Source organism: Paraburkholderia phosphatilytica, assembly GCF_003443895.1.
Classification (GTDB): domain Bacteria; phylum Pseudomonadota; class Gammaproteobacteria; order Burkholderiales; family Burkholderiaceae; genus Paraburkholderia; species Paraburkholderia phosphatilytica.
Window position 1 is genome coordinate 1 of the sequence record NZ_QQOA01000040.1, and the last position, 56,189, is coordinate 56,189.

Here is a 56,189-nt window from a genome sequence, read left to right on the forward strand (position 1 = left end):
GGCGCGGCCGTGGCGGCCGGCGCGCTGGCGCCCGACGCCGGTGCCGCCGCAGCCGCGGCGCCAGCATTGCCGGTAGCCGCACCGGCGGCGCCTGCCGCGCCCGCCGCACCTGCGGCCGGCGCACCGGTATCGACGTCATCGTACTTCGGCAGCGCCTGATCTTCATCCGACGACGCTGCCGCCTTGCCGTCCGACAGCAGATAACGGCGGCGCTGCAGATACGCGTTACGCACGAACGAGTATTTGTCCAGCGCGGCACCGGCCAGAATATCGCCCGCGCCGAGCAGATTCGCCCGCGTGTTGATGATGTTCAGCGCATACAGCCCCCAGCTCACGCTGTCCGGCTGCACGTAGGTGAGCGGATTGACGTAGTAGTTGCCGACCGAGCCGACCGCGTCGCGCACCGTGCTCGGGCCGAACAGCGGCAGCACCAGGTACGGCCCCGCCGGCACGCCATAGTGCCCGAGCGTCAGGCCCAGATCCTGGTTGTGCTTCGGCAGCCGCGCCTGGGTCGCGACGTCGAACAGGCCGCCCACGCCGAACACCGTGTTGATCGCAACCCGCATCACGTCTTCGACACCATCGGTGATCTTCAGCTGCAGGAAGTTGTTCGCCGCCGTGTAGACGTCGCCGATGTTCGAGAAGAAGTTGGTCACGCTGTCACGCACCGGCTGCGGCGTGATCTTCACATAGCCTTGCGCGACGGGCTTCAGCGCGTACTGGTCGACCTTGTCGTTGAACGTGAAGACGGTGCGGTTGAAGCCTTCGAACGGATCGTCCTTCGAAGGCGTCTGCACCGTCGCGCAGCCGGCGAGCATGCCCACCGCCAGCGTGACCGCGAGCGTTCCGGCACGGACGCGCAGGGTTTTCATTGTTGTTCTCCTCATTGGCTCGCCGCGCCGGGCGCAGCCGGTGTGGGCGACACCGGCGCCGGACCTGCGGGCGCGGGAGACGGCACGGCGCTGCCGCCCGCCGCCGGCTTCGCGGCGCCAGAATCCGCCGCCTTGCTGTACAGGAACTGACCGATCAGATTCTCGAGCACGATCGCCGACTGCGTCATCGCAATGGTATCGCCGGCCTTCAGCATCTCGGTGTCGCCGCCGGGCTCGAGCCCGATGTACTGCTCGCCGAGCAGGCCCGACGTCAGGATCTTCGCCGACGTGTCCTTCGGAAACTGGTACTGCTTGTCCAGATCGATCGTGACGACCGCCTGGTACGCGTTGCTGTCGAAGCCGATCGATGCCACGCGGCCCACCGTCACGCCCGCGCTCTTCACTGGCGCGCGCACCTTGAGCCCGCCGATGTTGTCGAACTTGAGCTTGACCGGGTACGTGGCCTGGAACGACAACGAGCTCATGTTGCCGGCCTTCAGCGCGAGGAACAGCAGCGCGATGAAACCCAGCACCACGAACAGGCCGACCCAGAAGTCGAGAGCAGTCTTTTTCATTGCCTTCCCAAGAGAATTCGTTGCGGCGGCCGCGCATCCGTGGGGCGCGGCAAAGGCCTGCGCCAGGACGCGGCGTGGCCGCCCTAGCTGAACATCAATGCGGTCAACAGGAAATCGAGGCCGAGCACGGCAAGCGACGCGTAGACGACGGTCTTCGTCGTCGCGCGGGAAACGCCTTCGGGCGTGGGCTTCGCCTCGTAACCCTGGAACAGCGCGACGAACGTCACCGCGAACCCGAATACGATACTCTTCACGACGCCGTTGCCCACGTCGCGCCACACATCCACGCCGCCCTGCATCTGCGACCAGAACGCGCCCGCATCCACGCCGATCAGCAGCACGCCGACCACATATCCGCCGAACACGCCCACCGCGCTGAAGATCGCCGCAAGGACCGGCATCGCGATGATGCCCGCCCACATGCGCGGCGCCACCACGACCCGCACCGGGTCCACCGCCATCATTTCCATCGCGGTGAGTTGCTCGCCCGCCTTCATCAGCCCGATTTCCGCCGTAAGCGAGGTGCCCGCGCGGCCCGCGAACAGCAGCGCGGTGACCACCGGCCCGAGTTCGCGCACGAGCGACAGCGCGACCAGCAGCCCCAGCGCCTGCTCGGAACCGTAGCGGTTCAGCGTGTAATAGCCCTGCAGTCCCAGCACGAAGCCGACGAACAGGCCGGACACCGCGATGATCACCAGCGAATAATTACCGACGAAGTGGATCTGCTTCGTGACGAGACGCGGCCGGCGCAGCAGCGGGAAAAATTCGAGGACGAGCCGAACGAAGAGGCGCGTCGCATAGCCGGCCGTGCTCAGGCCACCAAGTACCGAACGTCCGATGGCGCTGATCATGCGCGACCTCCGCCGCCGATGCCAAAGTCCGCGTCGAGCGGGACGTTGGTCGGATAGTGGAACTTGAACGGACCGTCCGGCGCGCCGTCGATGAACTGCCGCACGACCGGGTCCTGCGACGCGCGCAGCTGGTCGGGCGTGCCTTCCGCGTGCACCCCGCCGTTGGCGAGGAAGTACACGTAGTCGGCGATCGCGAACGACTCCGGCACGTCGTGCGTGACGAGGATCGAAGTCGCGCCGAGCGCGCGGTTCAGCGTACGGATCAGGTTCGCGGTAATGCCGAGCGAGATCGGGTCGAGGCCCGCGAACGGCTCGTCGTACATCATCAGTTCAGGGTCCAGCGCGATCGCACGGGCGAGCGCGACGCGGCGCGCCATGCCGCCCGAAATCTCGGAAGGCGCGAGGTCGCGCGCGCCGCGCAGGCCGACGGCGTTGAGCTTCATCAGCACGAGGTCGCGGATCAGGTCTTCGGGCAGATCGGTGTGCTCGCGCAGCGCAAAGGCGACATTCTCGAACACGGACATGTCGGTAAACAGCGCGCCGAACTGGAACAGCATGCCCATCCGGCGGCGCAGCGCGTACAGACCGTCACGCGTCTGCGCGCCGACGTCTTCGCCGCCGAACAGCACCTGGCCGCGCAGCGCGCGGTTCAGCCCGCCGATGAGGCGCAGCACCGTCGTCTTGCCGCAGCCCGAGCCGCCCATGACCGCCACGACCTGACCGCGCTGGAAGCGCATGTTCAGGCCGGATAGAACGAGCCGGTCGCCGTAGCCGAAATCGACATCGCGAAGCTCGAGCAGGGTCTCGGAGGAGGAAGGCACCAAGCTGACAGTCCTTTTACACAGAAGGCCGGATTATAGGGCCATCGTGGAAATGCTGCCGTGACAGACCTATCGGTTACCGGGCGAACCGTTCGGATTATTGCAGAAAGGTTCGCTGCAGCGCAGAAATGGCCGCAGCGGGTTCCTGTGCCTGCGTTACAGCGCTGACGACCGCGGCCGAGCCGACGCCCGTCGCCACCACCGATTGAAGGCGGTCCGCGCTGATGCCGCCGATCGCGACGAGCGGCACGACGCCATCGAGCAGCCGCACGTAGCGCTCGAGTCGCGCGAGCCCTTGCGGTGCGGTTTCGACGACCTTGGTGGCGGTAGCAAAAACGGCGCCGAAGGCAAGATAGCTGGGCCGGAAATGCAGCGCCACGAGCATCTCGTAGTATCCGTGCGTCGACAGTCCGAGTCTTACGCCGGACGTGGCGAGCGCTTCCAGATCGAGGCCCGGCAGCTGCAGGTCTTCCTGCCCGAGATGCACGCCGTACGCGCCGGCTTCGAGCGCCGCCTGCCAGTGGTCGTTGATGAAAAGTTGAGAATCGTGCCGCCGACCGGCCGCAACGGCGCGCGCAATTTCAGCCGCCAGCTGGGGTGCGGTCAGATTTTTCGCGCGCAATTGCACCGTTTTCACGCCGCAATCGAGCACTTTCTCGACCCACGCCGCGTCAGGCAGCACCGGATACAGCCCGAGCTTCGCGGGGCAACTCGCGAACGGCACCGACGGCGCGTTCGCGAGACCCATCACACGCGGGAAGCGCGCGAGATCGACCGGCCAGGCATCGTGCGCCAACGCTTCGTCGCCGTCGCGCCATGCGAGCGCCAGTACCAGCGCATCGTGCGGATCGAAGCCGCAATCGAGGAACGCGGCCAGCGCCGCGGTCCAGTCGTCGGCGAGATGGCCTTCCAGACGGTAGACGTTGCCGGCAAGCCGCAGGCTCGCGCGGCCGTCCGCCGCCTCGATCACGCCCGCGCCGCGCGACAGCCAGCGCGCGACGTGCTCGCCATGATGCGACGCGTCGGCCACCACGATCAGGTCGCCGCCGTTCGGCTCGTCGGGCGCGGTCAGGCAGATGCGCCACGCCACGTGCGACGGCGGCCAGTCACCGAGCCGCGCGCGGATCCGCTCCGCGGCTTCAGTCAGCTCGTCGGCGGGCGGCCAGAACAGCTCGCGACCGGATAGCGGCAACGCCGTGGTCACACCGTGCTCCCGTCGTGGTGCCAGAACGGCATGCCGACCACCGGCGTGCTCGCTTCCGCGCTCTCGCGCTCGGCCATCGGACCGGCGAGCCAGCCGCTGCGCCCCGCTTCGACTGCCATCGCGAATGCGCGGGCCATCGCGTCCGGATGCGTGGCCTGCGACACCGCGGTGTTCAGCAGCACGCCGTCGAAGCCCCACTCCATCACCTGGCACGCGTGCGACGGCACGCCGAGCCCGGCATCGACGATCAGCGGCACATCGGGCAGCCGCTCGCGCAGCACCTTGAGGCCATACGGATTGATCACGCCCTTGCCCGTGCCGATCGGCGCGCCCCAGGGCATCAGCGCCTCGCAGCCGGCGTCGAGCAGGCGCCGGCCGATCACCAGGTCTTCCGTGCAGTACGGCAGCACCTTGAAGCCGTCCTTGACGAGTTGCGCGGCCGCTTCGATCAGGCCGACGGGATCGGGCTGCAGCGTGTAGTCGTCGCCGATCAGCTCGAGCTTCACCCAGTCGGTCTCGAAGATCTCGCGGGCCATGTGTGCGGTGTTGACCGCTTCGCTGACGGTCTGGCAGCCGGCCGTGTTCGGCAGCAACGGCACCGCGTGGCGCTTGAGCAGATCGAAGAAGCCGGCTTCGGCGCCGCCCGCGTTCATCTGCCGGCGCAACGCGACCGTCACCATGCCGGGTCGCGCCGCGGCGATCGAATCCGACAGCGACTGCAGCGACGGATAGCGCGACGTGCCAAGCAGCACGCGGCTCTGGAACGTCTCGCCGTAGAGCGTGAGGCTGTCGGCGGATTGGGTGGAATTCATCTCGGAGTCCTTGCTGTGTACCAATCGACGTCGTCGGGTTCGGCTAGATCAAGCGACGTTCTAGCCGCCCGCGACCGGGTGCACGACGTCGAGCCGGTCGCCCGTCTGCAACGCGCGCGACGCATGCTGCGTGCGCGCGACGAAGTTGCCGTTCAGCGCGACCGCAAACGGCGGACGCGCGCCGAACGCGGACAGCGCGTCGGCGACGGTCGCCCCGTCGGGCAGCGAGAGCGGCTTCTGGTTGATGTGAATGTCCATAGTCGAATCGGATGCGTAGTGCGATGGGCAGGCTTCACGCAACCGCGTGGCCCGCCTCCAGGTGAAACAGTTCGTGCCAGCGCGCGTTGCGTTGCCAGTCGGCGAATGCATCGGCGTCGGCGATGCGGCGGTCGAGGAGCGCGGCCGCAAAGCGCGCCGCTTCGTCGGCCACTTCGGGCGCGATCATGTAGCCGTGCCGGTACAGGCCGTTGACGCGCAGGGTCTGCGCGCCGTCCCAGACGAGCGCCGGACGGTGGTCCGGAAGCGTCGGCCGGCACTGCGAATTCAGTTCGAGGATGCGTGCTTCGCCGAAACCGGGGTGCACCGAGAACGCCGCGCTCAGCAGCTCCAGCGCCGAGCGCACGCTGACGGGCGACATGTCCTCGCCTTCGATTTCGGTCGCGCCGATCACGTACAGGTCGTCCTCTTTCGGCGCGATATAGAGCGGATAGCGCGGATGCAGCAATCGCACCGGGCGCGCAAGCCCGATGCCCGGCGCGCGTACCCGCGCAACTTCGCCGCGAATGCCGCGCAGCGTCGGCAAGGCCGGTTTCGCGCCGAGCCCACGGCAGTCGATCACGACGCGTGCGTGGGGGAATGCGTCGTCCGTGACCGTGGTATTCCAGTGGCATTCGACGCCGCGTTCCACGAGCCCCGCGGCCAGCGCGCCCAGCACCTGGCGGTTGTCGAGCTGCCCTTCGCGCGGCAGCAGCCAGCCTTGCGCAAAACGCCCCGCCAGCGCCGGCTCGGCCGCGCCGAGCGCCTTGCCGGACAGCGTAACGAAGCCGCCGTCGAGCAGCTCGGCCGGCGCGTTCGCGCGCACCCGGCGCTCGAACAGCGGCGCCTCGGTGCGATCCGCGTGATGCCAGACCACGAGCGTGCCGTTGCGCTGGAAGAACACCGGCTCGGGCAGTTCCGCGAGAATCCGCGGCCATGTTTCGAGCGACGCCGCGCCGAGGGCCGTGATCAACTGCTCGGCCACCGACGCCTCGGCGAGCGGCGCGAGCATCGCGGCTGCAATCCACGCGGCGGCCTGTGTGCCAAGCGCATCGCCGCGCTCGTACAGCGCAACGCGATGCCCGTCGCCGGCGAGCCGCCACGCGACGAGACGCCCGCACAGACCGCCACCGACGATCGCGAAGTCAGGCTGAGCGCGCGTAGTCATCGCGCACCTGCCGACGGGCGAAGGTGACGGGCGGTACAACGGGTCGGGCAAACAACTGAAGATTGATCGGTCATCGAATCCTGTCCGTACGGCAGCGTGGCACGTACCCAAGGACGAAACCGGCGGGCGAAGCCGGCCGGGCTAGTGGAATGGGCCGCAAATGCTTGCGGATTCCGCCCGGCGGAAAGGGAAAATTCCGGAAACTTCCCGCGCCGGTATTACCCGGATCGGGTGCGAAGGGACTCTCTCAGCCTCGCCGCGTCTTGTGGCCACGCGCAAAGCACCCCTGTTTCGTCGAAGGTCATTAGACCATAAAAGGCGAGTTAGCCGCAAACGCAGGGCGTCGGCGGCACTTTGCCCTTTGTCGGGCGCTTTGCCCTTTGTCGGGCGCTTTGCCCTTTGTCGGGCGCCTCCCCCTCTGTCATATCCGACGTTGGCAGACGACCGTATCTGACGTCACGATGGCAGCCACCTGGCGCGCCAGCCGTTTGCTGCCGGTAGCCGCCGATGGTCTGGCACAATGCCGTGAAACAGCTGACCGGTATCCGTACCGTCAGGACCGCGCGGTCAAGGCCCCTCGGTTAAGACCCCGCGGTTAAGACCCATTTAAGCGGCCCGCCAGACAATGGCGCGGCCATGCCCAATGCGCTTGCCGGCGGCATCGCCGCAGGAACGCGCCGGGCGCATCATGCAACCCGCCGTGAGCCGGCACATCATCAGGAAGCTCATGACCAAACTCACTTCTCTCAGCACGCCGTCGCAGGACGATCCGGTGTCCGCGTGGAGCCTGATCAAGCCGTACTGGGTGTCCGAAGAGCGCAAGACGGCGTGGGCGCTGCTGGGCGCGATCATCGCGATGAATCTGGCCGTGGTGTGGATCAACGTCCGCATGAACCGCTGGAGCGCCGACTTCTACAACTCGCTGCAGGAAAAGAACACGCACGACTTCCCGCACCTGCTGATGATTTTCACGGTGCTCGCGTTCGCGTTCATCATCCTCGCCGTGTACGGGCGATATCTGCGGCAGATGCTCGGGTTCCGCTGGCGCCAGTGGCTCACCAACCGCTATCTGAACGACTGGCTCGGCCACGGCTCCTTTTATCGGATCGAACGCGACCGCCTCGCCGACAACCCCGACCAGCGTATCTGCGACGACCTGCAGTCGTTCGCAACCACCACCCTCGCGCTGAGCCTCGATCTGCTGTCCACGGTCGTCACGCTCGCGTCGTTCATCACGATCCTGTGGGCGCTCGCCGGACCGCTGACCGTCGCGCTCGGCGGCATGCCGGTCACGATTCCGGGCTACATGGTGTGGGCCGCCGCCTTGTATGCGGTGTTCGGTTCGTTCGTCATCCAGAAGGTCGGCCATCCGCTCGTGCCGATCAACTACCAGCAGCAGCGCGTCGAGGCCGATTTCCGTTTCGGCCTGATCCGCGTGCGCGAGAACGCCGAACAGATCGCGTTCTACGACGGCATGGCCACCGAAAACGCGACCGCGCACTCGCTGTTCCAGCGCATCCGCGACAACTGGTGGCAGGTGATGAAGTACACGAAGCGCCTCACGTTCGTGCTCAGCTTCTATGGCCAGATCGCGATCATTTTCCCGCTCGTCGTCGCGTCGCCGCGCTACTTCGCGGGCGCGTTCAGCTTCGGCGTGCTGATGCAGATCTCCTCCGCGTTCGGCACCGTCAGCGATTCGTTCTCGTGGTTCATCAACAGTTACGGCACGCTGGTGGAATGGCGCGCTACCGTCAATCGTCTCCGCGAATTCAAGCGGGTCGTGAATGCGCCACGTCTGAAGGAATCGGTGTCGCCCGCTACCGAGCACGGCGGCATCAAGCTGCACTTCGTCGACAACCCGAACCTCAGCACCGACGGCCTGCGCCTCGCGCTGCCCAACGGCCAGCCGCTTTCGGATATCCGCGACGTCATGGTGCTGCCGGGTTCGCGCTGGCTCGTGCGCGGTCCGTCGGGCTCGGGCAAGAGCACGCTGATGCGCGCGCTCGCGGGGCTGTGGCCGTTCGGCGACGGTTCGATCGATGCGCCCGTCGACGCGAACATGATGTTCATTCCGCAGCAGAGCTATCTGCCGATCGGCACGCTGAAAGCCGCGCTGACCTATCCCGCACCCGCCGCCAATTTCACCGACGACGAATGCCGCGACGCGATGCGCGCGGTGCGCCTCGAGGACTACGCAGACCGTCTCGAAGAAACGGGACACTGGTCGCGCATTCTGTCGCCGGGCGAACAGCAACGCCTCGCCGGCGCGCGCGTGCTGCTGCACAAGCCCGACTATCTGTTCCTCGACGAAGCGACAAGCGCGCTCGACCACGACAACGAAGCGCGTCTGTATCGCCTCTTCATCGAACGGCTGCCGAAGGCGGCGATCGTCAGCGTCGCGCACCGCGAGTCGCTTGCCGCATTCCACGACGAAACGATCGAAGTGGAACGCGCAGCGGAGGCCGCCGCCGCATGAGCACGCCTGCGTCCGCTCCGCTTCAGCGCGTCGTGCTGATCACCGGCGCGGGCTCCGGCATCGGCGCGGCGCTCGCGCGGCGCGTCGCGGCACCCAACGTCGCACTGGCGTTGCATGCGCGAGGCGCGGACACGGCATCGCGCGAGCGGCTCGAAGCCGTCGCCACGCAATGCGCTTCGCAAGGCGCGGTGACCACGACGCTGTACGCCGATCTCGCGGAACCCGGCGCCGCCGATCATCTGGTCCATCACACGCTCGCGCATTTCGGCGCGCTCGATCAGCTCGTCGCGAACGCGGGCCACGCGCAACGTCAGACACTCGCTTCGCTCGATGCGAACTCGCTCGCGGCGTCGTTCGCATCGATGCCGGGCGCGTTCGCCGCGCTGCTGAAGCGCGCGATGCCGGCGCTCGCCACTTCGCAGCGCGGTCGCGTGGTCGCGGTGAGCTCGTTCGTCGCGCATCGCTATCGCGCGGATGCGCCGTTCGCGGCGACGGCGGCGGCCAAGGCCGCGCTCGAATCGCTCGCGAAAACCGCAGCCGCGGAACTTGCGCCGCAAGGCGTGACGGTCAATTGCGTCGCGCCTGGATACACCCGCAAGGACCACGGGCCCTCCGCCGAGAATGCGCCGGTCTGGACGCGCGCCGCGGAAGTCACGCCACTCGGCCGGATCGCGGAACCCGCGGATATCGCCGAGCTGATCGCCTTTTTGCTCTCTGATGCCGCGCGTCATGTGACGGGTCAGGTGATCCACATCGACGGCGGTCTGACGCTCGGCTAAGCGCTTCAGTCGCGCAAGCGCGCATCGAAGCGCTTCGACACGAGGCAAGCAAACACGCGATTGCGACTGCAATCGCGTTCAGGAAAGAAACCGAAACACGAAGCAAGGTTTCGGAAGCACTCCGCGACGACCCCACATGTTCGCGGCATCGCTCCTCCCGCTTTGCAGAGACCATGGCAGTGTGCCCGCGAACCGACGCGGCGCGCGATAGCACTCGCTCAACACGTCATCGGACTCTGCGTGCATGTCACTGATCCGTTTTCCCCTTCGCACTGCGACGATCGCGCTCGCGGCCGCCGGCGCACTCGCGCTGAACGGTTGCGCGTGGACGCTGATCTCCGCAGCTGCGGCCACCGGGTCGGTGGTGCAGGCAGGCTTCACGGTCGCATCGCAACACTCGTCGCCGACCTATCTCAACGGCAGTCCAGCGGATATCCGCAACGTCTGCATCGAGATGAACCAGAACGTCACGATCGGCGACTTCCTGCCCGCGCTGCAGATGGCGTTGTCGCGCCGCGGCGTGACGTCGGTCGTCTACAACCCCGGCGCGTCGCCGCCGGGCTGCGAAGCGCAGCTGCTGTACAACGCCGCGGTGGACTACGGGCGCCCTGAATTCAGCGACGAGTCGCGGCAATTTCTTTCCGCTGTAGATCTCACACTCTTACAGCATGGGCAGATCGTCGTCACCGCACGTTACGAAACACAAGGACTCGCAATCGACAAGTTCGCGAGCGTGTCGAGCAAGCTCAACGGCCTGATCCCGCACCTGGTGGTCGATCAGCACGATCTGAACGCGCATTCGATCCAGGTCAGCGGTACCAACTAAACACGCCGGGAAAGCTCGTGGAATCCTCACCAATCGTGCAGAACGAAAGAAAGCGAAAGAAAAAATCCCTTCCACCGTGGCGTGGTGATCTCTTACGATTTCCAGCATGAGTCAACATATCCTGCTCGTCGACGACGATCCCGTAGTGCGGGACGTCACGCGCGAATACCTTCAGGCCCGCGGCTATGCCGTGTCGGTCCTGCACTCCGGTCTCGCCCTGCAGCGCCGTCTGCAGATGGAGCGGCCGGCGCTCGTGGTGCTCGACATCATGATGCCGGACCTCGACGGCATCAGCGCGCTGCGCACGCTGCGCGCGAGTGGCGACGACATCCCCGTGATCCTGCTGACGGCACGCAACGATGTGATCGACCGCGTGATCGGCCTCGAGCTCGGCGCGGATGATTATCTCGGCAAGCCGTTCGATCCGGGCGAGCTCGTCGCGCGTATCCGCACCGTGCTGCGCCGTCGCGGCGCGGTCGTGCCGGGCGCGCCGGAGAATCGCGCGCCGTACAAGTTCGGTCCGTTCGAAGTGAATTTCCCGTCGCGCGAACTGCGTCGCGACGACGAACGCATTCCGCTGCGTTCCAGCGAATTCGCGATCCTCAAGCTGTTCGTCAACAACGCGATGACGATCCTCACGCGCGCGCAGATCATCGAAAAGCTGTACGGGCATGGCGGCGCGTATCGCAACCGCAGTCTCGACGTGTCGATCTGGCGTCTGCGCCGGCTGATCGAAACGGATCCGTCCGAGCCGCGCTACGTGCAGACCGTCTGGGGACACGGCTATGTGTTCGTGCCCGACGGCGAGATCGGCTTTGCGGAGAAGTGCGCGGAGATGGCGGAGAACACAGGCCGCTGAAGCATCCGGCGCGTCGCGCCGGTTTCGCTTTCACTATGGAAGTAGTACTGAATAATGGCGCCGCGCGATGTGCGGCGCCATTTTTGTTGGCTCAGAACGTCAGCACGCTCATGAACATGCGCTGCAGCCAGCCCATCGTCGTCGAATCGGCCAGCATGCCGTAGCCGGCCTGCTCGATGCGCGCATTCGCGACCTTGCTCGATTCGACGTAATTGCCCGCGCCGATATCCTTCGGATTCACGATGCCCGACAGGCGCAGACGCGTACGGTTACCGCTCGTCGCGATCAGCTTTTCGCCGGACACGACGAGGTTGCCAGTGGCCAGCGTGCTGATGACGGTCACCGCCAGCGTGCCGTTCATGCCCGACGAATTCGTCAGACTGCCCTTGCCGTCGAAGCTGGTCGACGCCGAGCCGATGTTGAACAGCTTCGCGAGTTTCGCGGCGGCTGCGGTGGATGAATCCGCCGCGGTCGCGCTGATCGAGCTTTCGCGGCTCGCCTTCGCTTCCGTGGTGTCGTTGTCGTTGTACGACTCCGACAACACGATCGTCAGCACGTCGCCGATATGCTGCGCGCGCGGCGTTTCGTACAGCGCCAGCGCCGAACCGGCCTGATAGATCGAGCCCTGCGTGTTCACGTTCATCGACGCGGCGGTCAACGGCGGCATCATCGGCGTATCGACGATCGAGTTCCTCATGGCGCTGCTCATGCACCCGGACAGCGACAAGCCGACACAGGCGATCGAAGCCGCGGTGACGCACGTCATCGCGGTTCTGGGAAGGGATGGTGGGATGCGCATCGTCGCACTCCTCAATAAAACGATGTTACGAAATCTGACTCTAAAAAACCGGCTTCAGCCGGCGTCGGCGAGATTGTCCTGCCAGCTGCGCTCGACTGACTTGACCCGCGTGTCCGGATCCTTCAGCAGATAGGTCAGCGTGCCGCTGTGGCTGCCCGGCAGCATGCACAGCGTGATCGAGCTGACCGCGTTCTGCCACATGTAAGTGGGCACCGATGCCGTGGTCGACATATGCGGTACACCATAGCGGGCGCGCAGTGCGCCACGCAGGTCGTCGGCGGTCATGCCATCGACGACGAACGAAATCTCATACAGCCTCAGCGGACCGCCGTCCGCCGTGCGCGCGAAGCGCAGCACGTGGTCTTCGGCCGGCACACCGTCTACGACCGCCCGCGAAACATGCCAGCGGTTCGCGCCTTCGTCGGAGCGATGCGCCCAGCGGCACGACACGATCAGGCTGTCGCTGCTCTTCAACTGCATGCCGAGCTGACCGGCATTGACGTCGGTCTCGCACACGAGCTCGCTATCGGTCGGCGTCGCGCGCGTCATGCTGCTCGCGCGCGCCTCGTCGAGCGTGATGCCGAGCGAAATGCCGCGGAACGCGAACGGCGTCGTGCGGGCGCGCGCGTGCTCGTCCGTGGGAGCGGATACACGCTTCACGGCAGGCGAAGCGCTACGCACAGGCGCGGCGCGATCCACATGGCTCGTGCGTGCAGCCTCTGGGTTGCCGGTATCGTCGGCGAACGCGACCGGGGTCGACGCGCTCCATGCGGCACAGACCAGGGCGCTGGCGAGGAGGACTCGTTTCATCGTGCAATCGAGTGCTTCAGTGAATGATCGAACAGATGGCGCCGCTCAGTCGATCGCGCTTGCGCAGGCATCGAACGGCGCGGCAGCCGCGCCGCCTACACCGGGCACGATCTTCAGCGTCGCCGACGTCAGCCGGCACGGCAACGCGGCGAGGCCGCAGCCGTCAAGCGCGAGCATCGACGCGCCGAGCGCGCACCACGCGGCGAGCCGCGCGGTACGCGCAGCGACGCGCCGTGCCACGCGAACCGTCGCGTGGCGACGCAGGCGGCTCGCGACGGCCATCGCCATCCCCATGCTGTTACGCATTGGCGTCACGCGGTCGTATTGATGCGGTTGCCGATCAGGCCGGACGGCTGCGGCGCGACAGTCTCGGGCGCGGCGCTCGGCGTCTCGGGCTCGTTCGTGCTGCCGGCAGACGGCGACGGCCGGCTCGTCGGACGCGACACCGCGCTCGGGCCAAAATGCGGCGTGCTGCCGCCAATGGGACTGGTCATGACAAGAACCTCACAGATGAATGGAAATCAGGAAGCCCATGCAATCTAAAGTCGATGTCGACGTGGACGAAGGCATGGCAACGTGCTGCGAGGAAATCATCGCGTGAGGGGCACGGCAACGAAGGGTGAAGCAGCATGCGCTTTTCGCCAGCGCTTACGCTACATTGCACAACCGCACAAAATCTTTCACGCAACGAGGAGTACGCGTGAAATGACAGCCAGGTGACAGGCTGTAGAGCGGGCTAAACAATGGCCCGCAAAGCGCCGTATGAGGTGGTAAGTATCGGTAAGAAAACAGTCGGCCGCGGCGGCGCGCGTCAGCCTACAATTTCGGCATGAATCCACAGGTCCTCATCGTCGACGACGATCCCGTCGTGCGCGATCTGCTCTGCCAGTTCCTGCAATCGAACGGCCTCGATGTGTCCGTGCTGCACGACGGTACGCACTTGCGCCGGCGGCTGGAACGCGAACGGCCATCGGTCGTGGTGCTCGACATCATGATGCCGAAAACCGACGGGCTGCGCGCGCTCACCGCGCTGCGCGCAGCGGGCGATGACATTCCGGTGATCTTCGCGTCGGCGCGCGGCACGGTGTCCGACCGCATCGTCGGACTCGCGCTCGGCGCGGACGACTACATCACGAAGCCGTTCGATCCGCGCGAACTGCTCGCACGCATCCATACGGTGCTGCGGCGTCGCGGCCCGGCCACGCCGAGCGCACCCGAAGCGCGCGAACGCTTCCGCTTCGGTCCGTTCGAACTCGACTTCGCGACCCGCGCGTTGACGCGCGACGGCCAGCGCGTGACGCTGCGCGACAGCGAGTTCGCGCTGCTGAAGATCTTCATCAAGCATCCGTACAAGGTGCTGTCGCGCGTGCTGATTCACGATCTCGTGCATCGCGACGACCTCGCGTTCCGCGATCGCAGCCTCGATGTGCCGATCTGGCGTCTGCGCCGCGTGATCGAGGAAGATCCGTCGAACCCGTGCTACATCCAGACCGTGCGCGGCAAGGGCTACGTGTTCGTACCGGACGCGGATGGCGCCGGCATCCAGTTCGAAACCGCCACGGCGGACACGATGGATGACGACTCCGCGCGGCCGGACCACGCCGACTTCCTCGACGAAGACGACACCGAAGGCGGACCTTCCGCGAGCGCATGAAAAACCCGCTGAACACGCTGTTCGGCAGGATGGCCTTGCTGTCGACTGCGGTGTTGCTCGCGATTCAGGCGGGCTGGTTCGTGCTGGTCGTGCGGCAACCGCCGCGTCATGAAATCGATGGCTTCGCGCGCGGCATGCTGCTCGTGCTGCGCGCAGCGAATGGCGAATCCACGTCGAGCGGCGCGGGCGTCGACCCGGCGCAGCGCGTGCACCTCGTGCCGACGTGGAACATGCCCACCACCGTGCAACTGCACGACCCCGCGCAACCGTCGCTCGCGCAGCTGCGCGACCGTCTGCTGCACAACCTGCCCGACGGCACCCAGGTGCAGGTCGACGACATGAAGCCGCCGCGCATCTGGGTGCGCTTTCCCGGCCGGTCGATGTGGATCGTCGCGCCGGTCGACCTGCCGCCGCCGCCGCGCTTCCTGCTCGAGGCGATCGCGATGCTGATCGGCGCGCTGCTGCTCTCCCTCGTCGCGGTGTGGCAGATGCAGCGTCCGCTCACACGGGTCGCAACGGCCGCGCGCGAATTCGGCGACGGCGTGCGGCCCGATCCCGTCGGCGAGCGCGGGCCGCGCGAACTGCGTGATCTGATCGCTTCGTTTAACGATATGATGCGGCGCCTCAACGACGCCGACGACGATCAGGCCGTGATGCTGGCGGGCGTCGCGCACGACCTGAAAGCGCCGCTCACACGCTTGAAGCTGCGCGCGAGTGTGCTGCCTTCCGCGCGCGACCGTTCCGAGTTCACGCGTGACATCGATTCGCTGACCAACATCGTCCAGCAGTTCCTCGAATTCGCGGGTCAAGCCGCCGACGCTGGACCGCCTGTCGAAGTCGACGCGTTCCTGCGCGAACAGTTCTCCGCGAGCGACAGCCCCGACGAGGAACCGCTCTTCTCGCTCGATCTGCGCGCGGGCCCCGCGTTCACGCTGCCGCGCACGCTGCTCGACCGGCTCGTCACCAATCTCGTCGACAACGCGCTCGAGCACGGCGCGCCGCCCGTCGATATTTCGACGGCGCGCGGACCGCGCCAATGGTCGATCACCGTGCGCGATCACGGCGACGGCATCGCGGAAGATCGCATTGCCGCCGCGATGAAGCCGTTCGTGCGGCTCGATGCGGCGCGCGGTGGCGAAGGCCACTGCGGCCTCGGGCTCGCGATCGTCGCGCGGCTCGCGCAGGAAAGCGGCGGTCGCTGCGACGTGACGAATCATCCGGACGGCGGCCTCTCTGTGCAGATCGTGATGCCAGTCAGCGAGACGCGCCACGAAGCGCGCTGCGAACCGCGCAGCGCGCTTTGCAGCGAACCGGCCGCCCACCTCCAGCACGAGCCGCTGCGCTTCAACAGCGCGCCGAATCGCGCGGCGTGATGCGCGCATCCGCGCTGGTGTGGCGCTGGCGAGGTGTAGGGATCGGTAACGCTTACGCGGGCTTACCATTCGGCCCATGCTCAGGATCGCGTTCTATAGTGAAGTCCGGCTTTCTCGAAGCCGAACCCCAAGGCTCCCACAAGCCTAACCCTTGAGGCCCGCATGCCCGGCACGGCAGCGGGCCGCTTTTTTTGTGGCTGCGTTTGTTTATCGAACGAGAGGAAGGGAACGTTGCGCGGTGTGCCGATGCAGGCGATCAGCCCTGCAGCACGAGACGCGTACGCAGCTGCGAGACGGTTGCGTCGGCAAGGCCGAGACCCGTGGTCAGGTAGTTCTTCACGGTGCCGTAGTTCGCCTGCACCTGCTGGAATGCGGCCTGCAGATAGCTTTCCTGAGCCTGGTAGAGCGGTGTCTGCGCGCTCGCCGCATCGTCGCCCTGCTGCTCGCGGATCACGGCGAGACTCGCGTTGATCTCCGCCGATGCGTAGCCGTTCGTGAGCAGATAGTCCTGCATGATCACATCGAACGGCGCATTCGCGATGCTCAGCAACAGCGCCGCCACCCAGCCCGCAATATCCAGCTGCGTGCCGCTGTGAAAGAGCTGCGTGCCCGTGGTCTGGTTCAGCTGCGACAGCACCGCGCCGAGCGCGGCACGCCGGACGTCGCTCGTCACGAACGCGCTCCACTCGGCCTGCATCGTTGCGACGGCCTCGGCGGCCGTGGAGGGTGTGGTGACAGTGGTCTGCGGCGTGCCTTCCACGTTGATCGTCACGTAGCCGGCGCCGACCGGCACGACGTCCGCGGTCTGCGCGATGTCGGCGGGTGTGCGCAGATCGTAGACCGTCACGATGTTGAGCGCGTTGACGACCGCCTTGTCGGCGTCGGAGAGCGTCAACGCATCCGAACGGTAGAACACGCCGCGTTTCACGCGCAACCCGTCGACCGTCGGATAGCCGTCCGCCGCACCGCCCACGTCGCGAAAGTTCGCGACCGATGCGATGCGTGGCGTCGGCGTATCGTTGCCATCGCTCGCTGTGATCGAACCGCCGCACGCGCTCAGCAGCGCACCGCCGAAGCCGGACAGCGCCAGCACGCCGGCCGTGCCTTTCAGCAGCGACCGGCGCCGCGGATCGGGCACATACGCAAGTTGCGGATCGCGACGCCACGCGCCAGCCATGGCTGGCGTCGCCGGCAAAGCGGAACGGCCTTTCGCGATCGGATTCATGGACGGCACGGAATGAGGCGCTTCACGATGTGGACACGCGAAGCGAAAAGGTCAAACGGGGGCAGCATGCAGGTACGCGCAGCAGTGTAACGGCTGCAAGTGGAAATTCGATTACCGTGCAACGCAGTGTAAGAGATAGCAAGACGCGGGGAGTTTTCGGACTCGCCCGTCGCGCTCGATCGCATCCGCGCGAACTCGGCTCACAAGGCCGCGCGAGAGCCCAATTTTTGGCTGACTATTCGCCTTCGTATAACGCACCGTAAAATACCGACCACTCATGCCGCGCGGACCCGATCCGGCCGGCACCAGCGACCGGGGGAAAACGCACGATGGGATCGTTCCAGTGGTTCACCGAGTTGAGCGCGCGCGAGCGCCGTACGCTGTATGCGGGTTTCGGCGGTTACGCGGTCGATGCGTTCGACTTCATGATCTACTCGTTCCTGATCCCGACGCTGATCGCGAGCTGGGGCATGACGAAAAGCGAAGCCGGCCTGATCGCGACGAGTTCGCTGATCTCGTCGGCAGCGGGCGGCTGGCTGGCCGGCATCCTCGCGGACCGCTACGGCCGGGTGCGCGTGCTGCAATGGACCATCGCCACCTTCGCGGTGTTCACCTGCCTGTCCGGCTTCACGAATTCGTTCGGTCAACTGCTGACCACGCGCACGCTGCAAGGCATCGGCTTCGGCGGCGAATGGTCGGTCGTGACGATCATGATGGCGGAGACCATCCGCTCGCCGCAGCACCGCGCGAAGGCGGTCGGCACCGTGCAGAGCAGCTGGTCGTTCGGCTGGGGCGCGGCTGCGATCCTCTACTGGGCGTTCTTCGCGCTGCTGCCCGAGCAGTACGCGTGGCGCGCATGCTTCTGGATCGGCCTCGTGCCCGCGCTGTGGATCATCTATATCCGCCGCAACGTCAGCGATCCGGAAATCTTCATCACGGCCCGCGCGGCGCGTTCCAGTGACGATGTGCGCGCTCAGTTCCTGCAGATCTTCGCGTTCCCGCATCTGAAGACGACGATTCTCGGCAGCCTGCTCTGCACCGGCATGCTCGGCGGCTACTACGCAATCACCACGTGGCTGCCCACTTATCTCAAGACCGTGCGGCATCTGTCGGTGTTCAACACGAGCGGCTATCTCGTCGTGCTGATCGTCGGCTCGTTCTGCGGCTACATCATCGGCGCGATCCTGTCGGACCGCATCGGACGGCGCGCGTCGTTCATCCTGTTCGCGGTGGGCTCGTTCGTGCTCGGCATGATCTACACGATGCTGCCCGTCACCGATCACGCGATGCTGCTGCTCGGCTTCCCGCTCGGCATCGTCGTGCAGGGCATTTTCGCCGGCGTCGGCGCGTATCTGTCGGAGCTGTACCCGGGCGCGATCCGCGGTTCCGGTCAGGGGTTCTGCTACAACCTGGGGCGCGGCGTCGGCTCGTTCTTCCCGATCCTCGTCGGCACGCTGTCGCAGACCACGGAGCTCGTGAAGGCGATCGGCATCGTCGCGGGCACGGGTTACCTGCTCGTGATCGTGTCGGCGCTCTGCCTGCCTGAAACGAAGGGCAAGTCGCTCGTCGAAGCGGCTACGCCGTCTGCCTGAGGGCGGCCGCGTCATGCACACGATCGTCCTTGGCGCCGGCGTGATCGGCGTCGCCACGGCCTGGTACCTGCGCGAGTGCGGCTGCGACGTTACGGTGATCGAGCGCGAACCGGACGTTGCGCTCGCGACGAGCTTCGGCAACGCGGGCGTGATCGCGCCCGGCTACGTGACGCCGTGGGCCGCGCCGGGCATGCCCGCGAAGATCCTCAAGTACCTGTTCAAGCCCGCTTCGCCGCTGATTTTCCGGCCGACGTTCGATGCCGCGCAGTGGCGCTGGATCGCGCGATGGCTGCGCGAATGCGACATCGAGCGCTTTCGCGTGAACAAGCAGCGGATGCAGCGCATCGCGTACTACAGCCGCGAATGCCTGCATGCGTTTCGCGCGCAGCATCCGTTCGACTACGCGCGCAGCGATGGCTACCTGCAGCTGTTTCGCAGCGAGTACGACGTCGAGTTCGCGCAGCCCGCGCTCGCGGTGCTGCGCGACGCGGGCATCGCGCATCGCGAAGTGAGCGCCGCCGAATGCGCGCAGATCGAGCCGGGGTTGCGCTGGGCGCGCCAGCAACCGGTGTCCGGGCTCTATCTGCCCGACGACGAAGCCGGCGACTGCGCGCGCTTCACCCGCGAACTGCGCGCGCATTGCGAAGCGCATGGCGTGCGGTTTCGCTTCGACACGCGCGTGACCGGGCTCGACGTGCAGCGCGGCGCGGTCCGCGGCGTGTACGTGGAGAGCGCGAGCGGCAAGGAGACGTTGACCGCCGGTGCGGTGGTGGTGGCGATGGGTGTCGACAGCGCGGCATTGCTCGCGCCGTTCGGCGTGAAAGTGCCGCTCTATCCGGTGAAGGGCTACTCGGCAACGCTCGCGGTGGTCGACGATGAAAAAGCGCCGCGGGCCGCGTTGATGGACGAGTCGCTGAAGACGGCGATCACGCGCTTCGGTCCGAACCTGCGCGTGGCGGGTACGGCGGAACTCGGCGATCGCCGCGCGACCTTGCGCGAGCAGGCACTGCAGACGCTGATGAAGGTGCTCGACGACTGGTTCCCGCACGCGGCCGCGCCTTCGTCCGCGCAGTTCTGGGTCGGACATCGGCCGATGACGCCGGATGGCGCGCCGCTGCTCGGCCCGTCGGGTGTCGACCGGTTGTGGCTCAACGTCGGACATGGCTCGACCGGCTGGGCGATGTCGATGGGCTCGGGACGCGTGGTCGCGGATCTCGTCACGCAGCGTGTACCCGAGATCGATCTCGATGGGTTGACGCTTGCGCGATATGGGCGCTCGAGATCTTCTCAGCGCTGAGGCGCCAACGGCATCGTCATCAACGCTTCGTAGCGCGCTCCCCGGCGCGCGAGCGTGCTCGAATACAGCGCCAGCGCTTCGAATCGCACAAGCAGTTGCCCGGGTGTGAAAAACACCCGCTCGACTGCCGGCGCCTCGCGGCCGAACCGCGCAAGCGTCACGTGCGGACGAAACGCGCGCGCATCCACCGGCAAGCCGAGTTCCAGCATCAGCGAACGGATGCGCCAGTCGAGCGACGTGAAGTCGTCGGACATCGCGAGTTCAGCGACGGTCAGCTTCGGATGAGCGGCGCTGGGCCAATGCGCGATTCGCGTGATGGCCGCGGGCGCGACGCACATCGTCTGTTCCTGCAGGGCGTCGACGAGCGCGCTGCCGCGCTCCACCGACAGCGCGCCGATGAACGTGACCGTCAGATGCAGCTGGGCTTCCGGCACACGACGAGCGATCTCGGGCGCCGGTATCGCCGCGAGCGCGACGCGCGACGCGTCGTCGGGCACGAGCGCGATGAAGCAGCGTTGCCAGCCTTCGGTCATCGGTGACGTCCTCGCCGGATGCGGGAACGCTCACTGTAACGCGATGCTGGCGCAAGCACAGGTGGATGCGTCAGCGACGCTGTTGGCGCGGCGGATTGGACCGGATTGGAGCCGCGGACGCGAAAAAGCCGGGTCATCCTCGCGGATGCCCGGCCCTGTCTTCGTCTCCACCTCTTCCTGCAATCTTCCTGCCGCGGCCGCACATGTGTGCGCTACGGCCGGCAGCGGTTCATGCTCAGCGCGGCAGTTCCGAATGTCCCATCAGGTATGCATCGACCGAACGCGCGCACTGACGGCCTTCGCGGATCGCCCACACGACGAGCGACTGGCCGCGGCGCATGTCGCCCGCGGTGAAGACCTTGTCGACCGATGTGTAGTACGCCTTGTCGCCTTCCGTCGCCGCGCGCACGTTGCCGCGCGCATCCTTGTCGACGCCGAACGCTTCGAGCACCGGCGAAGCCGGCTGCGTGAAGCCCATCGCGAGCAGCACGAGATCGGCCTTCAGCTCGAACTCGGAGCCCGGCACTTCCTGCATCTTGCCGTCCTTCCATTCGACGCGTGCCGCGATCAGCTTCTCGACCTTGCCGTTCTTGCCTTCGAAGCGCTTCGTTGCCACCGACCAGTCGCGGTCGCAACCTTCTTCGTGCGACGACGATGTGCGCAGCTTGATCGGCCAGTACGGCCACACGAGCGGCTTGTTCTCTTCTTCCGGCGGCTGCGGCAACAGCTCGAACTGCGCGATATCCTTCGCGCCGTGACGGTTCGACGTGCCGACGCAGTCCGAACCCGTATCTCCACCGCCGATCACGACGACGTGCCTGCCCTTCGCGAGCAGCTGGTCCGCGACCTTGTCGCCGGCGTTGACCTTGTTCTGCTGCGGCAGGAAGTCCATCGCGAAGTGGATGCCCGCGAGTTCTCGACCCGGCACCGGCAGATCGCGCGGCGTTTCGGAGCCGCCCGTCAGCACGACGGCGTCGAACTGCTCCTTGAGCTCGTCCGGCGTGACGGTTTCCTTTGCGGTGTTGCCGATCTGCACCGGCAGCGGATCCTTGCCGATGAACACGTTCGCGCGGAACGTCACGCCTTCCGCTTCCATCTGGCGCATGCGGCGGTCGATCAGCCACTTCTCGAGCTTGAAGTCGGGGATGCCGTAACGCAGCAGTCCACCGATGCGATCGTTCTTCTCGAACACGGTCACGTCATGGCCCGCGCGCGCGAGCTGCTGCGCGACGGCGAGACCCGCGGGACCCGAACCGACGACGGCGACCTTCTTGCCGGTCTTGTGCTTCGGCGGCTGCGGTGCGACCCAGCCTTCGGCCCACGCCTTGTCGATGATCGCGTGCTCGATCGACTTGATGCCGACCGGGTCGTCGTTGATGCCGAGCGTGCACGCCGCTTCGCACGGCGCCGGGCAGATGCGGCCCGTGAACTCGGGGAAGTTGTTGGTGGAATGCAGGACTTCGATCGCGTTCTTCCAGTCTTGATGGAACACGAGGTCGTTGAAGTCCGGAATGATGTTGTTGACCGGGCAGCCGTTGTTGCAGAACGGGATGCCGCAATCCATGCAACGTGCGCCCTGGATTTTCGCTTCGTCGTCGGCGAGTGCCGACACGAATTCCTTGTAGTGCTTCACACGCGTGAGCGGAGCCTCGTACGTCTCGTGGCGACGTTCGAACTCGAGAAAACCGGTTGCCTTGCCCATGTGGTTTCCGTCTATCTGATCTGATTCGGTGGGGAGTCCGCATCCGCCGCGCGCGGGCGGCGGATGCGTCGTCGTATCGTCTATGTGCGGGTTGCGCGGTGTCGGTCAGGCGGCGAGCACTTCCTTGTTCGCCTTCTTCGCACCGATTTCACCGAGCGCGCGCTTGTATTCGGTCGGGAAGACCTTCACGAACTGGCGGCGCGCCGCATCCCAGTTTTCGAGCAGCGCCTTCGCACGCGGCGAGCCGGTGAACTGGAAGTGCCGCTCGATGAGGCCCTTCAGCAGCGCTTCGTCGGTCTGGCCGGTGTGCCACAGCGCTTCCGGCACTGTGCGCTCCTGCTCGGCCGACTGCAGCACCGGTTCGAGCGCGACCATCGACTTGTTGCACTTGCCGGCGAACGTGTTGTCCGGGTCGTACACGTACGCGATGCCGCCGGACATGCCGGCCGCGAAGTTGCGGCCCGTTTCGCCGAGCACCACCACCGTGCCGCCCGTCATGTATTCGCAGCCGTGATCGCCCGTGCCTTCGACGACCGCCGTCGCGCCCGAGTTACGCACGCAGAAGCGCTCGCCCGCCACACCGCGCAGGAACGACTCGCCTTCGATCGCGCCGTACATCACCGTGTTGCCGCAGATGATGTTTTCCTCGGACTTGCCGCGGAAATCGTTGGTGGGACGGATGATGATGCGGCCACCCGACAGACCCTTGCCGACGTAGTCGTTGCCATCGCCGACGAGATCCAGCGTGATGCCCTTCGCGAGGAACGCGCCGAAGCTCTGGCCGGCCGTGCCCTTCAGCTGGATGTGGATCGTGTCGTCGGGCAGACCGTCGTGGCCGTACTTCTTCGCGACCATGCCGGACAGCATCGCGCCGACCGTGCGGTTCACGTTGCGCACCGGCTGGATGAACGATACGTGCTCGCCGTTCTCGATCGCGTCGCTCGCCTTCTCGATCAGCGTGTGATCGAGCGCGCGGTCGAGGCCGTGATCCTGCGTTTCGACGTGCAGGCGCGCCACGTCGGCCGCAACGCCCGGCTGATAGAACACGCGCGAGAAGTCGAGACCCTTCGCCTTCCAGTGCTCGACGCCCTTCTTCATGTCGAGCAGATCCGAACGGCCGATCAGGTCGTCGAACTTGCGGATGCCCAGTTGCGCCATGATTTCGCGCACTTCTTCGGCGATGAAGAAGAAGAAGTTCACGACGTGTTCCGGCTGGCCCTGGAATTTCGCGCGCAGCACCGGGTCCTGCGTCGCGACGCCGACCGGGCACGTGTTCAGATGGCACTTGCGCATCATGATGCAGCCTTCGACGACGAGCGGCGCCGTCGCGAAGCCGAATTCATCCGCGCCGAGCAGCGCGCCGATCGCGACGTCGCGGCCGGTCTTCATCTGGCCGTCGGCCTGCACGCGGATACGGCCGCGCAGGCGGTTCAGCACCAGCGTCTGCTGCGTTTCGGCAAGGCCCAGTTCCCACGGCGTGCCCGCGTGCTTGATCGACGACAGCGGCGACGCGCCGGTGCCGCCGTCGTGGCCCGCGATCACGACGTGATCGGCCTTCGCCTTCGCGACGCCCGCAGCGACCGTGCCCACGCCCACTTCCGACACGAGCTTCACCGAGATGCTCGACGCCGGGTTCACGTTCTTCAGATCGTGAATCAGCTGCGCGAGGTCTTCGATCGAATAGATGTCGTGGTGCGGCGGCGGCGAGATCAGGCCGACACCCGGCACCGAATAACGCAGCTTGCCGATGTACTCGGACACCTTGTGACCCGGCAGTTGACCGCCTTCGCCCGGCTTCGCGCCCTGCGCCATCTTGATCTGGATCTGGTCCGCCGACGCGAGATACTGCGCCGTCACGCCGAAGCGGCCCGACGCGACCTGCTTGATCTTCGAGCGCAGCGAATCGCCGTCTTTCAGCGGAATGTCGGTCACGACTTCGTCGCCGATCACGGACTTCATCGTGTCGCCGTTCTTGATCGGAATGCCGCGCAGTTCATTGCGATAGCGGTTCTCGTCTTCGCCGCCCTCACCCGTGTTCGACTTGCCGCCGATGCGGTTCATCGCGACGGCGAGCGTGGCGTGCGCTTCGGTGCTGATCGAACCGAGCGACATCGCGCCCGTCGCGAAACGCCTGACGATGTCCTTCGCCGGCTCCACCTGCTCGAGCGGGATCGCACGGGTCGGGTCGACCTTGAACTCGAAGAGGCCACGGAACGTCATGTGACGCTTCGTCTGATCGTTGATCAGATGCGCGTATTCCTTGTACGTCTGGTACGAATTGCTGCGCGCCGAGTGCTGCAGCTTCGCGATCGCGTCCGGCGTCCACATGTGGTCTTCGCCGCGTACGCGGTACGCGTATTCGCCGCCGGCGTCGAGCATCGACGCGAGCACCGGGTTGTCGCCGAATGCTTCGCGATGCAGACGAATCGCTTCCTCGGCCACTTCGAACAGACCGATGCCGCCCACCTTCGACGCCGTGCCCTTGAAGTACTTCGACACGAGATCTTCGGCCAGACCGACCGCTTCGAAGATCTGCGCGCCGGTGTACGACATGTAGGTCGAAATGCCCATCTTCGACATGACCTTCTGCAGGCCCTTGCCGACTGCCTTCGTGAAGTTGTAGATCGCCTTGTCGACCGACAGATCGCCCTTCAGGCCGGCTGCGAGCTGCGCGAGCGTTTCCATCGCGAGGTACGGGTGCACGGCTTCCGCGCCGTAGCCTGCGAGCAGCGCGAAGTGGTGCGTCTCACGCGCGGAGCCCGTTTCGACGACGAGACCCGTGCTCGTGCGCAGACCCTGCTGCACGAGATGGTTGTGGATCGCGGACGTAGCGAGCAGCGCCGGGATCGCGACGTTGTCGCGGTCCGTCTTGCGGTCCGACACGATCAGGATGTTGTAGCCGGACTTGACCGCATCCACGGCTTCCGCGCACAGCGACGCGAGGCGCGCTTCGATGCCTTCCTTCGCCCATGCGGCCGGATAGCAGATGTTCAGCTCGTACGAGCTGAACTTGCCGCCCGTGTACTGATCGATCTCGCGGATCTTCGCGATGTCCTTGAAGTCGAGCACCGGCTGCGACACTTCGAGACGCATCGGCGGGTTGATGTTGTTCGTGTCGAGCAGGTTCGGCTTCGGGCCGATGAACGACACGAGCGACATCACCATGTTTTCGCGGATCGGGTCGATCGGCGGGTTCGTCACCTGCGCGAACAGCTGCTTGAAGTAGTGGTACAGCGTCTTGTTCTTGTTCGACATGACGGCGAGCGGCGAGTCGTTGCCCATCGAGCCGACCGCTTCCTCGCCCGCCTGCGCCATCGGCGCCATCAGGAACTTGAGGTCTTCCTGCGTATAGCCGAACGCCTGCTGACGGTCGAGCAGCGCGGCCGCCTCGCGGCGCTCCATCGCGACGTCTTCCGCCTTCGGCTCGATCTCGTCGAGCTTGATGCGCACCGCGTCGATCCAGCTCTTGTACGGCTTCGCGTTCGCGAGGTTGTCCTTCAGCTCCTTGTCGTCGATGATGCGGCCGTGCTCCATGTCGATCAGGAACATCTTGCCCGGCTGCAGACGCCACTTCTTGACGATCTTCGACTCCGGAATAGGCAGCACGCCCGCTTCCGACGCCATGATCACGAGGTCGTCGTCGGTAATGATGTAGCGCGCCGGACGCAGGCCGTTACGGTCGAGCGTCGCGCCGATCTGACGGCCGTCGGTGAACGCGATCGCCGCGGGGCCGTCCCACGGCTCCATCATCGCGGCGTGGTACTCGTAGAACGCGCGACGGTTGTCGTCCATCAGCGTGTGCTGTTCCCACGCTTCCGGAATCATCATCATCACCGCGTGGACGAGCGGATAGCCCGCCATCACGAGCAGCTCGAGGCAGTTGTCGAACGATGCGGTATCGGACTGGCCCGGGTAGATCAGCGGCCACAGCTTCGGCAGGTCGTCGCCGAGCACGTGCGACGCGATTGCGCCGGTACGTGCGTTCAGCCAGTTGACGTTGCCCTTCACCGTGTTGATTTCGCCGTTGTGGGCGATCATCCGGTACGGGTGCGCGAGCTCCCACGCCGGGAACGTGTTGGTCGAGAAGCGCTGGTGCACCAGTGCCAGCGCCGAGACGCTGCGCTCGTCCTGCAGGTCGCGGTAGTACACGCCGACCTGGCCTGCAAGCAGCAGGCCCTTGTAGACCACCGTGCGCGCCGACATCGACGGCACGAAGTATTCCTTGCCGTGCTTCAGCTTCAGCGCCTGGATGCGGTGGCTCGCGGTCTTGCGGATCACGTACAGCTTCCGCTCGAGCGCGTCGGTCACCATGATGTCCTTGCCGCGGCCGATGAAGATCTGGCGGATCAGCGGCTCGCTCGCCTTCACCGTGGGCGAAATGGGCATCGTGTGGTCGACCGGCACGTCGCGCCAGCCGAGCACGACCTGGCCTTCGGCCTTGACCGTGCGCTCCAGTTCCTGTTCGCACGCGAGACGCGACGCGTGTTCCTTCGGCAGGAAGATCATCCCGACGCCGTATTCGCCCGCGGGCGGCAGCGTCACGCCCTGCTTGGCCATTTCTTCGCGGTAAAAGCCGTCCGGAATCTGGATCAGGATGCCCGCGCCGTCGCCCATCAGCGGGTCGGCGCCGACGGCGCCCCGGTGGTCGAGATTCTCCAGGATCTTCAGGCCCTGCAGGATGATCTCGTGGCTCTTCTTGCCCTTGATGTGCGCGACGAAGCCGACGCCGCAGGCGTCGTGCTCGTTCTGCGGGTCGTACAGACCCTGCGCGGCGGGGAGCTGAGAAGCAGGCAGCTGATGGTCGTTCATGGGGACACCGTCTGTGAGGGGCCTTAAGCGGCCGTTGAACCGTTGTTCTTTGTCGCCCGCGGCCTGCCTGGAATGCGTCTCCTCCTGGCGGGCCGCGACGCTCCGGGCGAGACGCCGGAGCGGTGGAATTCGGAATATACGCGACGAATCAATGAAATAGCAAACAAAACGTGATGATCGAGCCCCTATTATCAATGTGGTGCACGACGCGTCACTTTTAATGGTGTCATATCAAATCGGTGCAAAAGAAAACGGCATGCGCAGATGCCGTTTCGATTGCAAACCGTTGAAGCGAAAGACTTACTGGGTCTGCGGGGTCTCGCTGCGGACCTTGCGGGGCCGCCCGCGCGGCAGCGGCGACACGCGCCGGTTGGCCGCCCGCGCCGCCCATTCCCGGTACGATTCGCCGCCGAGCACCCAACCCTTCAGCGTGGCCTGCTGCAGCTGATTGGCCTCGCGCTCGTCGAGCGGCTGCTCGCACAGCTCGCGATAGGCGCGCTGACGCTCGAACGGCGTGTTGCCGAGCGACCAGTAGAGCGGATGGTCCGTGATGAGGCTATCCAGCGTGAGACCGATGTGATGCCGGTAGCTCGACCAGCGGTAGTCCTCGGGCACCGACACGAGCTGGTTGCGCGTCGGGCTCAGTTCGACCACGCGGCTCGCCAGCAGGAAGTAGCGCTCGCCCTCGATCACGGTCGCGCGATAGCGGCCCTCCCACAGCGTGCCGCGCCGCGCGTAGCGACGATTGAAATGCGCCACGTAGCGGCGGCCGACGGCCTGCATCGCCTTCGGCAGGCTCGATTCGTCGGTGGGTGTGACGAGCAGCTGTACCGCGCCCGGCATCAGCACATACGCATGAATGCCCAGATGATGATCGCGTGATGCCGCCTTCAGACAGTCGATGAACAGTTCATAGTCCTGCTCGTCGACGAAAGCGGGCTGCTGGGAGAGGCCGCGCAGGATCACGTGCTGCGGCTGGTCGGGAACATAGAGACGTGCTAGCCGTGCCATGCTGGGTTATCCAAAAGTCGCGTTGGTGAATACCCGAAGGTCCGAAACCCGCGCCAGCGCTGGCATTCCGCGCGGCGCGGCAAAGCCGGAAAACATTGCACCCCTAGGGAAAATGTTCTAACCGGCGCATATGGTCTGTTTCAAACGTTGTGTTCATAATGAGCGGGCCTTTATTGGAGGAGCACATATGAAATTAAAACAGGCCACCTTGGGGTGCGTGGCGGCGCTGCTCGGCATAACGATGACGACAGCTCACGCGCAATCGGCCGGCAGTATCTATCTCAGCACGGGCTGGTTCCATTTCTCCCCTCAGGACAGCAGTGATCCGCTGAAACTTCTGAGCGTTGGTGGCACACCCGTCAACCAGTATCAGGCAGGCACCGGCGCGGGCATCGATAACTCCGATACCCTCGGCTTCAGTGCCGGCTACTTCATCACCGATCACATCGCCGCTGAAGCCGAACTCGGGTTGCCGCCCAAGTTTGACCTCGAAGGCACCGGCACTCTCACGCCGTACGGCACACTGGGTACCGCACGTCAGTGGAGTCCCGCGCTGCTCTTCAAGTACTACTTCCGTGACCCTGCCGCAACCTTCAGGCCTTATGCCGGACTCGGTGTGACCTACGTGTGGTTCACCGACGCGCAGATCACCAATTCGCAGTTCGAATCCGGCGTTCTGCATGGTCCGACCAGCGTATCCACGGATCGTTCCTGGGCACCGGTATTTAATCTCGGCTTCAACTACGCGATCACCAAGCACTGGTTCGCCGGCGCCTCGGTGTCGTACATTCCGCTCAGCGTAACCGCGCATCTGTCGACCAACGCCACCACACCAGTGGGCACGTTGAACGTACAGTCGGAGGCGAAGATCAGGCTGAACCCGATCGTCACCTTCATCAAGATCGGCTACGTCTTCTAGGTCTAGCTTAGGCAAAACATCGAAGCTGTAGCAGTCTATCGAGCGCCGCCGTGCAGTTCTTCGCACGGCGGCGCTTTCGATTTTATGCCTGTCAGCAGCGTGTGTGCGAGCGCGGACCGCTTTGTAATGTTGACCAGCGCGCGGCGCTTTGCGATGTAATTTGTGCTGGCATCGTGCGCAAAGCAAGGCGTGGCAACGCTTCGCGCACAGCCGCGTCGATCATCGCAAGCATGAGGAAACAACGCGTGATGCAGGCATCGAAGTTGCGTCGTGCTGGATTTCCCGCCTCGATACGCGGGTGCTTTCAACCAACATCCACGGAGCGATCATGACCGCACTACCGAATACGCGAGATGCCCTCGGAGAATCCTGGACCACGACGGGACGCCGTGCACGCCGCATGGCTCGCCATGGCCGTCACGCCGCGGAAGATATCGCCTCGGAACTGCGTTCGCTGATGAGCGAACTCGACGAGACGCTGTCGGACGGCACGCAGGCCGATGCCGTCGCGTTGCGCGACCAGCTGCGCAAACGTCTCGATGTCGCGCGCGAGCGGCTGAACGATACGCGCAGCGCGATGCGCGCCCGCGCGACCGACGCCTTCAACGGCGCCGACGACTACGTACGCGAAAACCCATGGCAGACGCTGGCCGTGGTGGGTGGCGTGGCCCTGGTGGCGGGTCTGCTGCTCTCGCGCATGCGCTGAAGAAGGGATGCGCTGAAACGCGCGAAAGCCATTCGCGCCGGTTCTACTCCGGCTGTGCTGCGCCCGGCGGAGTGGCTGTCTGCCGAACGCGGTGCTGGGGCTTCGTTCGCCCGGCATCGCTTTCGGTACACAGCGTGATCACGCCGGTGCCGCGCGATCAAGCGTCGAAGAAGCTCGCACCGATGAGGTCGATGCGATCCGTGCAGATCGCATCGACGCCCCACTGCGCGAGCTGCCTCGCGCGCTGTGGGTCGTTGACCGTATAGACGAGCATATGCAGCCCTGCGGCCCTGATCTGCGCAACGAGCGCTTCCGACAGACGGTTGTGGTCGGCATGCAGCGACACGCAGCCCAGGGCCGAAGTCTGCTCGCGCCAGTTGGCAGGCACCGCTTCATAGAGCATGCCGCGCGGCAGGTCAGGTGCCGCGTCGCGCGCCGCGGCCAGCGCATCGTACGAGAACGACGACAGCAGCGGCGCGATCTGCTGCCCGCTCCACAGCCGTTCGGCTTCAGCGGCGACGAGCTTTCCCGTTTCGACGTCACGCCCCGGACACGGTTTGATCTCGACGTTCGCCGCAAGCCCCAGCGCGATGCATCGCTTCGCGACCTGCTCGAGCGTCGGCATCCGTTCGCCGGCGAAACGCGGGCTGCGCCATTTGCCCGCATCGAGGCTCGAAAGAATCGCATACGGCATCGTGGCCGCTTCGCCGAAACCGTCGGACGTGCGGTCGACGGTGTCGTCGTGCAGCAGGAACACGACGTTGTCGGAAGACAGCTTCGCGTCGAATTCGACCATCTTCAACCCGAGCCCCGCGCCGGTCTCGATACCGGCCAGCGTGTTCTCGGGAGCGAGCGTGCCGCCGCCACGATGCGCGACGACGCGCGGATACGGCCATGAGTTCAACGGTCCAGTCATAGTCGTTTGAAGTAGTGATGTTGTGATGTGCCGCGCGGTACGCTGCACCGGCCAGCTTCCGCCCTCGCTCCGACGCTTCGATGTCTACGCAACGCTACGCAACCCGCCGCGGCGCGAAACTCAATTGTCGTCGATCACGAAGAGACGCTGGTACTCCTTCAGCGCGTACCGGTCCGTCATACCCGCGATGTAATGCGCGATGAGTCGCGGCTGCAATCCGGCGTCGCCCGACTGATAGGCCGGCGGCAACAGACGTGGATCGTCGGTGAACGCATCGAAGAGGCCGATCACCACGCGGCGCGCCTTGTTTGCCATCCGCATCACGCGGTAGTGACGATACAGGCTGCGAAAGAGAAAGCGCTTGAGCGCCTGGGCCTGCTCGGCCACCGCCTGACTGTGAGCCACGATCGGCGGCGCCGCGCGCACTTCATCGAGCGATGACGGCGCGTAGCGGATGAGATTGCGCGTGGTCTCGGCGATCAGATCGACAATCAGTGTATTGATGATGCGCCGGACGGTTTCATGCACGATGCGTCGGCCTTCGATCTGCGGATGCTCGTGGCGTGCGGCTTCGTAGTGCGTCTGCCACAGTTCCACCGCGGCGAGCTGCTCGATCGTGATCAGGCCCGAGCGCAGACCATCGTCCACGTCGTGATTGTTGTATGCGATTTCATCGGCGACGTTGGCGATCTGCGCCTCGATCGACGGCTGCTGACCACGCAGGAAACGCTCGCCCAGTTCGCCGAGCCGCCGCGCGTTGTCGCGCGAGCAGTGCTTGAGGATGCCTTCGCGGGTCTCGAAACAGAGGTTGAGCCCGTTGAAGCCGCCGTAGTGTTCTTCGAGGTCGTCGACCACCGCGAGGCTCTGCAGATTGTGCTCGAAACCGCCGTGGTCGCGCATGCATTCGTTCAGCGCGTCCTGGCCTGCATGGCCGAACGGCGTATGGCCGAGATCGTGCGCGAGCGAAATCGCTTCGACGAGATCTTCGTTCACGCGCAGGTTACGCGCGACCGAACGGGCGATCTGCGCAACCTCGAGGCTATGCGTGAGACGCGTGCGAAACAGGTCGCCCTCGTGATTGACGAAGACCTGCGTCTTGTATTCGAGCCGCCTGAACGCGGTGGAGTGCACGATGCGGTCGCGATCGCGCTGGAATTCCGTGCGCGCGCTCGGCGGCGGTTCCGCATGCCGCCGGCCGCGCGACTGCAGCGAGTGTGCCGCGTACGGCGCAAGATGCGCTTCCAGCGCCGCGATGGTTGGGACCGCGACAACCATTGAGGGCTGCGCGGCCGGCCCGGTCGTCGTGTCGCTGCAGCTTTCGTTCACCGTACCCTCCGTGCTCGATGCGCTTGCCCGCGGCGGGAGGCAGGCGGAAGTCACCCGCGTGGCATCAGACCGTGGTGGCCGCGAGCGTCGCCTGCACGGCTTCGTCAGGCGCGCGCGTGATCAGTGTTTCGCCGAAACGCTTCAGCAGGATGAACTTGATCGCGCCGCCCTCGGCCTTCTTGTCGACCTGCATCAGATCGACGTAGCGCGACGCGCCGAGATCCGGCCCACGCTCCGGCAGATGCGCGGCCTTCACCACCGCGACGATCCGTTCGCGCGATGCTTCGTCGAGATGGCCGAGCCGCACCGACAGATCCGCGGCCATCACCATCCCGCAGCCGACCGCCTCGCCATGCAGCCACTCGCCGTAGCCGAGACCGGCTTCGATCGCGTGACCGAAGGTATGGCCGAAGTTGAGGATGGCCCGCAGTCCGCCCTCACGCTCGTCCTGCGCAACCACCGACGCCTTGATCTCGCACGAGCGCTTGACGGCTTCCGCGAGCGCCGCCGGTTCGCAGGCGTTCAGCGCGGCGATGTTCGCCTCGATCCAGTCGAAGAACGCGGCGTCCGCGATCGCACCGGTCTTGATGACCTCGGCGATGCCCGCGGCGAGTTCGCGCGGCGGCAGCGTGCGCAGCGCGCCGATGTCCGCGATCACCGCCTGCGGCTGGTAGAACGCGCCGATCATGTTCTTGCCGAGCGGGTGATTGATGCCGGTCTTGCCGCCCACCGACGAATCGACCTGCGACAGCAGCGTGGTCGGCACCTGGATGAACGGCACGCCGCGCATGTAGCACGCGGCGGCGAAGCCCGTCATGTCGCCGATCACGCCGCCGCCGAGCGCGATCAACGTGGTCTTGCGATCCGCGCGCGATCCGAGCAGCGCGTCGAAGATCAGGTTCAGCGTCTGCCAGGTCTTGTGCGCCTCGCCGTCGGGCAGCACCACCGTCGATACCTGCTTGCCGAGCGGCGCCAGCGCACTGCGCAGCGCGTCGCCGTAGAGCGGATCCACCGTGGTGTTGGTGACGATCGTGACCGAACTCCCCGCGATATGCGGAGCGAACAGTGCCGTCTGACTGATCAGATCGGCACCGATATGGATGGGATAGGCGCGCTCGCCCAGTTCAACGTTGACGGTAATCATGCTTGCATTATGACGCAGGATGTTTGACGACACCGGCCATCTCGAGCTGCATCAGCACCATGTTGACGAGCCCGTTCACCGATGGGCGCCCGGTTTCGATGACGAAATCCGCGCACCCTCGATACAGCGGATCGCGCACCTCGTAGAGGGCTTCGAGGCGCGCTTTCGGGTCGTCGGTCTGCAGGAGCGGACGGTTCTTGTCGCGCCGCGTGCGCAGCCACAGGTCGTGCGGATTCGCGCGCAGATAGACGACAAGCCCGCGGCTACACAGCACATCACGATTCTCGGGGCGCAGCACGGCGCCGCCGCCCGTAGCGAGCACGATGCGGTCGCGGCCCGTCAGTTCGTCGATCACCTGAGCTTCGCGATCCCGAAAGCCCGCTTCGCCCTCGAGTTCGAAGATGGTCGACACGCGCGCGCCGGTGCGCTGCTCGATTTCGTGGTCCGAATCGAAGAACGGGCGTTCCAGCCGGCGCGCGACCGCCCGGCCCACGGTGGTTTTGCCTGCCCCCATGAGCCCTACGAAAAATACATTGGCGTGTGCGTCCCGCGCTTGCAACGGTTTTCCTCTGGTCAATCCGGTAAGTTCGTGCGGCAGCTTACTGGCAAAGCCGCCGTATTGTCGAGACTGGATCCGGCCGGGTTCCGGCAGCCGCCGATGGAGTTCAGCCATCCGTCAGCTCGCTTGCCACCACCCGCGGCGTGATGAAGATCACCAGTTCGCTGCGCTGCCTGCGGGGCGCGCGATGCCGGAAAAGTCCGCCCAAAACCGGTATTTTGCCCAGGAGCGGCACCTCCGTCACATCATCCCGGTCATCGCTGGCATAAATTCCGCCGATCGACACGGTTCCGCCGTCCTCGACTTCGACCCGGGTGCGCACGTGTCTGGTGATGATCGCGGGCTCCGCGGCGGTCTCCTCGCCCGCGCTGTCCTTGGCCACATCGAGGTCCAGCACGACCCGTCCGGTGGGCGTCACCTGCGGCTCGACCTCCAGTTTCAGGCTCGCGCGGCGGAACTGGACGCCGGACACGCCCTGCCCGACCTTCGCCTGGTACGGCAGCTCCTGCCCCTGCCCGACGATCGCCTTGATCCGTTCCGCTGTGACGACGCGCGGGCTCGAGACAGTCTTGCCGTGCCCTTCCGCTTCGTGCGACCTCTGCTCGATCGGTGCGGGCGTTGCGCGCCGTTGTATTGCGTGCGGTGCGCGACACGCGTCGAGTCGGTTCGCGATCGTCCGGGTCCTCGCCTGCGAGCGTGGGTGCCGGGTTGTCGTCATACGCACCGTCCGCCATCGCTTCCGCGTCGCCGTCGGCGAGCAACGGATTGCCGGTTGCGCCTGCCATCCGCACCGGCAGCGGCGGATCGCCATAGCCGACCCCACCGTCCTCGTACGGCATCGTGTCCGGTAACGGTGGCAACGATGCGCGACCCACGTTTGCCATGAGCAGCGCGCTGAGGAGCGCAGTTCGGCACACGAGCGGCCACATCACGTCGCCGCCTTCGCGAAACCTGGCGTCCGCACGCTGCCGTTCGCTTCGAGCGGGACATCGGCATCGCCAACGCGAACGAGTCGTTCGTCACCGGGCCACTGGCCGCGCGCTATTTCCTCGACACTTTGCCCGTGCTCCAAGTGCGCGACCAACCGCTGACTGACCACCACGAGCCTGATCGCAAACGGACTGACATCGATACCCGCTGCGAAGCGGTTGAGCGCCGGCAGCAACGACTTTCTGAACGCCATGACGCTTCCCTCCAGATGTGCGCCGAACGACTCGGTCGCTGAGGGGAAATTGTGCGAATCCTGGCCCGATGCGCCCACTCGGCCAAATGGCCGACGTTTCGCGCCGCATGGTCGGGAGGAGGGCAAAGCGGCTACAGTAGATCCGTCGCGAGAGGTCCTGGTCGCGGTCTCTCGCGCGGCGTGCAGCGAACCGTTTCAGCGATCGTGGAGCGAACTCATCAGGAGCCGCCAGCGGTAAGCGTGTCGAAAGCTTGAGATGCCCGCCGCTATAATCGCGGGTCTGTTTTTCCGGTATCCCTATGCAATCTCCAACTCCAACGTCCACGCCACCCGCGCCGCAGAAACGCAGGCGTCCGTGGTGGCTCAAGCTGCTGCTGGGGCTCGCGGGCCTCTTCGTGGCCGGCATCGCGAGCGCCGCGCTCGTGCTCGGCTATGCGCTCGTGGTCGCGACACCGAACCTGCCGTCGCTCGACGCGCTGACCGACTACCAGCCGAAGGTGCCGCTGCGCATCTACACGGCCGATCACGTGCTGATCGGTGAATTCGGCGAGGAACGCCGCGATATCGTGCGCATCCAGGACGTGCCGGACTACCTGAAGAAAGCGATTCTCGCCATCGAAGATGCCCGCTTCTATGACCACGGCGGCGTGGACCTGACGGGCATCGCGCGCGCGGGCTTCGTTGCGCTGACGAACGGCCACGCCACGCAGGGCGCCAGCACGATCACGATGCAGGTGGCGCGCAACTTCTTTCTGTCGAGCGAGAAGACGTACACGCGCAAGATCTACGAGATGCTGCTCGCGTACAAGATCGAATCGAAGCTGACGAAGGATCAGATTCTCGAGGTGTACATGAATCAGATCTATCTCGGCCAGCGTGCGTATGGCTTCGCGAGCGCGGCCCGCGTGTACTTCGGCAAGGACCTGAAGGACATCACGCTCGCCGAGGCCGCAATGCTCGCGGGTCTGCCGAAGGCGCCGTCCGCGTACAACCCGGTCGTCAACCCGAAGCGCGCGAAGGTGCGGCAGGAGTACATCCTCGAACGCATGCTCGAACTGCACTTCATCACCCAGCAGCAGTACGACGACGCGGTAAAGCAGCCGCTCGTCGTCAAGGGATCGGGCAAGGAATTCAGCGTGCACGCTGAGTACGTCGCCGAGATGGTGCGGCAGATGATGTATGCGCAGTACCACGAAGAAGCCTATACGCGTGGGCTCAACGTCGTCACAACGATCGATTCGGCCGATCAGGAGAATGCGTACCACGCATTACGCAAGGGCCTGCTGGATTACGAGCGGCGGCATGGCTACCGCGGCCCCGAAGCGTTCATCGACCTGCCCACCGATCCCGACGATCGCGAACAGGCGATCGACGACGCGCTGCTCGAGCACCCGGACAACGGCGAGATCATCGCGGCGGTCGTCACGTCGGCCACGCAGAAGCAGGTGCAGGCCACCTTCATCGACGGCAATACGCTCACGGTCAAGGGCGACGGGCTGCGGTACGCAACTTACGCGCTCAGTGCCCGCGCGCAGCCGAACCAGCGCATCCGGCCAGGCGCGATCATCCGTGTGGTGCGCGGCGATGACGGCAACTGGTCGATCACGCAGTTGCCGCAGGTGGAAGGCGCGTTCATCGCGATCACGCCGCAGGACGGCGCGATCCGGGCGCTCGTCGGCGGCTTCGATTTCAACAAGAACAAGTACAACCACGTCACCCAGGCGTGGCGGCAGCCGGGCTCGAGCTTCAAGCCGTTCATCTACTCGGCGTCGCTGGAAAAAGGCCTCGGGCCGGCCACGATCATCAACGACGCGCCACTCTTCTTCAGCGCGGCCGAGACGGGTGGTCAGGCGTGGGAGCCGAAGAACTACGGCGGCGGCTTCGATGGCCCGATGACCATGCGCACGGCGCTGCAGAAGTCGAAGAACCTCGTATCGATCCGCATCCTCAGTCACATCGGACCGAAATACGCGCAGCAGTACATCACGCACTTCGGTTTCGATGCGGACCGTCATCCGGCGTATCTGCCGATGGCGCTCGGTGCCGGGCTCGTCACGCCGCTGCAGATGGCGGGGGCGATCTCGGTGTTCGCGAACGGCGGCTACCGCGTGAATCCGTATCTGATCGCGGAGGTGACCGATCCGCGCGGGATGGTGGTTGCGCGCGCGCAGCCGCTCGTTGCCGGGCAGAACGCACCGATGGCGATCACGGCGCGCAACGCTTACGTGATGAACAGCCTGTTGCAAAGCGTCGCGCAACGCGGCACGGGTGCAAAGTCGAACGTGCTGAAGCGGACCGATCTGGCAGGCAAGACCGGCACCACGAACGATTCGCGCGACGCCTGGTTCGCCGGCTATCAGCACACGCTCGCGGCGGTCGCGTGGATCGGCTACGACAATCCGCGCAGTCTCGGCGACAAGGAGACGGGGGGCGGACTCGCGCTGCCGGTCTGGATCGACTACATGGCGACCGCGCTCAAGGGCGTGCCCGAGTACCGGATGCCGATGCCGGGCGGCGTGACGACGATCGGCGACGAACTGTACTTCGACGACTTCACGCCGGGCAACGGCTTCGTCGCGACGGTCGGCGTGAGCGAGGCGCAGCTCGCGGGGAATGCGAGCGACGCATCGGGCGCGGCGCCGGCGCCGGAACAGGTCAACGAGCAGGAGAAGCAGGACATCATGAACCTGTTCCGCGGGCACTGAGGCCCGCCGGGCTCACGCTTCGAACGTCACGGGCTCGCCGGCCTGCTGGGTCGCGTAGTCGGACAGCGCCGAGAAAAACTCGGCGCCGCTGCGAGTATCGCGCCATTCGTCATCGACGTAACGGAAGTGGAAGCCACCCGCTTTCGCGGCAATCCAGATCTCGTGCATCGGCGGTTGCAGGTTCACGATGATCTTCGAACGATTGGCGAATTCGAGGGTCAGCACATTGCCCGAACGCTCGAGTTCGATGTCGGCTTCGGCCTCGTCGACGCCTTGTTCCACAGCCGTCAGAACGGCCTCCGCGAGCCTCAGGTATTCACTGTCGGTCATGCTAAACTCCAGCGGTTTAATCACTCAGGGACTGTCATGCGGGTCGTTTCCAGGATGAGCGCGATTGTAGCGGCTTTGACCATCGTCACGGCTGGCGCGCTGTCGGGCTGCGGTCAACGCGGCGGACTCTACCTGCCAACGGTCCCACCGCTGCCGGCAAAACCGGACTTCCAGACCGACTCGGCTGCCTCCGATGCTCAAGGCGCATCCGCGGCAAAAGCTGCGTCGGCGGCAGAAAACGGCTTGGTGCCGGATACTTCGGGTACGCCGCTGTCGCTGTCGCCTGAATCCGATCTGCACGACGCGCCTGCTTCGTCGGTGCCGGCATCCGACACCGCTCCCAATCAATAAGCTTTTCGCACTGCCTGTACTTCTAGCATGACACAGCCCGCATTCGCCTACGTCGACGGTGTGTTGCACGTCGAAGGTGTCTCCGCCGTTTCGCTCGCGCGCCAGTTCGGCACGCCACTCTTCGTCTACTCGCGCGCCGCGCTCACGAGCGCATGGCATGCGTACGCCGACGCGTGCCAGGGTCGTCGCGCATCGGTGCACGTCGCGGTGAAAGCGAACAGCAACCTCGCCGTGCTCAACGTGTTCGCGCGTCTCGGCGCCGGCTTCGACATCGTATCCGGCGGCGAGCTGGCGCGCGTGCTCGCGGCTGGCGGCAAGGCGGAAAACGTGGTGTTCTCGGGCGTCGGCAAGAGCGCGGACGAAATGCGTACCGCGCTCGTCGAAGGCGTGAAGTGCTTCAACGTCGAGTCGATCCCGGAGCTGGCCCGTCTGAACGAGGTTGCCGCATCGATCGGCCGCAAGGCGCCGGTCTCGCTGCGCGTGAATCCGGACGTCGATGCGAAGACGCATCCGTACATCTCCACCGGCCTCAGGTCGAACAAGTTCGGCATCGCGTTTGAAGATGCGCGCGACACCTATCGCGCCGCCGCGGCGATGTCGCATCTCGACGTGATCGGCATCGACTGCCACATCGGCTCGCAGATCACCGAGACGGCGCCGTATCTCGATGCGCTGGACAAACTGCTCGAGCTCGTCGAGCAGATCGAAGCGGACGGCGTGAAGATCCATCACATCGACGTGGGCGGTGGTCTCGGCATCCGCTACGACGACGAGACGCCGCCGGATATCGGCGAGTTCGTGCGTACCCTGCTCGACCGGATCGACGCGCGCGGTCATGGTCACCGCGAAGTGTATTTCGAGCCGGGTCGGTCGCTCGTCGGCAACGCGGGCATGCTGCTCACGAAGGTCGAATATCTGAAGCCGGGCTCCGGCAAGAATTTCGCGATCGTCGACGCGGCGATGAACGACCTTGCGCGTCCGGCCATGTACCAGGCGTTCCATCGCATCGAGCCCGTCGTACAGCGCGACGTACCGGCCGAGGTGTACGACGTCGTCGGCCCGGTGTGCGAAAGCGGCGACTGGCTCGGCCGCGAACGTACGCTCGCCGTCGAGCCGGCGGATCTGCTGGCGATTCACTCGGCCGGCGCATATGGCTTCGCGATGAGCTCGAACTACAACTCGCGCCCGCGTGCGGCCGAGGTGATGGTCGACGGCAACGACGTGCATCTGGTGCGCGCACGCGAAGAGATCGCGCAATTGTTCGCTGGCGAATCGGTCTTGCCGGATTGATCGCTTGGCACAAAGATAAAAAAACGGCTGACTGCCTCGAAGCAGTCAGCCGTTTTTCCTTGCGCCCTGAGCGCCGTATCGCTTACAGCTTGCCGTAGCTGTGCAGCCCCGACAGGAACATGTTCACACCGAGGAAAGCGAACGTGGTCACGAGCAGGCCCGTCAGCGCCCACCACGCCGCGACAGAACCGCGCAGGCCCTTCATCAGCCGCATGTGCAGCCAGGCCGCGTAATTGAGCCACACGATCAGCGCCCACGTTTCCTTCGGGTCCCAGCTCCAGTAGCCGCCCCATGCCTGCGCGGCCCACAGCGCCCCGAGAATGGTCGCAATGGTGAAGAACGCGAAGCCGACCGCGATCGACTTGTACATCAGGTCGTCGAGCACCTCCAGCGCAGGCAGGCGGTCGACCAGCATGCCGCGCTCTTTCACGATATGCGCGACGCCCACCATCGCCGACAGCGCGAAGCTGCCGTAGCCGATGAAATTCGCCGGCACGTGGATCTTCATCCACCAGCTTTGCAGCGCCGGCACGAGCGGCTGGATCTGCTGCGCGTCGCGCGAGATCGAATACCACATCAGGAAGCCGACCGCTGCGCTGATCACGAGCAGCACGAATGCGCCGAGCGAACGCGTGTTGTAGTGCTTCTCGTAGTACAGATAGAACAGCGCCGTGATGAGGCTGAACAGCACGAACACTTCGTACAGGTTCGAGATTGGAATATGGCCGACGTCCGCGCCGATCAGGTACGACTCGTACCAGCGCACCATCATGCCGACGAAGCCCATCAGCACGGCGCCCCACGTCAGCGTGGTGCCGATCGCGCCGCCCGTGGCCGAGCGCGACAGCATGCCGATCCAGTAGAACACGGTGGCGAGCACGAAGAGCGCACTCATCCACAGGATCGCGGACTGACTCGACAGGAAGTACTTGAGGAAGAACGCGTTGTCCGCTCGGGTCAAATCGCCGTGATAGATCTGGATGGCCAGCAGCGACACGACCGCGATACCCGCGATCAGGAGACGCGCCGGCTTCCAGCGCCAGCCCAGCACGATGAACGCCGGCACCGCGCACGACAGCACCAGCTTGTCGTAGTAATTCATGAAGCCGTGATAGCGCGACAGCGCGAATCCGGCGCCCGCTACCATCGCCAGCGCGAAGAGCCAGTCGAACACGCCGAGCCGCTTCAGGAACGGCCGGTCGTCGAACACCATGGGCGGAAGCGTGGCGGGCGCGCCCGGTGACACCTGCGCCTTTTGCGGACGGGGAGCGGAAGGGGAAGCTACTTGCGTCAAGTCCATGATCTTACCGGGTCGAATCGTGTGTGCCGTCAGGGTTCGGTGCGCCGGCGGGGCCGGTCGCGTCGGTTGCCCCATTGGTCACCGCGCTGGTCCCATCGGCTGGATGGACGCCCAGAGTTGCCGCGACCGTGTCGCGCGTCCGGGCGAATTCCCTTTCGAAGTCGAGCGTTCTGCGTGCCGTCGACATCGCCATCACGACGTTCGTGCCGTGACCGTCATCCTTGAGCCAGAACCACAGGCGCCGTTCGCGCACGTAGAACATCGAGAAGATGCCGAGCACGAGGAGCAGGCTGCCAAGATACACGACTTTCTTTCCAGGTGCGCGCGTCAACTGAAATACCGAAGCCTGGACCTGCGTGAATGAATCCAGTGACAGGTAGACCGGCGAACCATACAGAAAACTGTCGGAAAGCGCGTTGATCGCGCTCTGCACGAAGCGCGTGGCAGTCGCATCGGGCTTCAGGTCGGCCTCGCCCGCGTGTTCGCGGGAGATCTGCCACAGGTCCCACGTGGCGCCCTCCAGCATGCGCAGCAGCAGCCCGGCGGCCTTCTCCTGCTGATCCTTCGGCACCGAACGGTCGATGAACGTCGCCACGGCCTGGAAGCCGCCGAGTTTCTGCCCGTTCGCCTCGGCGGACACCTGCGGATCCTCGCCCGCAAACAGGGTCAGCACCCGCAGCGCGCTATCCTGCAGATGCTGCTGCAGATCGTGGTTCGAGTCGGGAACGGAGCGGTCGGCGAAGCGACGTGCGGCTTCCGCGCGCATCGTCGGGTTCTCGAGCGCCGCGCGCAGGTTCATCCAGTCCTTCACGGTGCCGCCGGTGTCCGCAGGGATGCGCAGGTAGCGGAAAGGATCGTCCGGATTCGCGCGCATGCCGGCGAGGAATACGCGCTCGCCATTCACGTCGACCGGCAGCATGTAGTTGTTGTACTCGCGCGCCTGGCCGGCACGGTCGCGTACCTTGTACTGCACCGACGGCCCGACGTTGTGCAGATCGAGCGGCTTCGCGCTCTTCGCGCCCGACCCGAGCCGCTCGTCGAACTCTTCCTTGAGCGTCTGGTGCGCAACGCCGCGCGCGTCGATCTGGCCATTGCCGTTCTGGATGTTTTCGACATTGATCGCGCGGAAATCCGCGAACTCGATGGTCTGGCCGTCCGCGCCGGGCACCGTGGACGGCAACGCCGCCGAGTTGCCGATCGTGCCATCAAAGGGTGTCGTCGTCGTGGTGGCGCCGGTCATCGGCCACGCGGTCATGCGCATCTGCGAGCCGCCGTCCTGGAAGCTCGACTGGTAGATCGACACGCCGTCGTATTCGAACGGCTTGTTCACCTCGACCCGCGCCGGCACGCGCTCGCCCGTCTTGTGATCGATCACGACGATGTCGCTCGCGAAGAGCTTCGGCATGCCGGTCGAGTAGTAGTCGACGATGAACTTGTTGAGCTGGATCGAAAACGGCAGGTCCTGGATCAGCGAGCCGTTCGGCTGGTTCAGGATTGCCGTGGACACATGCTGCCCTTCGGGCACCCACGCGTAGCCGCGAAAGGTCGGATTCGACGACGACAGCCGATGCTCCGGCGGAATCTCGTTGATGACCGTGTTCGTGCTGATCGGCGACTTGTTGAAGAGCCACATCTGCAGGCGGACCGGCAGGTTGCTGTCGAGCAGCCCGCCGATGCAGATCACGACGATCGCGAGGTGCGCGAAGATGTAGCCGAGCTTCGTCAGCGCGCCGCGCTTGGCGGAGATCAGCGTCGCGCCGCTGTCGGTCTCGCGCACGATCAGGCGATAGCCGAGCTTGCCGGTGAGCTTCGACAGCGTGGTCGCGGTCTGTGCGCGCCCTATGCCGACGTGGAACTCACCCTTGTGGTGGAACGCGCGCAGGCTGCCTTCGCGGACCTTGTCTTTCCAGCTGCGCATGTCGGCGATCATCTTCGGCGCGTTGCGGATCACGCACAGCGACACCGACACCATCAGAAAGCCGAGGATCAGCATGAACCACCACGCGCTGTACACCGTGTAGAGACTCAGCGAGCGGAAGATGTCGGCCCAGAACGGGCCGAACTGGTTGACGTAGTTCGGGTACGGGTCGTCCTGCGTGAGCACGGTGCCGATGATGCTCGCGATGGCGAGGATCACGAGCAGCGCGATCGCGAAGCGCATCGAACTCAGCAGCTCGATGGAGGAACGCACGGCCCGCTGCCGCGACTTCACTTGCAAACCCGACGTGGTGACGCTCATTCAAACTCCAGCTCAACAGCAAAAAAGGGTGAAGGGCGATCGTCCGTCGACGACGCCCCCACCCTTTTCTTGTTTTCTCGCCGGCTTCGGTAACCGGCTGTCATACGCGGCCGCTAGTGCAGACCCGCGACGTAATCGGCGACAGCCTTCATCTCGCTGTCGGTCAGCTTCGATGCGATGGCGTGCATCGCATCGTTGTTGTTGCGCGCGCCGGGCCCCTGCTGGAACGCCGTCAACTGCGCAACGACGTAATCGGACCACTGGCCCGACAGACGCGGATACTGCGACGGAATGCCCTGCCCCGTCGGGCCATGGCAAGCTGCGCACGCCGGCACGCCCTTGTCGGCGATGCCACCGCGGTAAATCTGTTGACCGAGCGGCACGGTCGCCTTGTTGTGCGCGAAACCAGGTTTCGGCGCCTGCGCAGCGAAATAGGCTGCGACGTTGACCATGTCCTGATCGGACAGCGCGCCTGCGATGCCGGCCATGATCGGATTGTTGCGCGCGGGCGGTTTACCGCCGGGCTGCGGCTTGAAATCCTTCAGCTCTTTGACGAGGTACTCGGGATGTTGACCTGCGAGCTTCGGGTATGCACCACCGGTACTGTTGCCATCTGCCCCGTGACACGACGCGCATACCTGCGTTGCAATTGCCTGCCCCCGGTTGACGTCCGGCTTGGCCGGATCTGCTGCTGATGCCTGCGCTGCCACTACTGAAAGACCTGCCGCTACCGCTATTTCAAGGACCATCAAGGACTTGCACAGTCGATTCATTCGCACACCCTGTTTCGTCTTGTGGGAATAGGTTCTGCAAAAACGACGGCGACCGATCTGCCACGGAGTACGCGCGCTGGCTCCACTGGTTTTCAGTAAACCATCGTATTGTACAATAACGCGCTAATCGCGATGACGCCAGTCGGGCAAGCCCAGCCGGCCTCGGTTCTCCGGGGTCGACTATCCGCACGCAGCGGCGCGTAGCCTCCTCGAGTTTCCCCGCCTTTTCCCCTTTCTCTTCGCCCCGCCATGGCTTTCCTGCTCCACCAAGCGCGCTTCTTCACGACGGTCAATCATCTGCGCGATCTGCCGCCGTCCGCCCAGCCTGAGGTCGCTTTCGCGGGGCGCTCGAACGCCGGGAAGTCGACCGCGATCAACGTGCTGTGCAACCAGAAGCGGCTCGCGTTCGCGTCCAAGACGCCGGGGCGCACGCAGCACATCAACTACTTTTCGGTCGGCCCCGCGGACGAGCCCGTCGCGCACGTCGTCGACCTGCCGGGCTATGGTTACGCGGAAGTGCCGGAGGCGTCGAAGGCGCACTGGGAGGCGCTGCTGTCCACGTATCTGCAGGCGCGTGCGCAACTGTGCGGACTGATTCTGATGATGGATTCGCGCCGTCCGCTGACCGAGCTCGACTGCCGGATGATCGACTGGTTCGCGCCGACGGGTAAGCCGATCCATGCGCTCCTGACCAAATGCGACAAATTGACGCGCCAGGAAAGCACCAACGCGTTGCGCGAGACCAAAAAGGCCTTCAAGGAATACCGTGAGCGCGGCTATCGCGGCGAACTCACCGCTCAGCTCTTCTCTGCGCTCAAGCGCACCGGGCTCGAAGAAGCGCACGAGCTGATCGAAAGCTGGGTAATGCCGGCTGATGCGGCCCCGGCGGATGCGTCAGAGCCCTCCGCTTCGCCCGAAAACTGATCGCCTGTTCGGCGCGAGCTGCACGTTTCGTCGGCACATAAAAAAACCCGCCGGTTTTGGGCGGCGGGTCAAACAGCCTAATCGAATAACGACAGGCACCCGCTCAGGGAGGAGAAGCGGGGAGCTCAGCGCGGACGCCTCGCTCGATCGGTATCATATACCATTGTCTCGAAAAGTTTCTGAAGGGCGGAGACAAGCGCCATTTGTCAATCCCCACGGTGTTCACCATGAGCTTCTACCCGCACTACCGTCCGCGCCGCATGCGCCGCGACGACTTCTCCCGCCGGCTGATGCGCGAGAACCTCCTCACCACCAATGACCTGATCTATCCGGTCTTCGTCGTCGAAGGCAGCAACGTACGGCAGGCCGTGCCGTCGATGCCGGGCGTCGAGCGTGTGTCGGTCGATCTGCTGCTCGGCGTCGCCGAACAGTGCACGCAGCTCGGCGTGCCCGTGCTGTCGCTGTTTCCGGCGATCGAGCCGTCGCTGAAAACGCCCGATGGCATCGAGGCGACCAACGAGGCCGGTCTGATCCCGCGCGCGGTGCGCGAGCTGAAGAAGCACTTTCCGGAGCTGGGCGTGCTGACCGACGTCGCGCTCGACCCGTACACGAGCCACGGCCAGGACGGCATGCTCGATGAAAACGGTTATGTGATGAACGACGAAACCGTCGAGATCCTGCTCGGTCAGGCCCGCGTGCAGGCGGAAGCGGGCGTCGATATCGTCGCGCCGTCGGACATGATGGACGGCCGCATCGGCGCGATCCGCGAGATGCTCGAGAGCGAGAACCACATCCACACGCGGATCATGGCGTACGCGGCGAAGTACGCATCGGCGTTCTACGGCCCGTTCCGCGATGCGGTCGGCTCGGCGTCGAACCTCGGCAAGAGCAACAAGATGACCTACCAGATGGACCCGTCGAACAGCGACGAGGCGCTGCGCGAGGTACGCGCGGACATCGACGAAGGCGCGGACATGGTGATGGTCAAGCCGGGCATGCCGTATCTCGACATCGTGCGCCGCGTGAAGGATGAGTTCCGTTTCCCGACCTATGTCTACCAGGTGAGCGGCGAATACGCGATGCTGAAGGCCGCCGCGCAGAACGGCTGGCTCGATCACGACAAGGTGATGATGGAGTCGCTGCTCGCGTTCAAGCGTGCGGGCGCCGATGGCGTACTGACGTATTTCGCGCTGGATGCCGCGCGGCTTCTGCGCGCGCAGAAGTAGGCTCTGATCCGGGCGGCGGTGTTTGCGTTTGCGGACTGTTGGCGCGGTCAGTCGGATTACGACGACTTCGCCGCCACCGCCCGATCGAGTGAATGCAGGAACGTGTCGGCCGATTCGTAGCCGACCACGCGCAGCACTTCCTTGCCGCTCTGATCGAAGAAGATGATGCCGGGCGGTCCGAACAGATCGAAGCGCTTGAGCAACGCCTGGTCGTCGGAGTTGTTGGCGGTCACGTCCGCGCGCAGCAGATTCAGCTGCTGCAGCCGCGCATGGACGCGCGGATCCGTGAAGGTGAGCTTCTCCATTTCCTTGCAGCTCACGCACCAGTCCGCATAGAAATCGAGCATCGCGGGCTGCGCTGCGGTTTTCACCGCCTCGTCCAGTTGGGCTGAAGAGCGCACCGGGGCGAACGTCAGGTCGACGTTTGCCTGGTCGTGGCCTTGCTCCGTTTGTCCCGAGAACGCCGATGCCTGCGGTGCCCCGCCGTTCGCTGTGCTGACTTCGCCGCGGGATGCCAGCACCCGCAGCGGGTGCAGCGGATCGGTCGAGCCTGCGGCAAGACCCACAATTAACGTTGCCGCCCACAGCGCGAACACCACGCCGACGTTGCGGCCCAGGCGCTGCCAGATGGACACAGCGCCCGCACGCGCCGAAAACAGCCCGAGTTCTGCGGCCGCGATCAGCAGCCAGATTGCCGCGAGCAGCATCTGCGCGTCGCCGCCGAGAACCGGCCATACGATCCACAACGCAGCGGCCAGCAGCACGACGCCGAAGAACACCTTCACGCTGTCCATCCACGCGCCGGCGCGCGGCAGCAGCGTGCCCGCACCGATGCCGATCACGAGCAGCGGCACGCCAAGCCCAACACCCATCGAAAACAGCGCAGCCCCGCCGAGCAGTGCGTTGCCGGTGTGCGCGATGAACGCGAGGACGGCAAACAGCGGTGCCGTCATGCACGCGCCGACCACCAGCGACGACAGCGCGCCCATCAGCGCGACGGCAGCGAACTTTCCGCCTGGACGGTTGCTCGACGCGCGCGACATGCGATCCTGCCACGCCTGCGGCAACGCGAGATCGCGACCGGCGATCAAGGTCAGCGCGAGCGCCGTCAGCAGCACGGCAAATACACCGAGCACCCACGGATTCTGCAGCCACGCGCCGAGACTCTGGCCGATCAGCGCGGCCGCGATCCCGAGCACCGTGTACACGAGCGCCATTCCCAGCACATACGAAACCGACAGACCGAACCCACGCGCCCGCGTGACGCGCGCGCCTTCGCCGATGATGATGGCGGACAGGATCGGGATCATCGGATACGAGCATGGCAACAGGCTCAGCACCATGCCGGCGACGAAGTACAGACCGACGATCGCGAAAAAACCGCCGCCTTGCAGCAGCGACTGGGCGTAGTCGGCGTTGGTGGCGCGCTCGTACCAGGGCAGGTTTTCGAACGACGTCGATTGCGACGCCCCGGCCGCGCCTGCGTTTGTATTGCCCGCGGGCGAAGCGCCAGCCGGCTGCAGCGCCGCGCCGCTGACGTGGTAGACACGCTCCATCGGCGGATAGCAGATGCCCGCGTCCGCGCACCCCTGCGACGTCACAGCGATGTCGAACGGGCCGGACGCCTTCTGAACGGGAATACGGATCGTCAGATCATTGCGGAAGGTCTCGACGTTCTTCTGGAACGTCTGATCGAACTTGATGTGCCCCGGCGGAAATTGAGGTGTGCCGAGCGTTGCCGTTCCATTGCGCGTCGCGAAGGCGAAGCGCTCGCGGTACATGTAGTAACCGTCCGCGACCTTGTAGTGAATGTCGATCTCGCCGGGCTGTTCGGTCGCGCTGAATTTGAACGCGACGGCAGGATCCAGAAAGTCGTCATCGGCGTGTGCCGGCTGGACCGTGAAAATGACCGTGCTGAACGCGACCAGCAGGCCCAACATGAGCGTCAAGGTGGCGCGCAGCAGGTGCGGCGCGCGCCATTCGGAGCGGTTATACATGAACGGTACGGTGTGTTTCAGCCGCGACCCACTGACCGTAGGCCTCGGATGCAGCGGTTTGCCACGAAAGCAGTTCGGGCACATCATAGGGGTGATGCGCGGCGATGAAGCTCTCAAGCTCGAGCGAGCGTGCCGTGCTCGTCTTGAAGAGCATCTGGACCTCGTTCGAGGTCTCGCGTTTGCCCTGCCAGTGATAAGTCGATCGAACGGTGCCGAGCTCCGTCACGCAAGCGGCCAGCCTGGCATCGAGCACCGCGGACGCGAGCTTCTGCGCCGTGTCCGCGTCGGGAACGGTCGTCAGGATGAGGGTCACGGAGCGGGTCACGGCGATAGCCCTGCTGGCCTGGGTTGTGCGTTGGTGGATCGATTGACGTTATCGTATCACCGGCACCGCAAGTGCCGCTCGAAGTGGGGCGTGAGTTCGGCTGCGCGCCAGTTGCCTGCGCATGCCCATTTGCTGACGATCTTCCGCCAGCCAGAAACAAAAAAGCCAGGCGTCGAGGCCTGGCTTTTCCGTTCATCCGTTGAAGCTTATTCGGCTTCCTGGACGTTCTCTTCCGTGATTTCCGGACGATCGAGCAGTTCGACCAGTGCCATCGGCGCGTTGTCGCCGACGCGGAAACCGAACTTCAGGATGCGCAGGTAGCCGCCCGGACGGTTTGCGAAGCGCGGGCCGAGCACGTCGAACAGCTTCGTGACCGAGTCACGATCGCGCAGACGGTTGAACGCCAGACGGCGGTTCGCAAGCGACGGCTTCTTGCCGAGCGTGATCAGCGGCTCGACGACTTTACGGAGTTCCTTCGCTTTCGGCAGCGTGGTCTTGATGGCTTCGTGCTCGATCAGCGAGTTGGACATGTTACGGAGCATAGCCAGACGGTGGCTGCTCGTGCGGTTCAGTTTCCGCAGACCATGACGGTGACGCATTTCAGTTTCCTTGATTCAGAGTTTTGATCCAGCTCTTCTATCGCTCTCCGATGCTGCCGGAGGCACGGGCCGGTCGAGAAAAAGACAAGACGCGGATTTTAAAGGAAAATCCGCGTCTTTGCCAGTTGCGGTACAGCGTACTGCTTACTTGTCGAGACCAGCCGGCGGCCAGTTTTCGAGCTTCATGCCGAGCGTGAGACCTCGCGAAGCGAGCACTTCCTTGATCTCGTTCAACGACTTGCGACCAAGGTTCGGCGTCTTCAGCAGTTCGTTTTCCGTACGCTGGATCAGATCGCCGATGTAGTAGATGTTCTCGGCCTTCAGGCAGTTCGCCGAGCGAACCGTGAGTTCGAGATCATCGACCGGACGCAGCAGGATCGGATCGATCTGCGGCGCGCGCGACGGTGCTTCAGCAGCGGCTTCCGTGCCTTCCAGCGCAGCGAACACCGACAGCTGATCGACCAGAATGCGAGCCGACTGGCGGATCGCTTCTTCCGGCGAGATCACGCCGTTGGTTTCGATGTTCATCACGAGCTTGTCGAGGTCCGTACGCTGTTCGACACGCGCGCTTTCCACTGCATAGCTCACGCGGCGAACCGGCGAGAACGACGCGTCCAGCACGATGCGGCCGATGATCTTGGCCGACTCGTCGCCGAAACGACGCACGTTGCCCGGCACATAGCCGCGGCCCTTCTCGACCTTGATCTGAACGTCGAGCTTGCCGCCCTTCGAAAGGTGCGCAACCACGTGATCCGGGTTGATCACCTCGCAGTCGTGCGCGAGCTCGATATCGCCGGCCGTCACGACGCCTTCGCCTTCCTTGCGCAGCGTAACCGTCACTTCATCACGGTTATGCAGCTTGAACACCACGCCCTTCAGGTTCAACAGCAGGTTGACCACGTCCTCTTGCACACCATCCAGCGTCGAGTACTCATGCACGACGCCTGCGATCGTCACTTCGGTCGGCGCGTAGCCCACCATCGACGACAGCAGAACGCGCCGAAGCGCGTTACCCAAGGTGTGGCCATAACCGCGTTCAAACGGCTCCATGACCACTTTCGCGTGGCTCTCGCCAAGCGATTCCACAGCGATGATCTTGGGTTTCAACAAACTGGTTTGCATAGGTTTTTCCTTTTCAATACCCTCGGCTCGTTACACCGATAAGGCTGACCGGTAACAACCTGAAAATAAACAGCCGAGGCATCCCCTTGCACAACGCAATCGGGGTACCCCGGCCGTCAATCCGATTAACGCGAATACAATTCGACGATCAGGCTTTCGTTGATATCGCCAGCGATATCGCTGCGCTCCGGCACCTGCTTGAACGTGCCTTCGAACTTCTTCGAGTCGACGGCGACCCAGCTCGCCAGACCGCCTTGCTCGGCGAGCGACAGCGCTTCGAGAATACGCGCCTGCTTCTTCGCCTGTTCACGGACAGCGATCACGTCGCCAGACTTGATTTGCATCGACGGAATGTTCGACACGACGCCGTTCACCGTGATCGCCTTGTGGCTCACGAGCTGACGCGCTTCGGCGCGCGTCGAGCCGAAGCCCATGCGATAGACCACGTTGTCGAGGCGCGATTCGAGCAGTTGCAGCAGCGTTTCGCCCGTGTTGCCCTTGCGGCGGTCAGCTTCCGCAAAGTAACGACGGAACTGGCGCTCGAGGACGCCATAGATACGCTTCACTTTCTGCTTTTCGCGCAGCTGCGTGCCGTAGTCGGACGTGCGGGCGCCCGAGATGCGGCCGTGCTGACCAGGCTTGCTATCGAGCTTGCACTTGTCAGCGAGCGAGCGACGGGCGCTCTTCAGGAAGAGATCGGTGCCTTCACGGCGAGACAGCTTGGCCTTCGGGCCGATATAGCGTGCCACTTTGCGTTCCTTCTATGATTGATCACGTGAATTCGCATTCACGCTAGTCCGTACCCTTTGGGCCGAACGGTGGGCTTAGAAAAATCAAAAGCGCAAGCAGCCCGTTGACGCCTCAGGCGGCAACGAGCGCGAGCAAACAAGCGTCTTAGATACGGCGACGCTTCGGCGGACGGCAACCGTTGTGCGGAACCGGCGTCACGTCGGAGATCGCGGTGATCTTGATGCCAAGACCATGCAGCGCGCGCACTGCCGACTCACGACCCGGGCCAGGGCCCTTGATTCGCACTTCGAGGTTCTTCACGCCGTATTCCATCGCCACGCGGCCAGCCGATTCGGCTGCCACCTGGGCTGCAAACGGCGTCGACTTACGCGAGCCCTTGAAGCCCTGACCGCCCGACGTCGCCCATGCGAGCGCATTGCCTTGACGATCGGTGATCGTGATGATGGTGTTGTTGAACGACGCGTGAACGTGAACCACGCCCTCGGCGACGTTCTTCTTAACCTTCTTGCGAACGCGTTGCGCCGCGGTGTTGTTCGAAGCCTTAGCCATTACGTTTTCCTGTAACTGTCAGTTCCGCTTACTTCTTCAGCGACTGCGCTGCGCGGCGCGGACCCTTGCGCGTACGGGCATTCGTACGCGTACGCTGGCCACGCAGGGGCAGGCCCTTGCGATGGCGCACGCCACGGTAGCAACCGAGGTCCATCAGGCGCTTGATGTTCATCGTGACTTCACGGCGCAGATCGCCTTCGACGATGAACTTGCCGACTTCTTCACGCAGCTTTTCGAGGTCTGCGTCGTTCAGGTCTTTGACCTTCTTGTTGAACGGAACACCGGCGGCAACGCAGATGTTGCGCGAACGCGTGCGACCGACACCGTAAATAGCCGTCAGGCCGATTTCGGCGTGCTGATGGTTCGGGATGTTAACCCCTGCGATACGAGCCATTGTTTTTCCTCAGACAAAAAGCACAAAAGCGCGGCCTTAGCCTTGACGCTGTTTGTGGCGCGGATCAGAACTGCAAATCACGCGCACCACGCCCTTGCGCTTGATGATCTTGCAATTGCGGCAAATGCGCTTCACCGATGCCATCACTTTCATGATATTACCCTTTTTTCAAATCACTTCGCCCGGAACACGATCCGCGCACGCGACAGATCGTAGGGCGTCAACTCAACCGTCACCTTGTCGCCCGGCAGGATGCGGATGTAGTGCATCCGCATCTTTCCGGAAATATGTCCCAATACGACATGGCCGTTTTCCAGCTTCACCCGGAAGGTAGCGTTGGGCAGGTTTTCGATGACCTCGCCCTGCATCTGGATTACATCGTCTTTGGCCATAAGTCCTTTCAACGCATTGGAACGCCGCTGCCGCCCTTGAAATTGGCTTTCTTCAGCAGCGATTCATACTGTTGCGACATAACGTACGACTGCACCTGCGCCATGAAGTCCATCGTGACCACGACAATGATCAGCAGCGACGTTCCACCAAAATAAAACGGCACATTCCAGCGCAGCACCAGAAATTCCGGCAGCAGACAGACGAACACGATATAGATCGCACCGGCCAGCGTCAGACGCGTGAGGATGCGGTCGATATATCGCGCGGTCTGGTCGCCCGGGCGGATGCCAGGAACGAACGCGCCACTCTTCTTCAGGTTGTCAGCCGTTTCCCTGCTGTTGAACACCAATGCGGTGTAGAAAAAGCAGAAGAAAACGATCGCCAACGCGTACAGCAACACGTACACGGGCTGACCGGGCTTCAGGGCATCGGCCACGTTATGCAGCGTGTTCGAGAACCAGCCATTCCGCGACCCGGAGCTGAACCAGCCCAGAATCGTTGCCGGGAACAGGATGATCGACGATGCGAAGATCGGCGGAATCACGCCCGACATGTTCAGCTTCAGCGGCAGATGCGACGACTGGCCACCGTAAATCTTGTTGCCGACCTGACGCTTCGCATAGTTCACGAGGATCTTGCGCTGACCGCGTTCGATGAACACGACCAGATACGTCACCGCTCCGATCAGCGCGACGATGATGATCGCCGAGATGATCGACATCGAGCCGGTGCGAACCAGTTCGAAAAGACCACCCACCGCGTTCGGGAAACCCGCCGCGATGCCACCGAAGATGATGATCGAGATACCGTTGCCAAGCCCGCGCTCCGTGATCTGCTCACCAAGCCACATCAGGAACATCGTGCCGGTCACCAGCGTCACGACCGTCGTCAGGCGAAACACCATTCCCGGATCCAGCACCAGGGCCGGCTGGTTTTCCAGCGCAACCGCGATACCGAACGCCTGAAACGTAGCCAGTACCACCGTGAAGATTCGCGTGTACTGCGTGATCTTCCGTTGGCCCGCCTGCCCTTCCTTCTTCAGCGCTTCCATCTGCGGCGACACGATCGCCAGCAGCTGCATGATGATCGACGCCGAGATGTACGGCATGATCCCCAGCGCGAAAATCGTGAACCGCGACAGTGCGCCACCCGAGAACATGTTGAACATGCCAAGGATGCCGCCCGACTGGCTCTGGAACAGTTTCGCCAGCTGGTCCGGGTCGATGCCCGGCACCGGAATGTGCGCGCCGATCCGGTAGACGATCAGCGCCAGCAGCAGGAACACTGCGCGCCGGCGCAGATCGCCGAATTTCGCCGCGCTTCGACCGGGTTTTGCGAGACTCGGGCTGTTAGCCAAGTACCTTCTCCGATGCAAATGCTAGTGACGGCAATCGACCTGCGCGTTACTCGGCAAACGAGCCGCCCGCTGCTTCGATCGCAGCACGCGCGCTCTTCGTCGCACCCAGACCCTTCACAACGATCTTGCGCTTCAGCTCGCCCGTCGCGATGATCTTCGCGCTCTTCGTCAGCTCGCCGACGAGGCCGGCTTGCTTCAGTGCGAGCAGATCGATCTCGTCGACCGGCAGCTTCTCGAGGTCGCCCAGACGCACTTCACCAACGAATTCCTTCGTCAGCGACGTGAAGCCACGCTTCGGCAGACGACGTTGCAGCGGCATCTGACCGCCTTCGAAGCCGACCTTGTGGAAGCCGCCCGAACGCGATTTCTGACCCTTGTGACCGCGGCCAGCGGTTTTGCCGAGGCCGGAGCCGATACCGCGACCGACGCGACGCTTTGCGTGCTTCGAGCCTGCAGCCGGCTTCAGGTTATTCAATTCCATTATCAACTCCTGGAGTCTCTGATCAGCCGCTTAGCCGATGACCTTAACGAGGTACGAGACCTTGTTGATCATGCCTCGCACAGCCGGCGTGTCCTGCAACTCGCTGACCGAGTTGAGTCGGCGCAGGCCCAGACCGCGCACGGTAGCGCGGTGCGAGTCGCGGGTCCCAATCAGGCTCTTGACGAGCTGAACCTTGACAGTTTTTTCCGACATGGTGCCCACCTTTAGCCGAGAATATCTTCGACGGACTTGCCGCGCTTCGCCGCGATGTCAGCCGCGGTCGATTGCTTGCGCAGACCGTCGAGCGTCGCACGAACGAGGTTGTACGGGTTCGTCGAACCGTGGCTCTTCGCGACGACGTTCTGCACGCCCATCACGTCGAACACAGCGCGCATCGGGCCGCCGGCGATCACGCCAGTACCACCCTTCGCCGGGGCGAGGAGGACCTTTGACGCGCCATGCTTGCCGTGCACTTCATGTTGAAGCGTGCCGTTCTTCAGCGGCACCTTGAACATGTTGCGACGAGCCTGCTCCATCGCCTTCTGGACGGCAACCGGCACTTCCTTTGCCTTGCCCTTGCCCATACCGACGCGGCCATCACCATCGCCAACCACGGTCAGTGCGGCGAAGCCGAGAATACGGCCACCCTTCACGACCTTGGTCACGCGATTGACCGAGATCATCTTTTCACGAAGGCCGTCGTCGCGTTCGTCAGCCTGAACTTTCGCTTGCATCTTTGCCATGACGAATTCCTTCCCTTAGAACTTGAGCCCGGCTTCGCGCGCCGCATCAGCCAGCGCTTTCACGCGGCCGTGGTAGCGGAAACCCGAGCGGTCGAAGGCGACGGATTCGATGCCGGCAGCCTTGGCCTTTTCAGCGATACGCTTGCCGATCAGCGTGGCAGCGGCGACGTTGCCACCCTTGCCCGACTGGTCGGCGAGTTGCGCACGCACTTCGGCTTCGAGCGTCGACGCGCTGGCCAGCACCTTGGTGCCGCACGGCGAGAACACTTGCGCATAAATGTGCGTGTTCGTGCGATGCACGGCCAGACGTGCGACCTGTAGTTCAGCGATCTTGATACGCGTCTGACGAGCGCGGCGCAGGCGAGATTGAGTCTTATCCATGATTGCGCACCCTTACTTCTTCTTCGTTTCTTTGAGGATCACAACCTCGTCGGCGTAGCGCACACCCTTGCCCTTGTAGGGCTCCGGCGGACGGTACCCGCGAACTTCCGCGGCAACCTGGCCAACTTGCTGCTTGTCGATCCCCTTGATCACGATTTCCGTTTGCGACGGGGTTTCAGCCTTGATGCCTTCGGGCATCTGGTGCACCACCGGGTGCGAGAAACCCAGCGACAGGTTCAGCTTGTCGCCTTGCGCCTGAGCACGATAACCAACGCCAACCAGCGTCAGCTTGCGCTCGAAACCCTTCGTCACGCCGTGCACCATGTTCGCAACGATCGCGCGCATCGTGCCCGACATCGCATTCGCTTCGCGGCTTTCGTCGACCGGCTCGAACTTCACGGTGCCGTTGTCGTTCACCACCTTCACGAGGCGGTTCGCTGCCTGCGAAATCGTGCCCAACGGTCCCTTGACCGTAATCAGCTCGCCGCTCAGCGCCACTTCCGCGCCTTGCAGCACAATCGGGCTCTTACCTACTCGAGACATGTTTCTTCTCCCTTCGGCTTAAGCGACGTAGCAGATGACTTCGCCGCCCACGCCAGTGGCGCGCGCCTTGCGATCGGTCATCACGCCCTTCGGCGTCGAAACGATTGCCACGCCCAGGCCATTCATGACCTGCGGGATTTCGTTACGGCCACGGTACACGCGCAGACCCGGCTTCGACACGCGCTCGAGGCGCTCGATGACCGGACGACCCGCGTAGTACTTCAACGCGATGTTCAATTCCGACTTCGCACCTTCCGTCTTCACGGCGAAGTCGTCGATATAACCTTCGTCCTTCAGGACCTGCGCAATCGCAATCTTGACTTTCGACGAGGGCATCTGCACCGAAACCTTCTCGACCATC

Annotated in this window: 58 protein-coding genes, 1 pseudogene and 1 riboswitch (1 of these 60 running past the window's edge); of the genes and pseudogenes, 15 read left to right on the top strand and 44 right to left on the bottom strand. The window is 64.5% G+C overall.

Translation table 11 applies throughout. The features are described 5' to 3' along the window. The 9 genes from DVS29_RS29580 to DVS29_RS38200 form a co-directional block, all read right to left on the bottom strand. A partial coding sequence (locus tag DVS29_RS29580) for an MlaA family lipoprotein (protein ID WP_164708018.1) occupies positions 1-872 on the bottom strand: 872 nt, incomplete at its 3' end. Between the two features lie 11 nt (positions 873-883). Next, positions 884-1,447 carry an outer membrane lipid asymmetry maintenance protein MlaD gene (mlaD, locus tag DVS29_RS29585; protein ID WP_118184093.1) on the bottom strand — a complete coding sequence of 188 codons (564 nt, stop codon included), beginning with the start codon at positions 1,445-1,447 and terminating at the stop codon, positions 884-886. A gap of 83 nt (positions 1,448-1,530) precedes the next feature. Then, positions 1,531-2,298, bottom strand: coding sequence for a lipid asymmetry maintenance ABC transporter permease subunit MlaE (mlaE, locus tag DVS29_RS29590; RefSeq protein WP_118184094.1), 768 nt, complete (start codon positions 2,296-2,298; stop codon positions 1,531-1,533). Continuing rightward, positions 2,295-3,119, bottom strand: a complete 825-nt coding sequence (locus tag DVS29_RS29595; RefSeq protein WP_118184148.1) for an ABC transporter ATP-binding protein — start codon at positions 3,117-3,119, stop codon at positions 2,295-2,297. The genes mlaE and DVS29_RS29595 overlap by 4 nt, the downstream gene beginning before the upstream one ends. Positions 3,120-3,216: 97 nt before the next feature. Beyond that, positions 3,217-4,323 carry a thiamine phosphate synthase gene (gene thiE / locus DVS29_RS29600; RefSeq protein ID WP_118184095.1) on the bottom strand — a complete coding sequence of 369 codons (1,107 nt, stop codon included), beginning with the start codon at positions 4,321-4,323 and terminating at the stop codon, positions 3,217-3,219. Then, entirely contained in the window at positions 4,320-5,135 is an 816-nt protein-coding gene (locus DVS29_RS29605) for a thiazole synthase (RefSeq protein WP_118184096.1), read from the bottom strand. The genes thiE and DVS29_RS29605 overlap by 4 nt, the downstream gene beginning before the upstream one ends. 60 nt (positions 5,136-5,195) lie before the next feature. Continuing rightward, entirely contained in the window at positions 5,196-5,393 is a 198-nt protein-coding gene (gene thiS, locus DVS29_RS29610; protein WP_118184097.1) for a sulfur carrier protein ThiS, read from the bottom strand. 34 nt (positions 5,394-5,427) lie between these two features. Continuing rightward, positions 5,428-6,558, bottom strand: a complete 1,131-nt coding sequence (locus DVS29_RS29615) for an FAD-dependent oxidoreductase (protein ID WP_118184098.1) — start codon at positions 6,556-6,558, stop codon at positions 5,428-5,430. 187 nt (positions 6,559-6,745) lie between these two features. Then, positions 6,746-6,856: riboswitch (TPP riboswitch) on the bottom strand. Between the two features lie 308 nt (positions 6,857-7,164). Further along, on the bottom strand, positions 7,165-7,287 hold the full coding sequence (locus DVS29_RS38200) for a hypothetical protein (protein WP_276314350.1): 123 nt from the start codon (positions 7,285-7,287) through the stop codon (positions 7,165-7,167). On the opposite strand from DVS29_RS38200, the gene DVS29_RS29620 reads away from it, so the two are divergent. From DVS29_RS29620 to DVS29_RS29635, 4 genes are all read left to right on the top strand, one after another. Next, positions 7,286-9,034, top strand: coding sequence for an ABC transporter ATP-binding protein/permease (locus DVS29_RS29620; protein WP_118184149.1), 1,749 nt, complete (start codon positions 7,286-7,288; stop codon positions 9,032-9,034). The two genes, DVS29_RS38200 and DVS29_RS29620, sit on opposite strands and share 2 nt — an antisense overlap. Continuing rightward, positions 9,031-9,813, top strand: coding sequence for an SDR family NAD(P)-dependent oxidoreductase (locus DVS29_RS29625; RefSeq protein WP_118184099.1), 783 nt, complete (start codon positions 9,031-9,033; stop codon positions 9,811-9,813). Before DVS29_RS29620 ends, DVS29_RS29625 begins: the two co-directional genes overlap by 4 nt. 244 nt (positions 9,814-10,057) lie before the next feature. Then, entirely contained in the window at positions 10,058-10,639 is a 582-nt protein-coding gene (locus DVS29_RS29630; protein WP_118184100.1) for a hypothetical protein, read from the top strand. A gap of 106 nt (positions 10,640-10,745) precedes the next feature. Next, positions 10,746-11,498: a response regulator gene (locus DVS29_RS29635; protein ID WP_118184101.1), complete on the top strand. Its 753-nt coding sequence runs from the start codon at positions 10,746-10,748 to the stop codon at positions 11,496-11,498. 91 nt (positions 11,499-11,589) lie between these two features. Here DVS29_RS29635 and DVS29_RS29640 read toward each other — a convergent pair whose 3' ends face one another. The 4 genes from DVS29_RS29640 to DVS29_RS29655 form a co-directional block, all read right to left on the bottom strand. Continuing rightward, positions 11,590-12,207: a flagellar basal body L-ring protein FlgH gene (locus DVS29_RS29640; RefSeq protein WP_420816177.1), complete on the bottom strand. Its 618-nt coding sequence runs from the start codon at positions 12,205-12,207 to the stop codon at positions 11,590-11,592. Positions 12,208-12,351: 144 nt separating this feature from the next. Beyond that, positions 12,352-13,107, bottom strand: coding sequence for a hypothetical protein (locus DVS29_RS29645; protein ID WP_118184103.1), 756 nt, complete (start codon positions 13,105-13,107; stop codon positions 12,352-12,354). A gap of 45 nt (positions 13,108-13,152) precedes the next feature. Next, a complete protein-coding gene (locus tag DVS29_RS29650; RefSeq protein ID WP_240655845.1) occupies positions 13,153-13,413 on the bottom strand; it encodes a DUF6726 family protein in 261 nt (86 codons plus the stop codon). 5 nt (positions 13,414-13,418) lie between these two features. Then, positions 13,419-13,601, bottom strand: coding sequence for a hypothetical protein (locus DVS29_RS29655; protein ID WP_118184104.1), 183 nt, complete (start codon positions 13,599-13,601; stop codon positions 13,419-13,421). Between the two features lie 335 nt (positions 13,602-13,936). Between DVS29_RS29655 and DVS29_RS29660 the strand changes: the two genes are divergently transcribed. Together DVS29_RS29660 and DVS29_RS29665 are read left to right on the top strand one after the other, a co-directional pair. Next, positions 13,937-14,761 (top strand): response regulator, encoded by an 825-nt coding sequence (locus tag DVS29_RS29660; RefSeq protein WP_118184105.1) that lies wholly within the window; start codon positions 13,937-13,939, stop codon positions 14,759-14,761. Continuing rightward, on the top strand, positions 14,758-16,134 hold the full coding sequence (locus tag DVS29_RS29665; RefSeq protein WP_118184106.1) for an ATP-binding protein: 1,377 nt from the start codon (positions 14,758-14,760) through the stop codon (positions 16,132-16,134). Before DVS29_RS29660 ends, DVS29_RS29665 begins: the two co-directional genes overlap by 4 nt. Positions 16,135-16,390: 256 nt before the next feature. Here DVS29_RS29665 and DVS29_RS29670 read toward each other — a convergent pair whose 3' ends face one another. After that, positions 16,391-17,359, bottom strand: coding sequence for a tyrosine-protein phosphatase (locus tag DVS29_RS29670; RefSeq protein WP_240655842.1), 969 nt, complete (start codon positions 17,357-17,359; stop codon positions 16,391-16,393). A 329-nt stretch (positions 17,360-17,688) separates the two neighbouring features. Between DVS29_RS29670 and DVS29_RS29675 the strand changes: the two genes are divergently transcribed. After that, complete coding sequence (locus tag DVS29_RS29675; protein WP_118184108.1) at positions 17,689-18,951, top strand: MFS transporter; 1,263 nt, start codon at positions 17,689-17,691, stop codon at positions 18,949-18,951. A 13-nt stretch (positions 18,952-18,964) separates the two neighbouring features. Further along, on the top strand, positions 18,965-20,248 hold the full coding sequence (locus DVS29_RS29680; protein WP_240655843.1) for a D-amino acid dehydrogenase: 1,284 nt from the start codon (positions 18,965-18,967) through the stop codon (positions 20,246-20,248). On the opposite strand, the gene thpR is transcribed toward DVS29_RS29680, so the two are convergent. From thpR to DVS29_RS29700, 4 genes are all read right to left on the bottom strand, one after another. After that, entirely contained in the window at positions 20,239-20,781 is a 543-nt protein-coding gene (gene thpR / locus DVS29_RS29685; RefSeq protein WP_118184110.1) for an RNA 2',3'-cyclic phosphodiesterase, read from the bottom strand. The genes DVS29_RS29680 and thpR overlap by 10 nt on opposite strands. Before the next feature lie 235 nt (positions 20,782-21,016). After that, positions 21,017-22,483: a glutamate synthase subunit beta gene (locus tag DVS29_RS29690; protein ID WP_118184111.1), complete on the bottom strand. Its 1,467-nt coding sequence runs from the start codon at positions 22,481-22,483 to the stop codon at positions 21,017-21,019. A 105-nt stretch (positions 22,484-22,588) separates the two neighbouring features. After that, complete coding sequence (locus tag DVS29_RS29695; RefSeq protein WP_118184112.1) at positions 22,589-27,292, bottom strand: glutamate synthase-related protein; 4,704 nt, start codon at positions 27,290-27,292, stop codon at positions 22,589-22,591. A gap of 300 nt (positions 27,293-27,592) precedes the next feature. Next, entirely contained in the window at positions 27,593-28,303 is a 711-nt protein-coding gene (locus DVS29_RS29700) for a transposase (RefSeq protein ID WP_118184113.1), read from the bottom strand. 187 nt (positions 28,304-28,490) lie between these two features. Here DVS29_RS29700 and DVS29_RS29705 point away from each other — a divergent pair, with 187 nt between their 5' ends. Together DVS29_RS29705 and DVS29_RS29710 are read left to right on the top strand one after the other, a co-directional pair. Next, positions 28,491-29,222, top strand: a complete 732-nt coding sequence (locus tag DVS29_RS29705) for an OmpW/AlkL family protein (protein WP_118184114.1) — start codon at positions 28,491-28,493, stop codon at positions 29,220-29,222. Positions 29,223-29,550: 328 nt separating this feature from the next. Next, the gene (locus tag DVS29_RS29710) at positions 29,551-29,928 is read left to right on the top strand and encodes an ElaB/YgaM/YqjD family protein (RefSeq protein ID WP_118184151.1); all 378 of its coding nucleotides are present in this window, start codon (positions 29,551-29,553) and stop codon (positions 29,926-29,928) included. Between the two features lie 157 nt (positions 29,929-30,085). On the opposite strand, the gene ugpQ is transcribed toward DVS29_RS29710, so the two are convergent. The 6 genes and pseudogenes from ugpQ to DVS29_RS29740 form a co-directional block, all read right to left on the bottom strand. Next, the gene (ugpQ, locus tag DVS29_RS29715) at positions 30,086-30,844 is read right to left on the bottom strand and encodes a glycerophosphodiester phosphodiesterase (RefSeq protein WP_118184115.1); all 759 of its coding nucleotides are present in this window, start codon (positions 30,842-30,844) and stop codon (positions 30,086-30,088) included. Between the two features lie 120 nt (positions 30,845-30,964). Further along, the gene (locus tag DVS29_RS29720) at positions 30,965-32,119 is read right to left on the bottom strand and encodes a deoxyguanosinetriphosphate triphosphohydrolase (RefSeq protein WP_118184152.1); all 1,155 of its coding nucleotides are present in this window, start codon (positions 32,117-32,119) and stop codon (positions 30,965-30,967) included. Between the two features lie 115 nt (positions 32,120-32,234). Next, positions 32,235-33,314 (bottom strand): 3-dehydroquinate synthase, encoded by a 1,080-nt coding sequence (gene aroB, locus DVS29_RS29725; RefSeq protein ID WP_118184116.1) that lies wholly within the window; start codon positions 33,312-33,314, stop codon positions 32,235-32,237. A gap of 7 nt (positions 33,315-33,321) precedes the next feature. Continuing rightward, entirely contained in the window at positions 33,322-33,873 is a 552-nt protein-coding gene (gene aroK / locus DVS29_RS29730; protein ID WP_118184117.1) for a shikimate kinase AroK, read from the bottom strand. 106 nt (positions 33,874-33,979) lie between these two features. Continuing rightward, positions 33,980-34,468, bottom strand: a pseudogene (locus DVS29_RS29735) (type IV pilus secretin PilQ); the annotation flags it as partial. Positions 34,469-34,801: 333 nt separating this feature from the next. Beyond that, positions 34,802-35,134, bottom strand: a complete 333-nt coding sequence (locus DVS29_RS29740) for a hypothetical protein (RefSeq protein WP_124800732.1) — start codon at positions 35,132-35,134, stop codon at positions 34,802-34,804. 221 nt (positions 35,135-35,355) lie between these two features. On the opposite strand from DVS29_RS29740, the gene DVS29_RS29745 reads away from it, so the two are divergent. Further along, the gene (locus tag DVS29_RS29745; RefSeq protein ID WP_118184119.1) at positions 35,356-37,761 is read left to right on the top strand and encodes a penicillin-binding protein 1A; all 2,406 of its coding nucleotides are present in this window, start codon (positions 35,356-35,358) and stop codon (positions 37,759-37,761) included. 12 nt (positions 37,762-37,773) lie between these two features. Here DVS29_RS29745 and cyaY read toward each other — a convergent pair whose 3' ends face one another. Then, a complete protein-coding gene (gene cyaY / locus DVS29_RS29750; protein WP_118184120.1) occupies positions 37,774-38,091 on the bottom strand; it encodes an iron donor protein CyaY in 318 nt (105 codons plus the stop codon). A 36-nt stretch (positions 38,092-38,127) separates the two neighbouring features. On the opposite strand from cyaY, the gene lptM reads away from it, so the two are divergent. Then, a complete protein-coding gene (lptM, locus tag DVS29_RS29755; RefSeq protein ID WP_118184121.1) occupies positions 38,128-38,442 on the top strand; it encodes an LPS translocon maturation chaperone LptM in 315 nt (104 codons plus the stop codon). 27 nt (positions 38,443-38,469) lie between these two features. Beyond that, a complete protein-coding gene (gene lysA / locus DVS29_RS29760; protein ID WP_118184122.1) occupies positions 38,470-39,732 on the top strand; it encodes a diaminopimelate decarboxylase in 1,263 nt (420 codons plus the stop codon). 82 nt (positions 39,733-39,814) lie between these two features. Here the strand turns inward: lysA and ccsB are convergent, their stop codons facing one another. The 3 genes from ccsB to DVS29_RS29775 form a co-directional block, all read right to left on the bottom strand. Next, positions 39,815-41,032: a c-type cytochrome biogenesis protein CcsB gene (ccsB, locus tag DVS29_RS29765; protein WP_118184123.1), complete on the bottom strand. Its 1,218-nt coding sequence runs from the start codon at positions 41,030-41,032 to the stop codon at positions 39,815-39,817. A 4-nt stretch (positions 41,033-41,036) separates the two neighbouring features. Further along, positions 41,037-43,271, bottom strand: a complete 2,235-nt coding sequence (locus DVS29_RS29770; protein ID WP_118184124.1) for a cytochrome c biogenesis protein ResB — start codon at positions 43,269-43,271, stop codon at positions 41,037-41,039. A gap of 113 nt (positions 43,272-43,384) precedes the next feature. Next, positions 43,385-44,044, bottom strand: coding sequence for a c-type cytochrome (locus DVS29_RS29775; protein WP_118184125.1), 660 nt, complete (start codon positions 44,042-44,044; stop codon positions 43,385-43,387). Between the two features lie 249 nt (positions 44,045-44,293). Here DVS29_RS29775 and yihA point away from each other — a divergent pair, with 249 nt between their 5' ends. Then, positions 44,294-44,968 (top strand): ribosome biogenesis GTP-binding protein YihA/YsxC, encoded by a 675-nt coding sequence (gene yihA, locus DVS29_RS29780; protein ID WP_118184126.1) that lies wholly within the window; start codon positions 44,294-44,296, stop codon positions 44,966-44,968. A gap of 227 nt (positions 44,969-45,195) precedes the next feature. After that, the gene (hemB, locus tag DVS29_RS29785) at positions 45,196-46,194 is read left to right on the top strand and encodes a porphobilinogen synthase (RefSeq protein ID WP_118184153.1); all 999 of its coding nucleotides are present in this window, start codon (positions 45,196-45,198) and stop codon (positions 46,192-46,194) included. A 56-nt stretch (positions 46,195-46,250) separates the two neighbouring features. Here hemB and dsbD read toward each other — a convergent pair whose 3' ends face one another. The 16 genes from dsbD to rpsH all read right to left on the bottom strand — a co-directional run. Beyond that, a complete protein-coding gene (gene dsbD, locus DVS29_RS29790; protein ID WP_118184127.1) occupies positions 46,251-48,191 on the bottom strand; it encodes a protein-disulfide reductase DsbD in 1,941 nt (646 codons plus the stop codon). Then, positions 48,184-48,516, bottom strand: coding sequence for a divalent-cation tolerance protein CutA (gene cutA / locus DVS29_RS29795; protein ID WP_118184128.1), 333 nt, complete (start codon positions 48,514-48,516; stop codon positions 48,184-48,186). Before cutA ends, dsbD begins: the two co-directional genes overlap by 8 nt. A 206-nt stretch (positions 48,517-48,722) precedes the next feature. Continuing rightward, complete coding sequence (gene rplQ / locus DVS29_RS29800; protein ID WP_118184129.1) at positions 48,723-49,115, bottom strand: 50S ribosomal protein L17; 393 nt, start codon at positions 49,113-49,115, stop codon at positions 48,723-48,725. Positions 49,116-49,259: 144 nt separating this feature from the next. Beyond that, positions 49,260-50,237 carry a DNA-directed RNA polymerase subunit alpha gene (locus DVS29_RS29805; RefSeq protein WP_118184130.1) on the bottom strand — a complete coding sequence of 326 codons (978 nt, stop codon included), beginning with the start codon at positions 50,235-50,237 and terminating at the stop codon, positions 49,260-49,262. A 125-nt stretch (positions 50,238-50,362) separates the two neighbouring features. Then, positions 50,363-50,986, bottom strand: coding sequence for a 30S ribosomal protein S4 (gene rpsD / locus DVS29_RS29810; RefSeq protein ID WP_118184131.1), 624 nt, complete (start codon positions 50,984-50,986; stop codon positions 50,363-50,365). A gap of 145 nt (positions 50,987-51,131) precedes the next feature. Further along, the gene (rpsK, locus tag DVS29_RS29815) at positions 51,132-51,536 is read right to left on the bottom strand and encodes a 30S ribosomal protein S11 (protein WP_017777173.1); all 405 of its coding nucleotides are present in this window, start codon (positions 51,534-51,536) and stop codon (positions 51,132-51,134) included. Between the two features lie 28 nt (positions 51,537-51,564). Beyond that, complete coding sequence (gene rpsM / locus DVS29_RS29820; protein WP_118184132.1) at positions 51,565-51,930, bottom strand: 30S ribosomal protein S13; 366 nt, start codon at positions 51,928-51,930, stop codon at positions 51,565-51,567. Positions 51,931-51,966: 36 nt separating this feature from the next. Then, positions 51,967-52,083: a 50S ribosomal protein L36 gene (gene rpmJ, locus DVS29_RS29825; protein ID WP_004199844.1), complete on the bottom strand. Its 117-nt coding sequence runs from the start codon at positions 52,081-52,083 to the stop codon at positions 51,967-51,969. 20 nt (positions 52,084-52,103) lie between these two features. Beyond that, positions 52,104-52,322 carry a translation initiation factor IF-1 gene (gene infA, locus DVS29_RS29830; protein ID WP_004521905.1) on the bottom strand — a complete coding sequence of 73 codons (219 nt, stop codon included), beginning with the start codon at positions 52,320-52,322 and terminating at the stop codon, positions 52,104-52,106. An 8-nt stretch (positions 52,323-52,330) separates the two neighbouring features. Continuing rightward, positions 52,331-53,680 (bottom strand): preprotein translocase subunit SecY, encoded by a 1,350-nt coding sequence (gene secY / locus DVS29_RS29835; protein ID WP_118184133.1) that lies wholly within the window; start codon positions 53,678-53,680, stop codon positions 52,331-52,333. Positions 53,681-53,726: 46 nt separating this feature from the next. After that, positions 53,727-54,161: a 50S ribosomal protein L15 gene (rplO, locus tag DVS29_RS29840; protein ID WP_118184134.1), complete on the bottom strand. Its 435-nt coding sequence runs from the start codon at positions 54,159-54,161 to the stop codon at positions 53,727-53,729. A 30-nt stretch (positions 54,162-54,191) separates the two neighbouring features. Continuing rightward, on the bottom strand, positions 54,192-54,374 hold the full coding sequence (gene rpmD / locus DVS29_RS29845) for a 50S ribosomal protein L30 (RefSeq protein WP_118184135.1): 183 nt from the start codon (positions 54,372-54,374) through the stop codon (positions 54,192-54,194). 11 nt (positions 54,375-54,385) lie between these two features. After that, positions 54,386-54,904 (bottom strand): 30S ribosomal protein S5, encoded by a 519-nt coding sequence (gene rpsE / locus DVS29_RS29850; RefSeq protein WP_118184136.1) that lies wholly within the window; start codon positions 54,902-54,904, stop codon positions 54,386-54,388. A 15-nt stretch (positions 54,905-54,919) separates the two neighbouring features. Then, positions 54,920-55,285 carry a 50S ribosomal protein L18 gene (gene rplR / locus DVS29_RS29855; RefSeq protein WP_008923336.1) on the bottom strand — a complete coding sequence of 122 codons (366 nt, stop codon included), beginning with the start codon at positions 55,283-55,285 and terminating at the stop codon, positions 54,920-54,922. Between the two features lie 12 nt (positions 55,286-55,297). Continuing rightward, positions 55,298-55,828 carry a 50S ribosomal protein L6 gene (gene rplF, locus DVS29_RS29860; RefSeq protein ID WP_118184137.1) on the bottom strand — a complete coding sequence of 177 codons (531 nt, stop codon included), beginning with the start codon at positions 55,826-55,828 and terminating at the stop codon, positions 55,298-55,300. Between the two features lie 18 nt (positions 55,829-55,846). Next, on the bottom strand, positions 55,847-56,189 hold the 3' portion of the coding sequence (gene rpsH, locus DVS29_RS29865; RefSeq protein WP_118184138.1) for a 30S ribosomal protein S8. It continues 53 nt past the right edge of the window; only the last 343 of its 396 coding nucleotides appear in the window; the start codon falls outside the window, past its right edge — the gene reads right to left on this strand; its stop codon occupies positions 55,847-55,849.

Coding starts and splice junctions, on each gene's coding strand:
- mlaD (WP_118184093.1), bottom strand. CDS start 1,447: ATGAAAAAGACTGCTCTCGACTTCTGGGTCGGCCTGTTCGTGGTGCTG.
- mlaE (WP_118184094.1), bottom strand. CDS start 2,298: ATGATCAGCGCCATCGGACGTTCGGTACTTGGTGGCCTGAGCACGGCC.
- DVS29_RS29605 (WP_118184096.1), bottom strand. CDS start 5,135: ATGAATTCCACCCAATCCGCCGACAGCCTCACGCTCTACGGCGAGACG.
- thiS (WP_118184097.1), bottom strand. CDS start 5,393: ATGGACATTCACATCAACCAGAAGCCGCTCTCGCTGCCCGACGGGGCG.
- DVS29_RS29615 (WP_118184098.1), bottom strand. CDS start 6,558: ATGACTACGCGCGCTCAGCCTGACTTCGCGATCGTCGGTGGCGGTCTG.
- DVS29_RS29620 (WP_118184149.1), top strand. CDS start 7,286: ATGACCAAACTCACTTCTCTCAGCACGCCGTCGCAGGACGATCCGGTG.
- DVS29_RS38200 (WP_276314350.1), bottom strand. CDS start 7,287: ATGAGCTTCCTGATGATGTGCCGGCTCACGGCGGGTTGCATGATGCGC.
- DVS29_RS29625 (WP_118184099.1), top strand. CDS start 9,031: ATGAGCACGCCTGCGTCCGCTCCGCTTCAGCGCGTCGTGCTGATCACC.
- DVS29_RS29630 (WP_118184100.1), top strand. CDS start 10,058: ATGTCACTGATCCGTTTTCCCCTTCGCACTGCGACGATCGCGCTCGCG.
- DVS29_RS29635 (WP_118184101.1), top strand. CDS start 10,746: ATGAGTCAACATATCCTGCTCGTCGACGACGATCCCGTAGTGCGGGAC.
- DVS29_RS29640 (WP_420816177.1), bottom strand. CDS start 12,207: ATGAGCAGCGCCATGAGGAACTCGATCGTCGATACGCCGATGATGCCG.
- DVS29_RS29645 (WP_118184103.1), bottom strand. CDS start 13,107: ATGAAACGAGTCCTCCTCGCCAGCGCCCTGGTCTGTGCCGCATGGAGC.
- DVS29_RS29650 (WP_240655845.1), bottom strand. CDS start 13,413: ATGCGTAACAGCATGGGGATGGCGATGGCCGTCGCGAGCCGCCTGCGT.
- DVS29_RS29655 (WP_118184104.1), bottom strand. CDS start 13,601: ATGACCAGTCCCATTGGCGGCAGCACGCCGCATTTTGGCCCGAGCGCG.
- DVS29_RS29660 (WP_118184105.1), top strand. CDS start 13,937: ATGAATCCACAGGTCCTCATCGTCGACGACGATCCCGTCGTGCGCGAT.
- DVS29_RS29665 (WP_118184106.1), top strand. CDS start 14,758: ATGAAAAACCCGCTGAACACGCTGTTCGGCAGGATGGCCTTGCTGTCG.
- DVS29_RS29670 (WP_240655842.1), bottom strand. CDS start 17,359: ATGAATCCGATCGCGAAAGGCCGTTCCGCTTTGCCGGCGACGCCAGCC.
- DVS29_RS29675 (WP_118184108.1), top strand. CDS start 17,689: ATGGGATCGTTCCAGTGGTTCACCGAGTTGAGCGCGCGCGAGCGCCGT.
- DVS29_RS29680 (WP_240655843.1), top strand. CDS start 18,965: ATGCACACGATCGTCCTTGGCGCCGGCGTGATCGGCGTCGCCACGGCC.
- thpR (WP_118184110.1), bottom strand. CDS start 20,781: ATGACCGAAGGCTGGCAACGCTGCTTCATCGCGCTCGTGCCCGACGAC.
- DVS29_RS29690 (WP_118184111.1), bottom strand. CDS start 22,483: ATGGGCAAGGCAACCGGTTTTCTCGAGTTCGAACGTCGCCACGAGACG.
- DVS29_RS29695 (WP_118184112.1), bottom strand. CDS start 27,292: ATGAACGACCATCAGCTGCCTGCTTCTCAGCTCCCCGCCGCGCAGGGT.
- DVS29_RS29700 (WP_118184113.1), bottom strand. CDS start 28,303: ATGGCACGGCTAGCACGTCTCTATGTTCCCGACCAGCCGCAGCACGTG.
- DVS29_RS29705 (WP_118184114.1), top strand. CDS start 28,491: ATGAAATTAAAACAGGCCACCTTGGGGTGCGTGGCGGCGCTGCTCGGC.
- DVS29_RS29710 (WP_118184151.1), top strand. CDS start 29,551: ATGACCGCACTACCGAATACGCGAGATGCCCTCGGAGAATCCTGGACC.
- ugpQ (WP_118184115.1), bottom strand. CDS start 30,844: ATGACTGGACCGTTGAACTCATGGCCGTATCCGCGCGTCGTCGCGCAT.
- DVS29_RS29720 (WP_118184152.1), bottom strand. CDS start 32,119: ATGGTTGTCGCGGTCCCAACCATCGCGGCGCTGGAAGCGCATCTTGCG.
- aroB (WP_118184116.1), bottom strand. CDS start 33,314: ATGATTACCGTCAACGTTGAACTGGGCGAGCGCGCCTATCCCATCCAT.
- DVS29_RS29745 (WP_118184119.1), top strand. CDS start 35,356: ATGCAATCTCCAACTCCAACGTCCACGCCACCCGCGCCGCAGAAACGC.
- cyaY (WP_118184120.1), bottom strand. CDS start 38,091: ATGACCGACAGTGAATACCTGAGGCTCGCGGAGGCCGTTCTGACGGCT.
- lptM (WP_118184121.1), top strand. CDS start 38,128: ATGCGGGTCGTTTCCAGGATGAGCGCGATTGTAGCGGCTTTGACCATC.
- lysA (WP_118184122.1), top strand. CDS start 38,470: ATGACACAGCCCGCATTCGCCTACGTCGACGGTGTGTTGCACGTCGAA.
- ccsB (WP_118184123.1), bottom strand. CDS start 41,032: ATGGACTTGACGCAAGTAGCTTCCCCTTCCGCTCCCCGTCCGCAAAAG.
- DVS29_RS29770 (WP_118184124.1), bottom strand. CDS start 43,271: ATGAGCGTCACCACGTCGGGTTTGCAAGTGAAGTCGCGGCAGCGGGCC.
- DVS29_RS29775 (WP_118184125.1), bottom strand. CDS start 44,044: ATGAATCGACTGTGCAAGTCCTTGATGGTCCTTGAAATAGCGGTAGCG.
- yihA (WP_118184126.1), top strand. CDS start 44,294: ATGGCTTTCCTGCTCCACCAAGCGCGCTTCTTCACGACGGTCAATCAT.
- hemB (WP_118184153.1), top strand. CDS start 45,196: ATGAGCTTCTACCCGCACTACCGTCCGCGCCGCATGCGCCGCGACGAC.
- dsbD (WP_118184127.1), bottom strand. CDS start 48,191: ATGTATAACCGCTCCGAATGGCGCGCGCCGCACCTGCTGCGCGCCACC.
- rplQ (WP_118184129.1), bottom strand. CDS start 49,115: ATGCGTCACCGTCATGGTCTGCGGAAACTGAACCGCACGAGCAGCCAC.
- DVS29_RS29805 (WP_118184130.1), bottom strand. CDS start 50,237: ATGCAAACCAGTTTGTTGAAACCCAAGATCATCGCTGTGGAATCGCTT.
- rpsK (WP_017777173.1), bottom strand. CDS start 51,536: ATGGCTAAGGCTTCGAACAACACCGCGGCGCAACGCGTTCGCAAGAAG.
- rpsM (WP_118184132.1), bottom strand. CDS start 51,930: ATGGCTCGTATCGCAGGGGTTAACATCCCGAACCATCAGCACGCCGAA.
- rpmJ (WP_004199844.1), bottom strand. CDS start 52,083: ATGAAAGTGATGGCATCGGTGAAGCGCATTTGCCGCAATTGCAAGATC.
- infA (WP_004521905.1), bottom strand. CDS start 52,322: ATGGCCAAAGACGATGTAATCCAGATGCAGGGCGAGGTCATCGAAAAC.
- rplO (WP_118184134.1), bottom strand. CDS start 54,161: ATGGAATTGAATAACCTGAAGCCGGCTGCAGGCTCGAAGCACGCAAAG.
- rpmD (WP_118184135.1), bottom strand. CDS start 54,374: ATGTCGGAAAAAACTGTCAAGGTTCAGCTCGTCAAGAGCCTGATTGGG.
- rpsE (WP_118184136.1), bottom strand. CDS start 54,904: ATGGCAAAGATGCAAGCGAAAGTTCAGGCTGACGAACGCGACGACGGC.
- rplR (WP_008923336.1), bottom strand. CDS start 55,285: ATGGATAAGACTCAATCTCGCCTGCGCCGCGCTCGTCAGACGCGTATC.
- rplF (WP_118184137.1), bottom strand. CDS start 55,828: ATGTCTCGAGTAGGTAAGAGCCCGATTGTGCTGCAAGGCGCGGAAGTG.